Annotated in this window: 58 protein-coding genes, 1 tRNA gene and 1 pseudogene (2 of these 60 only partly in view); 20 read left to right on the top strand and 40 right to left on the bottom strand. The window is 58.9% G+C overall.

The annotated features are described in order from the left end of the window. The 4 genes in view from H035_RS20305 to H035_RS20300 are tightly spaced (at most 44 nt apart) and all read right to left on the bottom strand, a layout consistent with a single transcriptional unit that may run on beyond the window. Nucleotides 1–672 carry the 5' portion of a sulfite exporter TauE/SafE family protein gene (locus H035_RS20305; RefSeq protein ID WP_022949993.1) on the bottom strand. It extends 369 nt beyond the left edge of the window, so the window shows 672 of its 1,041 coding nt (coding positions 1–672); its start codon is at nucleotides 670–672; its stop codon lies off the left edge, out of view. Nucleotides 673–716: 44 nt separating this feature from the next. Continuing rightward, nucleotides 717–1,097, bottom strand: coding sequence for a hypothetical protein (locus H035_RS0116120; RefSeq protein ID WP_152486087.1), 381 nt, complete (start codon nucleotides 1,095–1,097; stop codon nucleotides 717–719). A 38-nt stretch (nucleotides 1,098–1,135) separates the two neighbouring features. Next, the gene (locus H035_RS0116115; protein WP_022949991.1) at nucleotides 1,136–1,402 is read right to left on the bottom strand and encodes an AbrB/MazE/SpoVT family DNA-binding domain-containing protein; all 267 of its coding nucleotides are present in this window, start codon (nucleotides 1,400–1,402) and stop codon (nucleotides 1,136–1,138) included. Nucleotides 1,403–1,405: 3 nt separating this feature from the next. Beyond that, the gene (locus H035_RS20300; protein ID WP_022949990.1) at nucleotides 1,406–3,304 is read right to left on the bottom strand and encodes a DEAD/DEAH box helicase; all 1,899 of its coding nucleotides are present in this window, start codon (nucleotides 3,302–3,304) and stop codon (nucleotides 1,406–1,408) included. Nucleotides 3,305–3,546: 242 nt separating this feature from the next. Here H035_RS20300 and H035_RS0116105 point away from each other — a divergent pair, with 242 nt between their 5' ends. Beyond that, entirely contained in the window at nucleotides 3,547–3,888 is a 342-nt protein-coding gene (locus H035_RS0116105) for a zinc ribbon domain-containing protein YjdM (protein ID WP_022949989.1), read from the top strand. A gap of 75 nt (nucleotides 3,889–3,963) precedes the next feature. Next, complete coding sequence (locus H035_RS0116100; protein WP_235044665.1) at nucleotides 3,964–4,392, top strand: nucleoside deaminase; 429 nt, start codon at nucleotides 3,964–3,966, stop codon at nucleotides 4,390–4,392. 14 nt (nucleotides 4,393–4,406) lie between these two features. Here H035_RS0116100 and H035_RS0116095 read toward each other — a convergent pair whose 3' ends face one another. The 5 genes from H035_RS0116095 to glpK form a co-directional block, all read right to left on the bottom strand. After that, complete coding sequence (locus H035_RS0116095) at nucleotides 4,407–4,781, bottom strand: hypothetical protein (protein ID WP_022949987.1); 375 nt, start codon at nucleotides 4,779–4,781, stop codon at nucleotides 4,407–4,409. Between the two features lie 19 nt (nucleotides 4,782–4,800). Next, nucleotides 4,801–6,123, bottom strand: coding sequence for a sulfite oxidase (locus H035_RS0116090; protein ID WP_022949986.1), 1,323 nt, complete (start codon nucleotides 6,121–6,123; stop codon nucleotides 4,801–4,803). 134 nt (nucleotides 6,124–6,257) lie between these two features. Beyond that, on the bottom strand, nucleotides 6,258–7,850 hold the full coding sequence (locus H035_RS20295) for a choice-of-anchor I family protein (protein WP_022949985.1): 1,593 nt from the start codon (nucleotides 7,848–7,850) through the stop codon (nucleotides 6,258–6,260). A 101-nt stretch (nucleotides 7,851–7,951) separates the two neighbouring features. Further along, a complete protein-coding gene (locus H035_RS20290; RefSeq protein ID WP_022949984.1) occupies nucleotides 7,952–9,535 on the bottom strand; it encodes a glycerol-3-phosphate dehydrogenase/oxidase in 1,584 nt (527 codons plus the stop codon). Nucleotides 9,536–9,574: 39 nt separating this feature from the next. Continuing rightward, nucleotides 9,575–11,065 (bottom strand): glycerol kinase GlpK, encoded by a 1,491-nt coding sequence (gene glpK, locus H035_RS0116075; RefSeq protein ID WP_022949983.1) that lies wholly within the window; start codon nucleotides 11,063–11,065, stop codon nucleotides 9,575–9,577. A gap of 206 nt (nucleotides 11,066–11,271) precedes the next feature. Between glpK and H035_RS0116070 the strand changes: the two genes are divergently transcribed. Continuing rightward, complete coding sequence (locus H035_RS0116070; protein ID WP_161624040.1) at nucleotides 11,272–11,862, top strand: exopolysaccharide biosynthesis protein; 591 nt, start codon at nucleotides 11,272–11,274, stop codon at nucleotides 11,860–11,862. Here H035_RS0116070 and H035_RS0116065 read toward each other — a convergent pair. The 3 genes from H035_RS0116065 to H035_RS0116055 are packed head-to-tail and all read right to left on the bottom strand — an operon-like array spanning nucleotide 11,859 to nucleotide 13,323. Then, the gene (locus tag H035_RS0116065) at nucleotides 11,859–12,446 is read right to left on the bottom strand and encodes a hypothetical protein (RefSeq protein ID WP_022949981.1); all 588 of its coding nucleotides are present in this window, start codon (nucleotides 12,444–12,446) and stop codon (nucleotides 11,859–11,861) included. The two genes, H035_RS0116070 and H035_RS0116065, sit on opposite strands and share 4 nt — an antisense overlap. Before the next feature lie 23 nt (nucleotides 12,447–12,469). Next, nucleotides 12,470–12,703: a hypothetical protein gene (locus H035_RS0116060; RefSeq protein ID WP_022949980.1), complete on the bottom strand. Its 234-nt coding sequence runs from the start codon at nucleotides 12,701–12,703 to the stop codon at nucleotides 12,470–12,472. Beyond that, a complete protein-coding gene (locus tag H035_RS0116055) occupies nucleotides 12,700–13,323 on the bottom strand; it encodes a type IV toxin-antitoxin system AbiEi family antitoxin domain-containing protein (protein WP_022949979.1) in 624 nt (207 codons plus the stop codon). Before H035_RS0116055 ends, H035_RS0116060 begins: the two co-directional genes overlap by 4 nt. A 240-nt stretch (nucleotides 13,324–13,563) precedes the next feature. Here H035_RS0116055 and tnpA point away from each other — a divergent pair, with 240 nt between their 5' ends. The 4 genes from tnpA to H035_RS22820 are packed head-to-tail and all read left to right on the top strand — an operon-like array spanning nucleotide 13,564 to nucleotide 14,650. Continuing rightward, a complete protein-coding gene (gene tnpA, locus H035_RS22825) occupies nucleotides 13,564–13,812 on the top strand; it encodes an IS66 family insertion sequence element accessory protein TnpA (protein WP_407635346.1) in 249 nt (82 codons plus the stop codon). Then, complete coding sequence (gene tnpB / locus H035_RS0116050) at nucleotides 13,812–14,168, top strand: IS66 family insertion sequence element accessory protein TnpB (protein ID WP_022949978.1); 357 nt, start codon at nucleotides 13,812–13,814, stop codon at nucleotides 14,166–14,168. The genes tnpA and tnpB overlap by 1 nt, the downstream gene beginning before the upstream one ends. Before the next feature lie 25 nt (nucleotides 14,169–14,193). Beyond that, nucleotides 14,194–14,502 carry an IS66 family transposase gene (locus H035_RS20285; RefSeq protein ID WP_022949977.1) on the top strand — a complete coding sequence of 103 codons (309 nt, stop codon included), beginning with the start codon at nucleotides 14,194–14,196 and terminating at the stop codon, nucleotides 14,500–14,502. Next, the gene (locus H035_RS22820; protein ID WP_407635342.1) at nucleotides 14,390–14,650 is read left to right on the top strand and encodes an IS66 family transposase zinc-finger binding domain-containing protein; all 261 of its coding nucleotides are present in this window, start codon (nucleotides 14,390–14,392) and stop codon (nucleotides 14,648–14,650) included. Before H035_RS20285 ends, H035_RS22820 begins: the two co-directional genes overlap by 113 nt. Here H035_RS22820 and H035_RS20280 read toward each other — a convergent pair. The 12 genes and pseudogenes from H035_RS20280 to H035_RS0115985 all read right to left on the bottom strand — a co-directional run bounded on the left by H035_RS20280 (nucleotide 14,556) and on the right by H035_RS0115985 (nucleotide 30,667). After that, nucleotides 14,556–15,324, bottom strand: a pseudogene (locus H035_RS20280) (KAP family P-loop NTPase fold protein). The gene H035_RS22820 and the pseudogene H035_RS20280 overlap by 95 nt on opposite strands. 53 nt (nucleotides 15,325–15,377) lie before the next feature. Beyond that, a complete protein-coding gene (locus H035_RS0116035; RefSeq protein WP_022949975.1) occupies nucleotides 15,378–16,799 on the bottom strand; it encodes an argonaute/piwi family protein in 1,422 nt (473 codons plus the stop codon). After that, a complete protein-coding gene (locus H035_RS0116030; protein WP_022949974.1) occupies nucleotides 16,796–18,238 on the bottom strand; it encodes an SMEK domain-containing protein in 1,443 nt (480 codons plus the stop codon). The genes H035_RS0116035 and H035_RS0116030 overlap by 4 nt, the downstream gene beginning before the upstream one ends. Before the next feature lie 196 nt (nucleotides 18,239–18,434). Then, nucleotides 18,435–21,638, bottom strand: coding sequence for a type I restriction endonuclease subunit R (locus H035_RS0116025; RefSeq protein WP_022949973.1), 3,204 nt, complete (start codon nucleotides 21,636–21,638; stop codon nucleotides 18,435–18,437). A 2-nt stretch (nucleotides 21,639–21,640) separates the two neighbouring features. Continuing rightward, entirely contained in the window at nucleotides 21,641–24,904 is a 3,264-nt protein-coding gene (locus H035_RS0116020) for a DEAD/DEAH box helicase (protein WP_022949972.1), read from the bottom strand. After that, a complete protein-coding gene (locus tag H035_RS0116015) occupies nucleotides 24,901–25,698 on the bottom strand; it encodes a hypothetical protein (RefSeq protein WP_022949971.1) in 798 nt (265 codons plus the stop codon). Before H035_RS0116015 ends, H035_RS0116020 begins: the two co-directional genes overlap by 4 nt. Continuing rightward, nucleotides 25,695–26,846, bottom strand: coding sequence for a restriction endonuclease subunit S (locus H035_RS0116010; protein WP_022949970.1), 1,152 nt, complete (start codon nucleotides 26,844–26,846; stop codon nucleotides 25,695–25,697). The genes H035_RS0116015 and H035_RS0116010 overlap by 4 nt, the downstream gene beginning before the upstream one ends. Next, nucleotides 26,839–28,419 (bottom strand): class I SAM-dependent DNA methyltransferase, encoded by a 1,581-nt coding sequence (locus H035_RS0116005; protein WP_022949969.1) that lies wholly within the window; start codon nucleotides 28,417–28,419, stop codon nucleotides 26,839–26,841. Before H035_RS0116005 ends, H035_RS0116010 begins: the two co-directional genes overlap by 8 nt. 3 nt (nucleotides 28,420–28,422) lie before the next feature. Continuing rightward, nucleotides 28,423–28,620: a type II toxin-antitoxin system Phd/YefM family antitoxin gene (locus H035_RS0116000; RefSeq protein ID WP_040575178.1), complete on the bottom strand. Its 198-nt coding sequence runs from the start codon at nucleotides 28,618–28,620 to the stop codon at nucleotides 28,423–28,425. A 310-nt stretch (nucleotides 28,621–28,930) separates the two neighbouring features. Continuing rightward, the gene (locus tag H035_RS22290) at nucleotides 28,931–29,158 is read right to left on the bottom strand and encodes a hypothetical protein (protein ID WP_022949967.1); all 228 of its coding nucleotides are present in this window, start codon (nucleotides 29,156–29,158) and stop codon (nucleotides 28,931–28,933) included. Between the two features lie 271 nt (nucleotides 29,159–29,429). Then, a complete protein-coding gene (locus tag H035_RS20265) occupies nucleotides 29,430–30,419 on the bottom strand; it encodes a HipA domain-containing protein (protein WP_022949965.1) in 990 nt (329 codons plus the stop codon). A 2-nt stretch (nucleotides 30,420–30,421) separates the two neighbouring features. Then, a complete protein-coding gene (locus tag H035_RS0115985) occupies nucleotides 30,422–30,667 on the bottom strand; it encodes a helix-turn-helix domain-containing protein (RefSeq protein ID WP_026596714.1) in 246 nt (81 codons plus the stop codon). 252 nt (nucleotides 30,668–30,919) lie between these two features. Between H035_RS0115985 and H035_RS0115980 the strand changes: the two genes are divergently transcribed. Both H035_RS0115980 and H035_RS21020 read left to right on the top strand, forming a co-directional pair. Then, nucleotides 30,920–31,198: a hypothetical protein gene (locus H035_RS0115980; RefSeq protein ID WP_022949964.1), complete on the top strand. Its 279-nt coding sequence runs from the start codon at nucleotides 30,920–30,922 to the stop codon at nucleotides 31,196–31,198. 26 nt (nucleotides 31,199–31,224) lie between these two features. Further along, nucleotides 31,225–31,896, top strand: coding sequence for a site-specific integrase (locus H035_RS21020; RefSeq protein WP_051149876.1), 672 nt, complete (start codon nucleotides 31,225–31,227; stop codon nucleotides 31,894–31,896). A gap of 13 nt (nucleotides 31,897–31,909) precedes the next feature. Here H035_RS21020 and H035_RS0115970 read toward each other — a convergent pair. Continuing rightward, nucleotides 31,910–32,000: transfer RNA gene (locus tag H035_RS0115970), tRNA-Ser, on the bottom strand. Nucleotides 32,001–32,129: 129 nt separating this feature from the next. Here H035_RS0115970 and H035_RS0115965 point away from each other — a divergent pair. Then, nucleotides 32,130–32,624: an aminoacyl-tRNA deacylase gene (locus H035_RS0115965; protein ID WP_022949963.1), complete on the top strand. Its 495-nt coding sequence runs from the start codon at nucleotides 32,130–32,132 to the stop codon at nucleotides 32,622–32,624. Nucleotide 32,625: 1 nt separating this feature from the next. Here the strand turns inward: H035_RS0115965 and H035_RS0115960 are convergent, their stop codons facing one another. After that, complete coding sequence (locus H035_RS0115960; RefSeq protein WP_022949962.1) at nucleotides 32,626–32,823, bottom strand: hypothetical protein; 198 nt, start codon at nucleotides 32,821–32,823, stop codon at nucleotides 32,626–32,628. 192 nt (nucleotides 32,824–33,015) lie between these two features. Between H035_RS0115960 and H035_RS0115955 the strand changes: the two genes are divergently transcribed. Next, nucleotides 33,016–33,432, top strand: coding sequence for a helix-turn-helix domain-containing protein (locus H035_RS0115955; RefSeq protein ID WP_022949961.1), 417 nt, complete (start codon nucleotides 33,016–33,018; stop codon nucleotides 33,430–33,432). Between the two features lie 142 nt (nucleotides 33,433–33,574). Here the strand turns inward: H035_RS0115955 and H035_RS0115950 are convergent, their stop codons facing one another. From H035_RS0115950 to H035_RS0115930, 5 genes are all read right to left on the bottom strand, one after another. Next, nucleotides 33,575–34,141, bottom strand: a complete 567-nt coding sequence (locus tag H035_RS0115950; RefSeq protein WP_022949960.1) for a DUF2780 domain-containing protein — start codon at nucleotides 34,139–34,141, stop codon at nucleotides 33,575–33,577. A 257-nt stretch (nucleotides 34,142–34,398) separates the two neighbouring features. Next, nucleotides 34,399–36,297 carry an ATP-binding cassette domain-containing protein gene (locus H035_RS0115945; protein ID WP_022949959.1) on the bottom strand — a complete coding sequence of 633 codons (1,899 nt, stop codon included), beginning with the start codon at nucleotides 36,295–36,297 and terminating at the stop codon, nucleotides 34,399–34,401. Further along, nucleotides 36,294–36,710 (bottom strand): type II toxin-antitoxin system VapC family toxin, encoded by a 417-nt coding sequence (locus H035_RS0115940; protein WP_022949958.1) that lies wholly within the window; start codon nucleotides 36,708–36,710, stop codon nucleotides 36,294–36,296. Before H035_RS0115940 ends, H035_RS0115945 begins: the two co-directional genes overlap by 4 nt. A gap of 2 nt (nucleotides 36,711–36,712) precedes the next feature. Then, a complete protein-coding gene (locus H035_RS0115935; protein ID WP_022949957.1) occupies nucleotides 36,713–36,946 on the bottom strand; it encodes a hypothetical protein in 234 nt (77 codons plus the stop codon). Nucleotides 36,947–37,016: 70 nt separating this feature from the next. Then, complete coding sequence (locus H035_RS0115930; protein WP_022949956.1) at nucleotides 37,017–38,075, bottom strand: PA0069 family radical SAM protein; 1,059 nt, start codon at nucleotides 38,073–38,075, stop codon at nucleotides 37,017–37,019. A gap of 64 nt (nucleotides 38,076–38,139) precedes the next feature. On the opposite strand from H035_RS0115930, the gene H035_RS20255 reads away from it, so the two are divergent. The 5 genes from H035_RS20255 (at nucleotide 38,140) to H035_RS0115905 (ending at nucleotide 41,677) form a co-directional block, all read left to right on the top strand. After that, nucleotides 38,140–38,853 (top strand): ceramidase domain-containing protein, encoded by a 714-nt coding sequence (locus H035_RS20255; protein ID WP_022949955.1) that lies wholly within the window; start codon nucleotides 38,140–38,142, stop codon nucleotides 38,851–38,853. A 104-nt stretch (nucleotides 38,854–38,957) separates the two neighbouring features. Next, on the top strand, nucleotides 38,958–39,998 hold the full coding sequence (gene nagZ, locus H035_RS0115920; RefSeq protein WP_022949954.1) for a beta-N-acetylhexosaminidase: 1,041 nt from the start codon (nucleotides 38,958–38,960) through the stop codon (nucleotides 39,996–39,998). Next, nucleotides 39,995–40,390, top strand: a complete 396-nt coding sequence (locus H035_RS0115915; RefSeq protein WP_022949953.1) for a hypothetical protein — start codon at nucleotides 39,995–39,997, stop codon at nucleotides 40,388–40,390. The genes nagZ and H035_RS0115915 overlap by 4 nt, the downstream gene beginning before the upstream one ends. Then, the gene (locus H035_RS0115910) at nucleotides 40,383–40,934 is read left to right on the top strand and encodes a hypoxanthine-guanine phosphoribosyltransferase (RefSeq protein WP_022949952.1); all 552 of its coding nucleotides are present in this window, start codon (nucleotides 40,383–40,385) and stop codon (nucleotides 40,932–40,934) included. Before H035_RS0115915 ends, H035_RS0115910 begins: the two co-directional genes overlap by 8 nt. After that, entirely contained in the window at nucleotides 40,931–41,677 is a 747-nt protein-coding gene (locus H035_RS0115905; protein ID WP_022949951.1) for an S-methyl-5'-thioinosine phosphorylase, read from the top strand. Before H035_RS0115910 ends, H035_RS0115905 begins: the two co-directional genes overlap by 4 nt. 34 nt (nucleotides 41,678–41,711) lie before the next feature. Here the strand turns inward: H035_RS0115905 and H035_RS20250 are convergent, their stop codons facing one another. The 5 genes from H035_RS20250 to H035_RS0115880 all read right to left on the bottom strand — a co-directional run bounded on the left by H035_RS20250 (nucleotide 41,712) and on the right by H035_RS0115880 (nucleotide 47,893). Continuing rightward, nucleotides 41,712–42,266, bottom strand: coding sequence for a CsiV family protein (locus H035_RS20250; protein WP_084684996.1), 555 nt, complete (start codon nucleotides 42,264–42,266; stop codon nucleotides 41,712–41,714). Between the two features lie 74 nt (nucleotides 42,267–42,340). Further along, nucleotides 42,341–42,874, bottom strand: a complete 534-nt coding sequence (locus tag H035_RS0115895) for a Uma2 family endonuclease (protein ID WP_022949949.1) — start codon at nucleotides 42,872–42,874, stop codon at nucleotides 42,341–42,343. 19 nt (nucleotides 42,875–42,893) lie between these two features. Beyond that, nucleotides 42,894–43,298, bottom strand: coding sequence for a hypothetical protein (locus tag H035_RS0115890; RefSeq protein ID WP_022949948.1), 405 nt, complete (start codon nucleotides 43,296–43,298; stop codon nucleotides 42,894–42,896). 222 nt (nucleotides 43,299–43,520) lie between these two features. After that, a complete protein-coding gene (gene mfd, locus H035_RS0115885) occupies nucleotides 43,521–47,069 on the bottom strand; it encodes a transcription-repair coupling factor (RefSeq protein ID WP_051149874.1) in 3,549 nt (1,182 codons plus the stop codon). A 71-nt stretch (nucleotides 47,070–47,140) separates the two neighbouring features. Further along, the gene (locus tag H035_RS0115880; RefSeq protein WP_022949946.1) at nucleotides 47,141–47,893 is read right to left on the bottom strand and encodes a rhodanese-like domain-containing protein; all 753 of its coding nucleotides are present in this window, start codon (nucleotides 47,891–47,893) and stop codon (nucleotides 47,141–47,143) included. A gap of 74 nt (nucleotides 47,894–47,967) precedes the next feature. On the opposite strand from H035_RS0115880, the gene H035_RS0115875 reads away from it, so the two are divergent. Next, a complete protein-coding gene (locus tag H035_RS0115875) occupies nucleotides 47,968–48,309 on the top strand; it encodes an H-NS histone family protein (protein WP_022949945.1) in 342 nt (113 codons plus the stop codon). A gap of 6 nt (nucleotides 48,310–48,315) precedes the next feature. On the opposite strand, the gene H035_RS0115870 is transcribed toward H035_RS0115875, so the two are convergent. From H035_RS0115870 to H035_RS0115855, 4 genes are read right to left on the bottom strand one after another with little or no spacing between them, the layout of a single operon-like run. Continuing rightward, on the bottom strand, nucleotides 48,316–49,203 hold the full coding sequence (locus H035_RS0115870) for a carbon-nitrogen hydrolase (RefSeq protein ID WP_022949944.1): 888 nt from the start codon (nucleotides 49,201–49,203) through the stop codon (nucleotides 48,316–48,318). Then, complete coding sequence (locus H035_RS20245) at nucleotides 49,176–50,249, bottom strand: agmatine deiminase family protein (RefSeq protein WP_022949943.1); 1,074 nt, start codon at nucleotides 50,247–50,249, stop codon at nucleotides 49,176–49,178. The genes H035_RS0115870 and H035_RS20245 overlap by 28 nt, the downstream gene beginning before the upstream one ends. Continuing rightward, a complete protein-coding gene (recN, locus tag H035_RS0115860) occupies nucleotides 50,237–51,925 on the bottom strand; it encodes a DNA repair protein RecN (RefSeq protein WP_022949942.1) in 1,689 nt (562 codons plus the stop codon). The genes H035_RS20245 and recN overlap by 13 nt, the downstream gene beginning before the upstream one ends. After that, complete coding sequence (locus H035_RS0115855; RefSeq protein WP_022949941.1) at nucleotides 51,919–52,809, bottom strand: NAD(+) kinase; 891 nt, start codon at nucleotides 52,807–52,809, stop codon at nucleotides 51,919–51,921. Before H035_RS0115855 ends, recN begins: the two co-directional genes overlap by 7 nt. 117 nt (nucleotides 52,810–52,926) lie before the next feature. Between H035_RS0115855 and hrcA the strand changes: the two genes are divergently transcribed. The 3 genes from hrcA to dnaK form a co-directional block, all read left to right on the top strand. Continuing rightward, complete coding sequence (gene hrcA / locus H035_RS0115850) at nucleotides 52,927–53,985, top strand: heat-inducible transcriptional repressor HrcA (RefSeq protein WP_022949940.1); 1,059 nt, start codon at nucleotides 52,927–52,929, stop codon at nucleotides 53,983–53,985. A 183-nt stretch (nucleotides 53,986–54,168) separates the two neighbouring features. Further along, nucleotides 54,169–54,756, top strand: a complete 588-nt coding sequence (gene grpE / locus H035_RS0115845) for a nucleotide exchange factor GrpE (RefSeq protein ID WP_022949939.1) — start codon at nucleotides 54,169–54,171, stop codon at nucleotides 54,754–54,756. A gap of 68 nt (nucleotides 54,757–54,824) precedes the next feature. Next, on the top strand, nucleotides 54,825–55,247 hold the start of the coding sequence (gene dnaK, locus H035_RS0115840; RefSeq protein WP_022949938.1) for a molecular chaperone DnaK. The gene runs 1,518 nt beyond the window's last position; only the first 423 of its 1,941 coding nucleotides appear in the window; the start codon lies at nucleotides 54,825–54,827; the stop codon falls past the right edge of the window.

The following is a 55,247-nucleotide window of genomic DNA, read 5'->3' as shown; positions in this document are numbered from 1 at the left end:
AGCATTGATCGCCATCAACACCACCGAGGTGGGGGTGGCCACTTTCTCGCAGACCCTGAACAAGAGGACGATCAGGGAAAATACGACGATATCGATGCCATTGCCCACCAGTCCGCTCATGACTCCGCCGAGAAAACCGGTCGTCAGGAGGATGCCTTTTTCCTTGTGCCCGAACACCGGAAGCTTCTGGTGGCGAGCGGGGAAATGCCGATTCAATGCCCATAGAACGAAGGCGAAACTGGCGACCATCACCGTAAAGATGATTTTGGTCACCGCCGGCGGCAACTGGGGGGCGATGAGGGCGCTGCCCATGGCGATTCCCCCCGCGCCCCCCGCGCTAGCCCAGCGGATGACGCGCCATTCCAGCCGAATTTTCATCGCCAGAATCACCAGCGCGGCGGCGGTCATTCCGACGCTTTGGATGGCCAGGGAAAACACCCTGGCGTCCACGGGGGAAACGCTCAATACCTTGGTCAGCACCGGAAAGGCGACCGCGCCGCCCCCTTCGCTGGTGGCGCCGGCGATGAAGGAGCCGAACACCATGGTGAGGGCGATTTGCCAATGTTCCAGCAAATTCGCGAAAAGGGGGGCGCCGCCTCCCAAGCGGTACCAGCCGATCCATACGCTTGCGGCCACCACCAGGCTGAAGGCGAAGGATTTCAGAGACGCCATGACTGAGAGCGCGATGCCGCCGGCCTCCGCTAAGGGTTACGGCATCAATATTGATCGCAGACGTGGCGCTGCTTCATTTCCTCGGGGGTAGGGAAGTCGAATTTTGGCATCATGTTCGCCATCGTGGCGCTGCATTGGCGCATCTTTTTCATCTCCGCGTTGCTTTCGACCGAACGGCCGAATTCCAGGGCGCGATCTTGCGCCTGTTCCCGCCGGCCGGCCCGGCACAGGGTCTTGATTTCCCGCTCCACGGCCCGGGCCTCGTCGGCAAACCGATCCAGAGCGGCTTGGTCGATCTCGGCCATGCAAGCCTGCATCTTCTGCGCCTGCTGCATCATCTGCTGCATGTCGGCTTGGCTCATGCCCGGTTGCGCATAAATCCCGACGGGAAAACAGAGGAGCAAGAAAGAAATGAGTTTTTTCATGGGTTTGTTTTCCTTGTTTGAAAGTTTCGGCATTTGCTTCATTCCGCAACCTCATGCCAAGCTTCGGCGCGCCGTTCGGCTATCAGCTCGTCCACCATGCTAATCCCTTTGGGAATTTGAGAAAACATCTTCCACAGTCGATTCTCGATGGTCTCGCGCCGCTCGAACATGAAGCTGTCGCCTACCTTGCGAACCATCAATCGGTCACCCGGTTTCAGGTTCAATGCCCGAAGCAAGTGTGTCGGGACTACCACCCTTCCCTCGATGTCTATATGGACTTCGCTGCGTGATTCGTCGGTCGTCATGTTTTAATTCGTGCCCGATGGTTTGGAAGCCAGCCTATCAGCTGATTCGTTACCGGGAAAGGACGAGGTTGTTTCTCTCAACTGACGGAGAAACTCCGTCTCCCGGTGACTGGTCAATAGCAGCTTTTCGGTGGAACGGGTCATGGCTACGTAGAGGAGCTTGGCTTCCGCGATGGGGTCGGCTCCCTCCGCAGGCATAAAGCCGATGCCGGAGATGGCGACGACGGGAAACTCCAGCCCCTTGCTGCTGTGCATCGTCATCAGCTTGACGCTGTCGGTGGCCGTTTTGAATTGCTTTTTGGCCTTGCCGTTTCCCAGCCAATGGCAGGGAACGCCTTCCGCCTGAAAAGCTTGCTGCAATTTTTCACCCATCCAATGACTGCGGTAGGTCACGCACATATCCTGCCAGGGTATATTTTGTTCGGCGCGCAATTTATGCAGGATTCGGGCGATATAGTGCGCTTCCTGAGCGTAATTTTTAAAGGTTTTGATGACCGGAGGCGGTCCGTGGCGCCCCGCCGATTGCGGTTCCACCACGGGAACGTGATCCTCGTCCGGCTCGTCGGGGCTGAAGTAGCGACTGGCGAAGCGATAGGCGAAATCGAGGATCTCCTCGGTATTCCGGTAGTTGAGTTTGAGGATGGTGGTTCGGCCCCGCGCTTGAACGCCCACGCTGGAGAGGCTGAAGTCGAGGGTGTTTTTCTTGCTGTAGATGGATTGGGCGTCGTCGTACAGCAGCAGGAGGGAGTTCGTCCCCGGATCGACCATGCCGACCACCAATTTCAACCATTCCGGATCGAAGTCGTGTCCCTCGTCGATCATCACCGCGCCGTATTGGGCCTGGGGAATCTTGCCTTGCTCGACGGCGGCGATCACCCGTTCCACCAGTTGCTCCAAGTAGCCCGGTCCTGAGGCGGGGCGATCGATGCGATAGGTGCGCAGCTGTTCGCCGCACCAATCGTGAAAATGATAGACATTGACCCTGTCGTCGATTCCCCGCTCCGCCATCATTTCGCGCAGCCTGGCGGCCAAAGTGATGTTGTAGCAGAGTACCAGAATCGGCTTGTTCAATAGCTTGGCCAGGTAGAGGCAGCGATAGCCCAGGATCAGCGTCTTGCCCGAGCCGGCCACACCGTGGATGACCCGGTGGCCTTCCCCCAAGCTGCGGGCCAGCTGCTCCTGCTGCAGATCCATGACTTTGACGATAACCGGCACCAACGCGTCGAGGGGTTTTTCTTCGGCTTCAGGGGCAAACAGATCGTCCTGCTCGGCCGACCGGATGCGCACCTCGGGATACAGGTGCCAGCGGATGCGGTCGATTTGCGGCAGGGTCAAGGACCGGGGAAACTGAACGTTGAACATGTTCCACAGGCGCTCCTGGAAAGCCTCCGGATCCATGTTTTCCACCATGTCATCCTTGCAGAGGGTGTAATGCTCCGGCAGCACCTCGCCCAAGTCGGTGGAATCGAATTGCTTGCGGGTGATTTGGGTCAGCACCACGCCGTAGCCATAGGGAAAAACCAAGCGGCCTTGATAACGGCCCGATTGGGTCACCAGTTGCGGGTCTTTCTCCAATTGTTTGAGCAGTTGGTAGGTGCATTGGCGGGCCTGCTCCAGCGGGTTGCTGACGGTTTTAAGCCCTTGAGCCGTCATCAGCGTGACGGCGGCTTTGTCGATCTTCCGGATCGTATCCAACTTCCAGTCCTTGACCTCCAGCAGCAACAGTCCGCGCAAGGGATGGAGAATAATGAAATCGGTGTAACGCTGCCGTTTACCCACCGGCAATTCGTACCAACAGAGGTAGTCGTCTTCCAGCAGGGATTCCAAGCGCCGGGCGAAGCGCCTTTCTCCCGCCTGCATGCGGCTTACGCAACTATTGAGTGAGGGAATCAATTTGGCCATGGAATTGTGTTTCCACAAACACCTTGGTCGTTCTTCTGTCAAATTCTAGTTTAGCGCGACCCGGGGCATGGGTTCATCCGCTAATTCCGTCTCAATCCCATCGTGGTAGCGGAGCGAGGGCGGATTCGCCATCGATTCAGCAGAGCATTTATTCCGGGTGGGGTTATAATGAATTTTTATAATTAGCTGGCCGGTCCTCGTCCGGTTGGCTTACTGTGATCCAATCAGCAACAAGGAGCAGCATGAGTCGTTTGCCTAAATGCCCGAAATGCGGTTCGGAATATGTCTATGAAGACGGTACCACCTATGTGTGTCCGGAATGCGCCCATGAATGGGCGATCGATGCGGCGGCGGAAAGCGAAGAGCAAGCGGGCGGGGTGCGTGACGCCCATGGAAATTGGCTTCAGGACGGCGACACCGTCACGGTCATCAAGGATTTGAAGGTCAAAGGTTCTTCGTCGGTGGTGAAAGTGGGGACCAAGGTCAAAGGTATCCGGCTCGTCGAAGGCGACCATGACATCGACTGCAAAATTCCCGGAATCGGGAAAATGAGTCTGAAATCGGAGTTCGTGAAGAAAGCCTGATGGGGCGCACATTCGCGGATTGCGCCGGATACTCGAATTCCATCGCCAGCGGGGAGTACTTCAATGGATCCATTCATGCAAGCTGCGATCGAAGAGGCGGAACAGGGTTTTGAAGAGGGCGGAATCCCCATCGGCTCCGTTTTGGTTTATCGGAACAAGATGATCGGGCGTGGGCACAATCGGCGCGTCCAGAAGGGCAGCACGGTGCTACACGCCGAAATGGACGCGCTGGAAAACGCGGGACGACAACCGGCGAGGGTGTATCGGGAGTGCACCCTGTACACGACCTTGTCGCCTTGCTCCATGTGCACGGGGGCGATCCTGCTTTACGGCATTCCCAAAGTCGTCATCGGAGAGAACGCCACCTTTCTGGGAGACGAGGAGTTGCTGCGCTCGAGGGGCGTCCAGGTCGAAGTGCGGCAGGAGGCGCAATGCATCGACTTGATGTCCCGGTTTATTCAGGTTTCTCCGGAATTATGGAAGGAGGATATCGGCTCCGAATAGCATTGCTTATCATCTTATTGCTCCCGACTTCCTTCTTCCTCCAGAAAATACCATTGTTCGACCTGGAGCGGCGCGCGCCGGCTCGTGGTGCTTTCCGGGCCATAGTGCCGGGCCAGATAATCCAAAATGGCTTTTTCCGTTGCCTGATCCAATGGTTCCAGCCCTTGGGACTGCATGCTTTCGATGGTTTCCCGCCAGTTCTCCCGGCTGGCGCGTTGTTGAATGATGATGCGTTCCGAATGGCAGCGGATGCAATGCCGTTGGACGAGATCGGAGCCTTTGCCGGGGGCCAGTCCCCTTTCGGCCGAGGCCGATTCGATCGAAGCAAAACCGCTGGCAAGCAGCAAGCTCAGGGCGAGAAGCGAGCGAAAACGGGGATGAGTGTGCATTGTCATAAACCGGGTGGATTTAGAGGACCTTTACCGCAATTCGGTGGCAGGCGTTGTTGAGGTAGCCCTTGGGATTCCAACCGGGGACCACCATGGGTTGGGCGTTCCCTTCGCTGTCGGTGGCCCGCGCCCAGACTTCGTAATAGCCGGGGCCGGGAAAGTCGACGCGGGTTTGCCAATGCTGCCAGGCCAGCCGGTTCTTCGGCGCTTCAAGATTGCAAGGGCGCCAATGGACGCCGAAATCGAGGGAGATCTCGACCTTTTCCACCTTGAGGTCGCCGGCCCAGGCGTGGCCTCGCACGGGCAAGGACTGTCCCTGTTTCAGCATGGCGCCGGTTCGGGGATAGGTGATCAGCGATTTCACCGGCATGGATTCGATGATGCACATATCCTCGTCGGCCACTTTGGCGCCCGGTGCCACCGGCTGGCAGGGAACCCGATAGGATTTGCCGCCCATTTTGGCGCCGTCGTGGATTTTATTTCGGATCACGATTTTGCTCAGCCATTTGCCGCTGGTGGAGGCCGGCCAGCCGCCGCAGACCAGCCGCAAGGGATGGCCGTGGAGGGCGGGGATATCCTCTCCGTTCATGGCCCAGGCGATCAGGGTCTCGTCTTCCAGCGCCTTGGACATGGGCACGCCGCGGGAAATGGGATTTCTGGACGGATCGCCGCTGAGGTGATGGTCTTTTCCGTAATAGCCGATGTAGACTGCGTCGTCTTCGATCCCGGCCGCTTCCAGCACGTCGCGCAGCCGCACCCCGGTCCATTCGGGGCAGCCTATCGCGCCGGTGGTCCATTGGTTGCCGCCCACCGGTGGGTTGAATTCACTGCGGCCGTTGCCGCCGCATTCGATGACCAGTTGATAGGTATGATGCTGAAACTTTCGTTTTAAATCGGCGATCGAAAATTCCACCGATTGCCGCGCCGATTCACCGTCGATGACCAGGCGCCATTGCTCCAGGTCCACGCTGCTCGGCGGGATGCCGTTGTTGCGGACGAACAGTTTATCGGCGGGGGTGACGGCATCGTCGAGCAGATGGGGCGGGGTTTCGGCGTTGATCGGACGGTCGTTGAGAACGATCAAATCGGGATGTTTGCCGGGGATCTTGAAGGGATCGGTACGGTCGGCGAGCGCGGCCGGAATCAGTCCAGAAGGCATGAACTTCGCGAAGGGAATGGAGGCGCCCAGCGCGCTCCCCATGGCCAGCAAAGCGCTTTTTCGGAGAAACCCGCGGCGGCTGACCGGATCGGATTCCCTGCCCCAAAGCAGGCGGTCGGCGCGCTGCGGGTCTTCGGCGTAGAGGGCGTGGATGCCTCGTTCGGTGCGACGTGCTTTGCTCATGGGCGTCTCCTCCTTATTTGTCAGAGACAGTCTAGACGTTAGACGGCAGTGTACCGAAGGTTGCCGGGCGATTCCAACCGAATAAAAAAAGGCCGGCATCATGCCGGCCAAGTTAGCGCGGTATGGGCTAGCTATCAACGGGTTTGAAACGACAGGTTGATTTGATAAATGGTCGTGGTGCCGCTCACTTCGTTGCCGACCACCAGCAGCGGGCGCCGGTTGGGGCTGGCATACCAGGGAATGAAATGCAGCCCTTCGGGGCCGAGATCGCCGGCATTGGGAGCGTCGGCGAGACTTAAAAAGTCGCGGTGATTGAGGTAATCCTGGAACCGGGCGTTTTCCGGGTCGGTAATGTCGTAAACCATGATGCCGCCCACCCGCTCCAGGCCGACGAAGGCATAGGTGCGGCCGAGAATTTTGCCGATGGTGACGCCCTCCGGCTCCGGCCCCTTGTCGTCGCTGCGCGAGTCGAACGAGTCGTTGTCGTCATTGTTGCTGTTGAAAGAATCGGGCAGGCGATCGGCGATGATCCGTTCGAAATCGGCGCCGCTGTCATACACGAGATGCCCTTGGCTGTCCCAGATCGAGAAGGAGCGGGCGCCATAGGCATATATTTCGTCGATGTCACCGTCGCCGTCGGTATCGCCCAGGGTCGTGGTGGTCTTCAGCCGGCCGAGGTTCTCCTCCTTTTGCAGCTCGGCCGCATCGGGAAATGCGCCAGCGTCGAGATTCAGATCCTCGACGCGCGTCTCTTCGCTGAAGCCATCATAGTCGCGGGCGTCCCCCTCGTTGGCGGTGACCAGATAGGTGCGGCCGCGGCTTTGATAGCTGGCGATGGCGTCGGGCAGATACAAACCACGTACCGGCCAGTTGGCGATGTGGATGCCGTCGTCTTCGTTGCTGGCGTCCAGTTCATTGCCGGGCAAACTGTGGTCCTTGGTGCCCAGCGGCATAATGTCGGTGACTTCGGCGTTTTTGATGTCCACCACCGCCACGGCGTTGTTTTCCTGCAGCGTCACCCAAGCCGTGCGCGAATTGCGGGAAACGGTGATGTACTCGGGTTCCAGGTCCTGAGCCGCGCTCGCGCCGGGGCCGAAGACACGAACCCCGGCGGCGGTCAGGAAGGCTTTATCGAAGGCATCGAATCCGGCGGTTTGAACGGTCGCCCGGTGGACGCCTCGAGTGATATCGATGATGCTCACCGAGCCTTCGGGATCGATCGTGTAATCATCATTGGGCTCGCCTTCATTGGCCACCAAAACATGCCGCCCGTTGGGCGTGAAGGTAACCATGTCGGGGAGAGCGCCGACTTCGACGACATTCAATAATTCGAGATTGCCGGCGCGATAAAAGGCGACGAACCCATTGGCTTGTTTGTCGTTGTTTTCGATGGCGACCGCCACCAAGTCACCTTTAACCGCGACGCTGTTGGCGGACGCGCCGATGTCCTTGGCGTCGATCGCGCCGATCTTGAGGGGATTGGCCGGATCGCGCATGTCCAATACGTCTACGGTGGCATCGTTGGCGTTGACCACGAACAATCGTTGTCTGCGCGGGTCGTGGGCGACGATCTCGGCGGCGCCCTCGTCGAAGATTCCGGAAGCATAGGTGCCCAGAACCTCCAGACTGACGGAACGTTCCAAAGGCCTCGGATGATCGGGCTGGGCGAAAGGGGCGGTGGCCGAAGAGAACAAAATCCCGGCCAGGGCGAGCTTGATGGCTTTCACGGTAGACTCCCTAAATTGGCTGATTGTTATCGATGGGCGAGCAATGCCCGCAGCCAGTCAGCATAAATAGGGAATCTTGCAGACGTATTACGAATTGGAGGTTAGTCGGTTTTTGGGCGGGAGCGGTTCGGCACAATCAGATAGCTTTTCGCCAAGCGCTGAAACACTTGGATTTGCGCTTGGATCCAAGCGGCATCGCGACTCAGTTCCTCAGCCATCACCCGAGCTACCATAGGAGCGGCCTCTGCGCTGGCCCGGGCGTCGAGCAGCAGGGCGCGCGTGCGGCGGGCGAGGACGTCCTCGACGGTGCGGGCCATTTCTAAGCGTACCGCCCAGCGGACTTCCGCAAGTCGATAGGGGAGGTGGGGATGGAGCAAGGTTTCCTTATCGGGCGTCTCGATCAATTGCCGTATGGCATCGGCGTCCGCCCCATACTCGCGCCGATGCCCTTCGGGCAAAGGCCGGTCCGTCCAGCCGTGCAGGCGCAGTTTCTCGGTGACGCAATGGGCCGGCGGCAGCGGTCCCAGTTCAATCAAACGATCCACCGTGTCCCGGGCCATTTTGCGATAGGTGGTCCATTTGCCGCCGGCGATGGTCACCAGGCCCGAGGGGGACGCCAGCAGGGTGTGATCGCGCGACAAGGCGGCGGTGCTTGTGTTTCCGTCCGCCTTGACCAGCGGACGCAGGCCGGCGAAGGTGCTCAATACGTCCGATTCGGTGGGCGGATTCGTGAGGTAGCGCCGGGCGTGGGTCAGCAAATACTCCCATTCTTGCCGGGAAGAGGGCGGTTCCAGGGAAGGTCGCTTTACGGGCACGTCGGTGGTGCCCACCACCACCCGGTCTTGCCAGGGAATGGCGAAGAGGACGCGACCATCGTCGGTGCGCGGGATCAATAGGGCGTTTTCACCGGGCAGAAACCGCTTCGGCAATACCAGATGCACCCCTCGGCTGGGGGCGATCATCGGACGAGCTCGGGGATCGTCCAAGCGGCGCACCGTATCGGAGAATACGCCGGTGGCGTTGACCACGGTCTTGGCCGGGATGGCGAACGTCTCCCCCGTTTCCTCGTCCACGGCATCCACCCCCTTGATCCGGCCGTTGGCTTTGCGAAGGCCCGTCACCCTCGTGTAATTCGCCACCGCCGCACCGCGATCGGCCGCGGTGCGCGCCAGCGTCACCGCCAGGCGCGCGTCGTCGAACTGGGCGTCGAAATACAGCACGCCGCCGCGCAAGTGGGAGGATTGCAGCGTGGGCAGGTAATCGAGCGTCTCCGACCTCGACAACCGACCCGACGGAGCGATATTGCGTCGACCCGCCAGCAGATCGTAGAGCTTGAGTCCCGCCGCGTAATACGCTTGTTGCCACCAACGGTAAGCGGGCATCACGAAGCCGAGCGGCGTCACCAGGTGAGGGGCATTGGCCAGCAACACGGCGCGCTCGTGCAACGACTCGCGGACCAGTTGGAGATCGCCCTGGCGCAGATAGCGCACGCCGCCGTGGATCAGCTTGGTACTGCGGCTGGACGTGCCCTTGGCGAAATCGTGTTGCTCCAAAAGAGCGGTGCGATAGCCTCTTGAAGCCGCATCCACCGCCACCCCCAATCCGGTGGCGCCGCCGCCGATCACCACCACGTCCCAGGGGGCGGTTTCGCTGCGCAGTCGCTCCAAAGTGGCCGATCGATTCATGATCTTCTTCTATTTTCCTGTTTAACGCCTTTCCAATTGCTAAGTGTCGGTCCAAGCCTTGGCGCGCTGCAGCGCCTTGTTCCATCCCGCCCTTAATTCGGCGACTCGTTCGCTGTCCAATCGAGGCATGAAAACACGCTCTTGTTCCCAATGAGCGGCGATTTCCCGGGTGTCCTTCCAATAGTTCACCGCGAGACCGGCCAGATAGGCCGCTCCCAGCGCGGTGGTTTCCAGTAGCCGGGGGCGCACCACCGGCACCCCCAAAAGATCGGCTTGAAGCTGCATGAGCAGATCGTTTCGCGCCGCGCCGCCGTCCACCCGCAGTTCGGACAGCCCCAGGCCGGCATCGGCCTCCATGGCTCGGATCACATCGACCGATTGATGGGCGATGCTCTCCAGCGCCGCCCGGGCGATGTGGGCGGCACCGGTGCCGCGCGAGATCCCCACCAGCGCCCCCCGGGCATAGGGGTCCCAGTGCGGCGCGCCCAAACCGGCGAAGGCCGGCACCAGGTAGACCCCGCCGCTGTCTGCCACCCGGTCGGCCAGGCTTTCCACGTCCTCCGAACGGCGGATGAAACCCAGTTGATCGCGCAGCCAATGCACTACCGCCCCGGCGATAAACACGCTGCCTTCCAGGGCGTAGTCGGTGCGGTCCCCGATTTTCCAGGCCACCGTGGTCAGAAGATTTTGCTTGGAAACCACCGGCCGGTCGCCGGTGTGGAGCAGTACGAAGCAGCCCGTGCCGTAGGTGTTCTTGGCCAGGCCCGGTTCGGTGCAAATTTGTCCGAACAGGGCCGCCTGCTGGTCGCCGGCGATCCCGGCGATGGGCAGGGAGCGGGAGAATATTTCCCTGGAGGTTTCGGCATACACCTCGCTGCTGGCGCGCACTTCGGGCAACAACTCCCGGGGAACCTCCAATAGACGGAGCAATTCCTCGTCCCAATCGCCCGTGTGGATGTTGTAGAGCAAGGTTCGGCTGGCGTTGGTCACGTCGGTGCAGTGGCTGCGGCCCTGGGTGAATTTCCAAACCAGCCAGCTGTCCACCGTGCCGAAGGCCAGCTCGCCGGCCTCGGCCCGCCGACGGGCGCCGGGCACATGATCCAGCAGCCATCTGATTTTGCTGCCGGCAAAGTAAGGGTCCAGTATCAGCCCCGTCTTGCGCTGGAACACGGGTTCGACCCCGTCCTTGCGGAGCCGGTCGCACAATCCGGCAGTACGCCGGTCCTGCCAGACGATGGCGTTGTGGATGGGTTCGCCAGTCGCTCGATCCCAAATCAGTGTGGTTTCCCGCTGGTTGGCGATGCCCACGGCGGCGATGTCTTCGGCGCGGAGTCCGGCCTTTGCCAGCGCCTCCCGGGCCACCTGGCGTTGCGAGGACCAAATCTCCTCGGGATCGTGCTCCACCCAGCCCGAGCGAGGAAAGTATTGCGGAAACTCCTTTTGCGCCAGCGCGCGAATCCCGCCGCCCCGGTCGCAGACGATGGCCCGGGAACTGGTGGTGCCTTGATCCAATGCCAGGATGTAGCGCATGGGGATTCCTCTTCCAATCTTCACGGCCGGACCGGATGGCACCATCATACCGGCAAAGAAAACCGTGGTCTGTCTTCTTTTCCCTTCGAAAGGACCAAACAGTCTTGCCACGAAGATCAGCTTTGGAATACTGTTTACCCGACGATAGGTTGGAAAACGCAGTTGAATTTTCCATTCATTATTTATCCGAAAGCGGAAATGCGATTATGACGGCTTCGGAGGAAGAGGCTCCTCTCAACAGCGTGCTCGACGAGATCAAGCGCAGCGGCGGTGAAGACACGGTCTCGCTCGGCGAAGTGCTGGATGCCTTCCAGCACCGCTCGCTGGGCGTGCTGCTGACCACCTTCGGTGTGCTGGCCGCGGTGCCGGTGATCGGCGGCATCCCCGGTGCGCCGGCGGTGCTCGCGGCGCTGATTGTGATCTCCGTGGTCCAGTCGCTCGTGGGCAAGGGCTCGCTCTGGATGCCGCGCTTTCTGCGGAACCGGAAGATCGGCCGTGACAAGCTGGAGCGTGGCATCGAGGCGGCCCGACCCTGGCTCGGGCGGATCGATACCGTTGTCAACCGGCGCCTGACCCTGCTTTCGGCCGGTTGGACCAACCGGCTGATTATCTCGCTCGCCGCGGCGCTGCTGGCTCTGAGCTTCTTCCCCTTGGGCTTCATCCCCTATGGCACCACGGCTCCGTCGCTCGGCATCGTCATGCTCGGTTTGGGCTTGATGGCACGCGACGGGTTGCTCGTGCTGGTCGGCTACACCCTTGCCGGCGTCACAGTCTATATCCTGCTGACCGCCCTCTAGCAGCCGCTCGCCTCTAGGAATTCGTCGTCACAGGCCATCACCGCCACCGCCCGAAATTCCAAGCCCTTTGCCAGATGCCTAGTGCCGATGGATAGTTTACCCGTTCCCGCGGAACCGGAAACCCGCGCCGGTCCGTTAAAATCTTTTTCGACCAACGCCTGCTGGGCCGGGTGCAGGAAGACCGTCCACTTTTCCCACGGATAGTCGAGCGCACGCGCCAACTCGTCGGCGTCCGTCATCAAGCGGAAGCGTCGCTGTGCATCCGGGTGGTCGAACGGATCGACGCCGGTGGATGCTGCCGCGGGCATCCGAGGCTGTCCGCCGGTGGCCAATTCGAGCAAGGCTTCGGCCGCCTCGGACGGCAGGTGGTCGGCCAACTGAAGCAGGCGGTCTTCATCGGCCTTGCGCACATCGTCCACCCATTCCATCGGAACGCCGTAGCCGAGCAGCGCCTCTTCGGCCACGCCCTCGAACAAGCGCGGCTTGGTCGGCGCGGATTGCTCGCCGGGAACATAGCTCGGCACGGTGATCTCCTGGACGGTTTCGCGTATCTCCACAATCTGCGCGGCGATCCGGAAATTCATCTTTGAATCCCTCTATGAAAACGCTAACGCCAAGGACCCGGCGCTTTCCATATCTTCAGGAATTGTTCTTTATTGGTAAGGCTACCAGCCACCGGACCCAAAAAATCCCGTATGGACGTCACGACTTCAGCAAACTCTTGCGGTACATTCTGCAAGCGGTTCTTGCGTACAAAACCTCGCCACTGGCTTTGCTTCGTCGCGTCATTGGACAGGGCATCGGTCAACGCGGCGATGTTCGGGCCGGACTCCTGCGTCACAGCAGCGCTTCCAGATACGGGCGCATGACTTTTTCCACCCGGCATATGCACGCATACGCCATGAGTTTGTCGAGCTGAATGCGACGGCGGTTGACATAAAGCTTCAGTGCCTCGATCGCCGTATCAAGCCCAATCTTGTTGCGGTACTTGAAGCAATCGGCCAGGGTCTTTTCCACACTGTAGATGCGCACTTGCGTGCCATCCACTTCGTGCACCTCAATACCCTCGGAGAAGGCTTTGCCGGTAAACCAGAAAACCCGTACCGGCGGCGCATCCAACCGCGGTGGTTCCGCACCGCGTGGCACAGCTAGATAAATCTCATGGGGAATTTGCGTGGTGAGTTCGTGGTACGCCAGCGCCGAGATCAGGCAAATCACGCCATTGGGTACCCTCAGCGCCACTGTCGCCAGATCGGGATTGCTGAGCGGCGGCAGCTCAGCCAGCCGGTACAGTCCCCGGCTCAGGCATTCCAGCACGCCACTATCTCGCATTGCGTATAGCGTGCGCGGATGAATGCCCAGCCGGATCGCCTCGCTCGTACGGAGGACGCCGCCATGGTGGTGAAACGCCTGTTTTGCCGACTCCAAGGCCTTATTTTTGCCGGATTGCTGCGCATTCATGCCATACCTGTAGGATAGGATTGTCAACGTTAACTAATATATGATGGTAATTCTATCCAAACCTCTATGTGGGAACAACAAGGGTGAGAGCACTGATGTAGACATAGGCTATAAGTAAGCGATCAGCAAACCCCATCTAAAATTTACCCTCCGTTTGCGCTACGCTCTCGTTTTTTCCAATCAAGAGGTAGCCATGCCCCCCACCGAGAAAGAGCAATTCTGGCAAAAACACTTTGACGCCTGGCGGGTGAGCGGCCTGTCGCAGCGGAGTATTGCAAGCAGCACGGCCTCAAGTTCAGCCATTTCGCCTACTGGCGCACCCGCAACAACAAGCAGCGGCGCAAGCTCGTGCCCCTGTGGGTGCCGCCGGCATCTGCGCCTGACCGGCTTGTCCTCGATCTGCCTTACGGTATCCGCCTGGAGCTGCCCGCGCAAGCGCTGGGAGAGGTACTGCCCACGGTGTTGCGTTCGCTCCGGGAGGCATCGTAATGCTGCGTCCCTCACCAAGCGTCCAGACTTATTTTTACATGGAGCCGGTGGACATGCGCAAGTCCATCGACGGGCTGGCGGCGCTGGTGGAAAACGAACTCGAACTTTCACCGATGAGGGAAGCTGTGTTCGTGTTCTGCAACCGGGGCCGCGACAAAATCAAACTGCTGTACTGGGAGCGCAACGGCTTCGTGGTCTGGTACAAACGCCTGGAGAAACAGCGCTTCCGCTGGCCACGCCACGCTGCGTTCAACTATGAGGTGCGCGACGGTCGTGAGTTGAACTATCTGCTCGATGGCTTCGACATCTGGCATCAATCACCGCATCAAACCCTCCATTTCAACTCGGTAAGCTGAGCCGATTTCGGTATAATCATGCGCCATGACGGCGCTGCCTACCCCATCCCTGCCTGACGATATCGACGCGTTGAAGGCGCTGCTTCTCGAGAAGGAGCAGCGCATCCACCTGCTCGAAGAGCAGCTTCGCCTGCTCAAGCACCAGCGTTTTGGCCACCGCAGCGAGAAGAGCGACCGGCAAGGCGAGTTGTTCAACGAAGCGGAAATCGATGAGGCGGCTGATGCCGCCTCGGCCGAGGCGCCCCCGAGCCCCTTACCTACTCGCCCAAGAAGCCGGGCGCAAGCCGCTGCCGGCCGAGCTGCCGCGGGTGCGCATCGAGCACGATATGAGTGAAGCCGAGAAAGTTTGTGACTGCGGCGGTCCGCTCAGTCCCATCGGCGAGGATATCAGCGAACAGCTCGAGATCGTCCCGGCCAAAATTCGGGTGCGTCCGCCGCGATCACGAACGCCGTGTTCTGCAGGAACAGGAAGCGTCGAATAGCCTCTAAAGTCGATATTGTCGTCGGCGGTAGACAACGGTCGAGATCATCAATCAGGACGACGAGTGTCACACCCATTTCCGCGAGTGCCTGCTCGAAATCTTCCCTGATAGCATGGATTTCACGAGGCGGAGACCGCTCGGGCTTGGCATTGAGGAGGCCGGTTAACGACTCCCCAAGATTAGTTGCGCCGTCTTCCAGGGTCGAGACATCTGCTTCGGTTGCCTGGTCTGAAATGACTTCCTTGCCCGCCCGGTAAACCTCACCAAAGACGCCCGTGGGCGGTAGCCCAAGCGCCAGAGCAAGCGCTGACCCGGCACCAAGCTTTGCCGCTCTGAGCCAATTGACGCGTTTAAGGAGACTCTGGGCTTTATCGATGCCGGTTTGGCGTGCCTTTGTCCGCGATGACTTCGAGCAGCGCAGCTCGCGCGTCATCGTATCCTTGGTAAAGCCACGCATTGAACTCAACAAACACAAATGCCGATGAGCGCCCTTCGGCCCTCTGTTCAAGAGAGCGCCGAACAAGCTTGATCATCGAAGATTTTCCACTTCCCCAAGCACCGGATACGCCTATTGAGGTCGGTCGTCCGTTCGCCTGGACAACGATTTCCGCGACCGTATCTGCGACACCGGAAAAATTCAGGAAATCCTGTTCTGTCTCATTGTCAGGCCACATATCTTTAATTCCCTATTGTTATCTATTCCTGCACACAAAGCGGCCACAAAAACCTACATGTAGTAGCTGTAACGAATCTGCGGCGTATCAGCTTCGGTCAAATACTTCATGATTTCTCCGACCTTGCGAGAACACCCAAGCGTAACAGGATATTTGCCGTCGAACTGGGTGTTGTTCCAATTCATCTTCGTAAGACCAAGAATTTCTTTCGCGATGAACGCAGGCGATTCTTCGGACTGGACAATGCGCAGCTCAATCGGCTGGGGAATATAAAGCCCAGGGTAAGTTTGGTAATACCACACTGAGCCCCGCGTATACAGCAGGTGTCTATGATCGTCGAACGAAGCGAAAGTGCCCCTGTAAGGTGGATAGTTGCCGTCCCGGAAGAGGCGGAACTTTGAATCCATGATGGTGACAAAATCCACGGCGTCGATATTCATTTTGCGGGCCGCAGTTTCAAGCCCATCGATCTCTTCCTCATTAAAATTCGAGGACTTGTGGATGACCACGCGCGCCGGGAATGTCCTCAGGGCAACGCGGTACTCATTCAACGCGGCGGTCAACAGGTCATGCGCCTGCTGAGCCGAAAGGTGAGGCACGCGGTCATTCTTGTCGAACTCTACCGGCGTACCCCTGAGAATAAGACCGTTCCCTAGCTCATCGAAGATTTGTGCAAGGCTCGTATTCAGTGTTTGGCGGTCCCTGCTCCGGTAAAAGGAGATGCCAACGGCGCAGGATGACGCCCTTGAACTGTCCTGTTCCAGCTTCCAGGGAATGGTCGGGCCGGACTTGTAATACAAGGCGGTGCAAAAATTCCATGCCTTGGTCGCATCATCCTGCTGCCCGGCTGTTTTCGTTTTATCGAGTGAGACTTGCCGTACCAGTTGCAAAGGTTTGCCAAGCGGCATCGATTTGGCCTTCAGCGCACGCCTGAAATTGAGCTCTTCATGTCTTGGCTCGTCTGCCTCAAGCGTTTCCTCGCCTGGCCGCTCGTCAGTCGCAATAACCTTGAACAACGGCTCGGGAATTACGCAGACAATCACATCGACGTGACGGTTCTGCGCAAGAAACTTGATATGCTTGTAATAATACGAGATCGCCATCTGGACGCGTTCAGTCCTGTTCTTGATGGCCAGGATTTCCTTGAGTTCGGAATTTTTCAGGGTTCGTGAGAGATCAGAAGAAAACTTGATATCTGCTCCAAACCCGGTCGCCGCGCTGAAACCACAAAACGGCAATCTCAGATTTTCCTGCTTGACGTCTGCCGGGGCGTCAATAACGCCCCGACATCGCTCAATCCATTTGCTCAACAATTCAATGCAGTTTGCGGTTCCGATGCCACCGACAAGAACGGCATCCCGGCGGGTTTCCTGTGTAAGGTCGAACACGCCATATTCAGCAATGCCCCGCCTCGGGCATATGTGCGTTCCATCAGCAAACAGAAGTCTCGGCTCTGGTAGGTGCTCCAGTCTCATCGTAGCCCCAGCCTTCCTTGGTCGCTATCATCGTCATCGGCGACAACGAGCGGCTCCCAAAACTCTTCGTTGAGATGGGGTGCACCACCGAGTTCCAGGACGCTTCCGAAGGTCAGCATCGGCGTAGTCGCAGCATCGAGCGAAAAAAGGTCTTCTGAGTCCAGATCGTTCAACCATGAACAGAGAAAGCGGAACTGATCAAATACTGACCGGTTCTTTTCCATGCGTTTCAATCCGCTTAGTGGAACGTCACCGAATGCGGATCGCCGATAATCATCGCCATAGCTGAAAAACCAATCCGGCGTGATGGAGACATACCACTGGTCGTCGACGACCAGAAATCCGGCCGAAAAGGCGAAATGCCGCGTTGAGAGAACCTTATCCGGCTCCCTGTCTTTGTACTTCCGATGAAAGACGGTTCTACTCGCTTTCTTCTGCCCGATCCATGTCTCGGTCCGAAGGTCATCAGAATCCCGAATGGGCAAGAAGATAAACAAGCCTTCCTTGTGTTTCCAAAGAACGCGGTGCTTGTAGAGCTTTTGTTGCAAGCCAAACCTCAGCAGCGACTTGAATATGCGCTCGTGGTCTGCATCGATATTGTAAAAATCGCTTGGAGAGAATGGCTCGACCGTCCCCTCATCCACAAGAAACGCGAAGGGGTTATCGCGTTCTTCGAGATTGTGGAAAGTTATGAGCCTACCGCCACTGACCTCATAATCGGAGGGAACACTTCGTTCGATGTTTCTGACATACCCTCCAACTGCTTTTCTCTGGTTCCTTACCTTCTTGCCATCAAAGACCTCCGGAAGAAGCTCTGCGATATAAAGCGTCTGCGGGAAGTACAATTCCAGAAGATTCGCGGTGAGGGTTTCCGGAGGCTCCGACGGCGGATCGAAATCCTGCACAGCAAGCCCGACCCCACACCCGCGCATGTAAGACCCGAGGATATCGACAGCCTTCCTCAGACTCTGCGGCGAAGCGGTGGCAGACTTGGTCGCGAGATCGGTAAAATCCAGAACGTCCAAGGATGCATTAAATGCGATGTTCTCGCCGCAAACCTTCCGAAGGCTGTCTGCTGAGTAGCTGCCCTGCTTGCGCGTCAAGACGTAGAAGATGACCCGGTCATACTTCTCATGCAGCCCGTGCTTGATGATTTTTTGAAGTCCATCTTTGATCTTGTCTAATGACTTGTCCGAGGTCACCTGAATGGCGACACGCGCGTCATCATCGGCAAGGTCTATGCCGGGGAAGTTTTGCCGCTCCTCTTCATTCAGGTTTCTTAAAGCTGCCAGGCCGTAAAGCTCTTTGAAGATGCCGCAGACAACATCTTCGCAAATCTTGTTGATGTCGAAGTGACTCATAGCCACCGACAACTCGACTTCGCGTGAAAGCGCGCTAAGTTCCTCCCGAAACTGATTGATGAGTTCTGCGTGCTTCACTCCCTAACCCCTTCGATCTCCCAGTGCTTCTGCCTGCCCCCGCCATAGGTCATTCGGAGTCCCTGGCAGATTAGGAAGACGCTCGAATATTCTGATCGGGTCCGTAGGCTTTTCAGTTGCCTTTAGAGCTCCTAGTTTTGAAAAATCCATTACGGCCTCACTTGGTTATGATCCATATTTCCCAACAGTTACCACATCAAGCTGCCGCCCACATTTCCGAGAGCACCTCGGCTTGCTGTAGTACAGTCTGCACCGCCGCCTCTTGCAGATCCGGCGGATAGCCGTATTTGCGCAGAATGCGCTTGACCAATACACGCATGCGGGCGCGCGCAGAGTCCCGATGCGCCCAGTCGACCGATACGTTTCCCTTTACGTTCGCAAGCAGCTCATGGGCAATGACACGCAGCTTCTCATCACCCATGACTGCAACGGCGCTTTCGTTCTCGGCCAGCGCGTCATAGAAGGCGATCTCCTCTTGCGAGAGCCCTTCTTCTTCCCCGCGCTGCCGAGCTGTGCGAATGTCTTTAGCGAGATCGATCAACTCCTGAAGAACCTGCGCGGTGGTAATCGCATTGTTGTGGTAGCGGGCGATGGCGTCCTCAAGCCGCTCGGAGAATGCGCGGGTCTGGACCACATTGGTCTTGCCATGGGAGCGAATCTCTCCGTTGAGCAGCTTGCGCAGTGCTTCCATGGCGAGGTTCTTCTTCTCCATACCCTGAACTTCGGCAAGAAACTCGTTGGACAGGATCGAGATGTCCGGCGTTTTGACGCCCGCTGCTTCGAGAATGTCCACGATTTCGGTCGAGACTACGGCCCGGCTGACGATTTGCTGCACGGCCAGGTCCCGTTCCGCCGTGCTCTTTTCTTTGCCCGGAACGCTCTTGGCAAGTGCCGCCCGGATCGTCTGGAAGAATCCTACCTCGTCCCGGATTTCGCGGGCTTCATCGCTGGCGCTGGCCAGCGCAAAGGCCTTCGAGAGCGCCAACACGGCGTCGTTAAACCGCCGGTGCGCCCGCTTCTTGCCTTCTCTGGTTTCTTTCGCAGCGTCTTTTTGCTGCATGTCCAGGACCCATTCGATGGCCTCGGCCATCACAGCAAGACGGTCCTGAGGCGTACCGGTTAGGCCGCGCTGGTAATCGAAGCCGTGGAACATATCGCGGACGATCTCATACTTTTCGAGCATGACCGCCACCGCCTGGGCCTCGTCGATACCGGCATGCTTGCGGTCGTCCTTTGAATACTGCCCCAGGGCGCTCTTGAGGTTCTGGGCGATACCGATGTAATCGACCACGAGACCGGCGGGCTTGTCCCTGAAAACGCGGTTGACCCGCGCGATGGCCTGCATGAGACCGTGGCCCTGCATGGGCTTGTCGATATACATGGTGTGCATGCAGGGGGCATCGAACCCGGTGAGCCACATATCCCGGACAATAACGAGCTTGAGTTCGTCGTCGGGGTCCTTCGCCCTTTTCGCGAGCAGTTCGCGCCGTGCCTTGCCGCCGATATGCGGTTGCCATTGCCGCGGATCGGAGGCTGATCCCGTCATAACGATCTTGACGAGGCCCTTCTCGTCATCATCGCTGTGCCAGCTTGGCCGGAGCTTGACGATCTCGTCGTAGAGCGCGACGCATATCCGGCGGCTCATGCAGACAATCATCGCCTTGCCGTCCATACCGACAACCCGGTCCTCAAAATGCTGCACCAAGTCTTCTGCGACCATGCGCAGCCGCTCCTTCGAGCCCACCACAGCCTCGATGGTGCTCCATTTGCGCTTGAGCTTTTCCTGCTCATCCTGCGCTTCGTCTTCGGTCAGTTCGGCGATTTCATCGTCAATGAGCTGCCGTTCCTCATCGTTCAGTTCGATGCGTGCCAACCGGCTTTCGTAGTAGATCGGGACGGTCGCGCCGTCCTCGACCGCCCGGTTGATGTCATAGACATCAATATACTCGCCGAAGACGGCCGGGGTGTTCACGTCCTCCTTCTCAATCGGCGTCCCGGTGAAGCCAATGAAGGAGGCGTTCGGCAAGGCGTCCCGCAGATACTTGGCGAATCCGTAAGAGATTTCGCCGGTCTTGCGCTCGACTTTCGCCTTGAAACCGTACTGGCTTCGGTGCGCCTCATCGGCGATGACAATGACGTTCCGTCGGTCGGTAAGCGCCCGGTAGTCGTTTTCACCCGAAGTCGGCGAAAACTTTTGTATGGTCGTGAAGACGACGCCGCCCGAGGGGCGGGTCAGAACCTTCTGGAGGTCTTCGCGGCTTTCCGCTTGCTGCGGTGTCTGCCGGAGTAAATCCTTGCACATGCTGAACGTGCCGTAGAGCTGGTCGTCGAGATCGTTGCGGTCGGTGATGATGACGAGCGTCGGGTTCTCCATGGCGGGATGGGCGATGATCTGCCCAGCATAGAATGCCATGAGCAGGCTCTTGCCAGAGCCCTGTGTATGCCAGATGACGCCGATACGGCGATCCCCTCTTTCCTGCGATGCGACCGACGGCAGTCCATAATCCGCCGGGTCTTCGGCCACTTCTCCAGTCGCAACCGGTATGGCGCGTATTGTGGAGGCCACGGCGCGGCGCACGGCATGGAACTGATGGTAACCGGCCACGATCTTGACGAGGCCGGCCCCGGTGTCGCCGAAGACCGTGAAGTCGCGGATCAACGAGAGAAGACGGTTCTTCTCGAACACGCCTTCGATGACCGTACCCAGCTCGGGCGAACCTTTCGGGGCGATCTCGGAGCCATCGACCGTCCGCCAGGGCATGAAACGCTCGATGTCGGCGGTCAACGAGCCCACGCGGGCATGAAGCCCGTCGGACGTGACGAGCAGGGCATTGGTGCGGAAGAGCGAGGGAATCTGGCCCTTGTAGGTCTGGAGCTGGTTGAACGCGCCTTCCAAGGTCGCGTTCTCATCACCGGGGTTCTTCAACTCAAGCACTGCAATCGGAAGACCGTTGACGAACAGAACGACATCCGGGCGGCGATTGCTCTGATGTTCGATGACAGTGAACTGATTGACCGCCAGCCAGTCGTTGTTGTCCGGGTTTCCGAAATCGACCAACCGGACCGTATCGCCTCCAACCGAGCCGTCTTCCCGCGTGATCTCGACATCAAGTCCGTCAACGAGAATCCGATGCAGTCGCCGGTTCTCTTCCACAAGCGAGGGCGTTTCGGTCTGCTGAATCTTCTTGAGTGCTTCGTCCAGCGTATCCGCCGGAAGGTGGGGGTTGAGCGACTCAAGCGCCGCACGCAGCCGGTCCACCAGAACCACGTCGCCATAGCTGGCCCGCTCAGGGCTTGTGCCGTCCGGGCCGATATCCGGGCCGTGTGCCACGCTGTACCCAAGCTCTTCGAGCCAGGAAAGAGCCGCATCCTCGACATGGCTTTCAGCGAATTTCGGCATGGTCAGGCTCCCTCCCCGGACAGGACTTCCCAGATCTTTTTGTATCCAGCGCCGCTCAGGGCCGCATCAGCAGGCCTTGCGCGGTTCCATTCCCTCGGTGACATCTCTTTCAGGAAGCTGCGCGCTTTGCCCACAGAATAACGGCTTTCATCGTTGCCGAAGGCCTCTTTATAGAGCGAGCCAAGCTCTTCGGCCGCGCTGCGCGGCGCGGCGTTCATCCGCATCAAAACGGCGTCCTCGGTGCGAACCCCGTGATAGATCATCGCGGGCAAAGCGTTGATCCGGCGGCGCTCGGCCTCACTCATACCTTCGAAGTCCATCCCGGAGACACGGCTCAGGGCCGATACACCCCAGGTTCCGTTATTGACGATGGCGCGGTAGATCGCCTTGCAGGCGTCGGTAAAGGCTTCGGTTTCCGAACGAGCGGCATCGTGAGAAAAATAGGTTCTTGCAATGTCGTCCAGCCGCGCACCATTGACCCAGTCGCGAGTGATATTGGAAAGATGGGCATAGTCGAACCCGTCGCCGCCGATCTCTTCGAGCTGTTGCTTGAGTTGGGGCACCTTCAGCATGACGCCGAACAGATCGGCCATGCGCCCGACCTCGCCAAACAGGCTATCCGGTGCCCAGTCATCCGGCCTCAACTGTTCTTCGAGATTGCGCATTCCGGCCATGGCCTTCTGCACACCTTCCGGCGAAAAGCCGGTGGAATCCGCCAGCTCTGCCGCCCCTGGCATATCGGCGAGCCTGCGCGCGTAGCTCTTCGTCGCATCCAGCAAAGCATCGGCCTTATCGCGCTGCGCGGGATCATTGCGCATGGTTGTATAGCCATAGGTCTGCCTAAGAAGCTGCTCGGATTCGGCGAGCACCGCATCGAGGTTTTTCTTTTCGGCCCAGAGGTGGGCAACATAGCAACGGAAATCTTCCCACTGGTCCTGCCAGAGAACAGCATCGAGATTGTTGAGCTGTCCCTGCGCGGCGAGCTGGTCGAGAAGCGCAACCAGGCGCGATGCAAGAGCGCCTGTTGCACGGCTCAGAAAATCAATCTTTGCTGCCCGATCGGACCCTTCAGCCAGTCCCACTACACCAACACTGTCCTGAGCGATCCGTCCTGCCCGACTTGCGAGGTTCCAAAACTCTCGGGGACTCATTTCAACGCCGTAGGGCAGCTTGTGGGATTGCAGGAATATCGAGGAAACCGGGAAGTTGATCCCTTGAGCTATAGTCGAGGTCGCGCACAAGACGCGAAGATGGCCCGATTCCGCAAGCCACTCCATGAGCGTGCGGATTTCATCAGACAACCCGGCATGGTGAACGCCGACGCCATGGTCGAGCATGTCGATCAGTTCGAACTGAGGACTGACCTCAGTCCTCAGAAAGTTTTGCACCAATTGCACGTCGTCCGGGACACTTTCAAATTCCGGGACGCTTTCAGCGGCATGCCGCGCCATCGACCAGACGGTAGGAATACTATTGGCGACCGCAATGCTTGTACCACGAGCCGACATGACGGAAGCCATGGCTGCGGTCTGCAAACCGAATCCCTTCTGCTGCCCTTTGTCGAGCACTTTGCTCTTCGGCACATCAATGGGCCTGCAATTGCCCGCACGGTGCGTGCCGCGCAACTTCATGGCTCTTTCGGTGACGGTCAGGGTCTCGTAGTCAAGCCGCCAACCAGCCCGCTCGCTGTCATCAGCGATAGCCCGGTAAAGACCGACGATCCGCTCATTGGGTTTCCAGGCCGTTGTACTGAAACTGATCGCCTTACCGGCATCGATGTCCTGCGCAAGCCAGCGCGCCACGGTCTCGCTGCTCTCGACATAGGGCATCAGAAGCAGGAAGTTCGCCTGCGGACAATCTCGCTTGATCGTCGCAAGGAGAAACTCGATACGAAGGCCTCGGGCCTCGGTTTCAAGGTTGTGCGCTTCATCCATGACGACAAGGGCGAGCGGACGCGGCACATTCTTGTTGCGAATGACCAGCGATAGCTTCTCGGGTGTAGCCACGAGCACATCGAAAGGCTTCTCCTGATCGGTCAGCAGTTCTTCTTCAAAGGCATCGACTTCAATGGCACCGCTGAGCTGCTCTACCCTTAATCCGATGGGCTCGAAATCCCGGCGAAGCCGCCGGGTAACCTGGGCTGTCAGGGCTCTTGTCGGCGCGACATACGCAACCCAGCCCTTGTCTGCGTCGAACTGGTTAAGGGCCTGGAGAATCCGAAACTGTGCCAGCAGTGTCTTGCCGCCGGAGGTCGGCATGTCGATTACGATCGCCGTCTTGGCCTGATCGAGGAGCCCTTGCTCAAGCAGGGCGGTCCGCTGCGGTGGCAACAGCTCGAACATCGCCTGATGCTCGCGTTTGGTCAGTGCCTTGACGAATTCGGACACGCGGGAATTAACGGTGCGCGTTCCCCACCATAGGGAATTGGTGACCATGATCCGGCTAGCGGCGTGTAGCCAGCGAAGGATCACTTCATGCTGAGCGTCGCCCGACGCGGTCGCTGCCTTGATGCCGGACTCGAAATGCTTGTCGAGATCGGCAAAGACTGCCTGGGACTGACCTTGAAGCATGTATTCGGCAAGGACCTCGGTCCCTTTGGCCCAGTGGTAGAGGGCGATCAGGCGCAACGCGACCGCTCGGTCTTCCGCCGCTGAACCATTCGCGAGCCTTGCCGCCTCCTGCGATCGCTGGTCTTCCCGAAGCCCGGCGATGATTTCTCGGATGCGATCCAGATCATCCCAGCCCTCCTTGCGGAAGAGGCGAACCCAGCACTCGAACAACCGGTATAGAAGCCGCCTGTCCCATGGCGCTTCGGCCACGCTTGGAATCGAGATTGCCGATCTGTTCTCGGTAAACCAGCGTCGCAAGTCCGACCAACGGTCACCGCAATAAGCGAGCGCCGAGAGCTGCAAAACATGGAAGATACGCTCTTGCGTGCCTTCCGGTATCTCCGCCAGGCGGCGAATGTCGAACGCATGATGTGAAGCCGCCGTGGCTTGATCCCTCAAAGCGTTATCGCCACCTGAGGGGCGACTCAGTGCATCGAGCCCCTCGATTGCCGCCATTTCATAGGCAAGTGCGACACGATCGAGCAACGCATCGTCGGTGTCAGCCTCCGCGAACGCGAAATCGATCTGACGACCGACGGCGCGCCGCACCAACCGCTCATTGACCAGCTCGGCGGCACGGGCTCGCTCTTCCTGGCCGATGGCGCTTAGTGCCCAGTGGGACTGGAGGGCTTCAAGGGCAGCAGCGGAGACAGTCATGCGCTGCCTCCCGTCCGTGTCGCCAAGGCCTTGGATGCCAAATCGCCGATAGAGCCCGCCGGTAAATACAAGGCGAGCAACTCTATCTCGGTACCTGCCGGGCAGTTGTCCCCGAGTTTCTCGACTCGCGCGCACACATCGTCCTCATGGGGATCGACATCACGCACAAGGACGCCGAAAAGCTGCACATCGGATGTATTCTCAAGATAACGCTTGGTTGCCGTCTTGAAACGTTCCAGCCAAGTCGCGTTCTTGGCACGATGGCCGAGATACTTGAAAAGGTCGTGCCGGATACTGGCTTTGTCCCGCAGCTCTTCGAGCTGTTGTTTCAGACCGGTACGGCCATAAACAGCACCGGGCGGATGCTTGGCTTCTGCTGATGTTTTCACTTCCCCGAAGGCGAAGCGATCGCCTTCCGCATCGTGCTGAATGCCGACCAGATCGGCCCCTGGCAAACTCGATCCGCTCTTGCGCTCATCGCGGCCATCCGGCCAGGGAAACAGGCAATCTTTGTGCTCGGTCAGATAGGCTTCCGCGATTGCTTCGCCAACGCGCCAGTCCTCTATCTCGTCAGGGTCGGCAAGGGCTTCTGCAAGCTGCTCTTGCGCAAATTCGGTTTCCGCGACACCGGCGAGAAGCTCCTCGATGTCCGCTTTGCCCTCTTCGTCGAAAACGAGTGCCGCGACCTGCCCGTCTAGCGCTTCGTCCAGCTCTTCTTCCGTCCATGCGCGACCGCCACCCTTACAGGGCGGCGCGCCAAGGTTGTAGCATTCCTCCCCCAAAGCAACCGTCATGCGACGGCCTCCACGGCTTTCTCGGCATCGCGGAGGCGGATTTCGCCGGACATGAGTTTTGGCAGGAGCAGATCGCGCGTCTGCGCGAGAGTCTCGACTTCCTTGAGGTTCGCAGCCCGACGTTTCCAAAGTGGAGCAACCAAGTTCTCGAAAGCTTGAATGAGTTGCTCGTCGGGTCGCGGGAATTCCAGACGATATGCGTTGCCGCGATTCAAGCCAGGAACAGCCGCGTCAGTATTCATGTCTTTCAGCGGCTGAACGGATAAAAGATGGTAACTGAATAATAGCGAACCGACGCGAGGAACTACATAGAAAACCGTATCTATTGGGAAGGCCGGACCGTCCTCCCAGTAAAGGCTCCCAACAGTACCTTTTCGCCCAACGATCACAACTGGTCCTTCGACCAACGGCGTATCGTGTGTTCCAGCAACACCGCCGGAGCCGTAAACAGCGACTGACCCTAGCTTTCTCTGCTTTGCTGGAAGGGACTTCCCGTAAGCTAATTCCAGGTAGTCCTCCAATTTTCTTACTTCCCATCCCATCGGCTTATCGTCATCGTCGAGAGCGTCAGGGAAAAGGTCCCAGAGTTCCGTGGCAAGATAGGGCTCTCGCCCTTCGGCCTTGGCTCGTGTAGGTCCGAAATCAACAAACCAGTCCTTGAAGATTGCCCGCGCCATCGCCTCCAAGGTTTCGTTGGTCTGGCAGTTTAGTTCGATCTTATCGTCAAGAGCGCCGAGGAGGGCGGCAATTTTTTGCTGTTCTTCCAAACTTGTCGGGTAATAAATCGACGCAACATGAAGATGGTTTCTGTTCAGTCCAGGAACCGCAGCTTTGTCAGAATAAGCCATAAAATCCATAGACCGGAGAAAATAGCTCACAAAACGCGGATCGTTATTCTTAAAATCTCGAACATAAAGCGTGGTATTAAGAGGCCAAAAATCATCCTGAATAAAAAATACTTGCCCAAGAGTACCGTATCGCCCTGTTATAACACCCGGTCCTTTGACCATTGCTTCAGCGTGATAATCGGTGATGCCTGACGACGACACGAGCGGGAAGGGACCACTTTGACGTCTCTTTTTTGGAAGATCGTAACCACGTTTCAACTCTACGAGATCACCCAAAACACCGTGTTCCCACTCACTCATCGGCGACCACCCCCTCCAACTTAGCCTGGATTAGCGCGCCGAGTTCTTCGCCTTGCGCAATCTGCTCGTCCAGCTTCTCCTTGAGCGCCGTGAAGCGTTTCACGAAAGGCACATCGTCTTCTTCTATTGCTGCCGCGCCAACATACCGCCCCGGTGTCAAAACGTGATTGTGTTCTCTGATCTCCTCCAACGAGGCGGACTTGCAGAAGCCGGGAATGTCTTCGTAGTCACCCGCGCCTTCTTCGCCACGCCAGGCGTGATACGTCGCGGAAATCTTTGCAACATCTTCTTCCGAGAATTCCCGACGGGTACGGTCGACCATGTGACCGAGCTTGCGGGCGTCGATGAACAGAACCTGTCCTCGCCGGTCACGGAATTTGTTGTTCTTTTTGTCTCTTGCGAGGAACCACAGGCAGGCTGGTATCTGGGTGGAGTAGAAAAGCTGTCCCGGCAAAGCAATCATGCAATCCACCACATCGCCCTCGCCCATGGCGCGGCGGATCTCACCCTCCCCGGACTGGGCGGAGGACATGGAACCGTTGGCCAGAACCACACCGGCGGTGCCGTGGGGCGCAAGGTGGTGCAGGATGTGTTGAAGCCATGCGTAGTTGGCGTTACCGACCGGCGGTACGCCGTACTTCCAGCGGCCATCCTCGCGTAGACGGTCGCCGCCCCAGTCGGAGATGTTGAAAGGCGGATTGGCGAGGATGTGGTCGGCCCTTAGGTCTTTCAACTCGTCCTTGTGAAAGCTGCCTTCATTGTTCCAGCGGATATCGGCGTCAATGCCCCGCACGGCGAGATTCATTTTGCACAGCCGCCAGGTCGTGTAGTTGCTTTCCTGTCCGTAGATGGCGATATCGCCGATGCGCCCGCCATGCTGCTCGACAAACTTCTCGGACTGGACGAACATGCCGCCGGACCCACAACAGGGGTCATAGACCCGTCCCTTGTAGGGCTCCAGCATTTCGACCAGAAGGCGCACGACAGACCGGGGCGTGTAGAACTCTCCGCCACGTTTGCCTTCCGCTCCGGCGAAACCGCCGAGGAAATATTCATAGACGCGGCCAAGAATGTCCTTGGAGCGGTCCGCCTCTTCGCCCATGCCAATGCCGCTGATGAGGTCGATCAACTCACCGAGCATGACCTTGTTCAAGGCCGGGCGGGCGTAGTCCTTCGGCAAGACACCTTTGAGCGAGGCGTTGTTTGACTCAATCGCCAGCATGGCGTCATCGATCTGTTTACCAATCGTCGCCTGCTTGGCGTTGGCTTGGAGATGAGACCAGCGGGCCTCCTTGGGCACCCAGAAGACGTTCTCGGCGAGGTACTCCTCCGGGTCTTCCGGGTCGGCGAGATCTTCGGCAAGCAGGGCCTCGCGCTTGGCCTCGAAGGCGTCGGAGATGTATTTGAGGAAGATCAGCCCCAGAGCGACATGCTTGTAGTCCGAAGGCTCCATGTTGCCGCGCAGCTTGTCGGCGGTTGCCCAAAGCTTGCTTTCGAAATCAAGGTTTCCGCCATTGCCGCTCTTCTGCGCGTTTTCTTTCTTGTCGCTCGCGCGCGGACGTCCACGAGGCATAGGCTAGGCTCCTTGTTGTTCTGGCTTCGGCGCTTGAGGGGGCAAGGTGTCGTCCAGGCCCCTGAGGCGTTCATACTCTTCGACCGAGAGCACCACGACGACAGCGCGTCCGTGCTTCTCGATGGTCACCGGTTCAGCCCTGGCTGTGTCCAGCAAGTAACCAAACCCGTTCTTGGCGTCCTTGGCGGACATGTGTTTCATGAGGGCATCCCAAGTGGCCGTTTTGGCCATAATGGACAAAAACGCGTTCGGACGCAATCCCCGAGACGGCGGTTGCACACTGGGTGAATTTTCGCACGGGTGGTGGCTCACTGGGTGAGCCTAAGCGCCGGACAGCAAACGAATTGTGGCAAATGTTGTGGCGAAACTTCCCGTGGAGCGTCTATCGGGCTTCCAAGACTCAAGTGCGAGGAGGCTGTGTCGGGCAAAACGCGGTGAAATCGACGGGCTCCACGCCGGGTGTGCTGGTGCGTTTTCGCCACAAACTTGCCACAAGCCCAGACGGGCCGATTCAGAGAATGGCGGATTTCTGCGGCTTAGCTATGCCTTGCCACAGATTTGCCACATGGTTTTCTGAGTATCGACGCTGCAAGCCCCGATCGACAAAGAAAGGCAGTTTGCGATTGCCGTGCGCGTCCGTTTCGGCTGCGCGTTTCATCTGCCGCTCGGTCAGTTCAATTCCCATGTCGGAAAGAACCGATCTGGCCTGGTTCAGGTCGATATCGCAAGGAAGCTTCACTGCCTAGATACACCTCCCTTCGGATTTAGAGTTTGTAATCATCAGCCGCGCTGCGATAAGGGTCGTCGCTGTAAAGGTTATCGACTTTAAAGAGGAGAAAGGCGATGTGCAGACTCATCACAGCTTTTGAACTGCAAACCCGGTCCACCGACGAGCTTTCGGCCCTGTTCCGCAAAGTCCCGCAACAGTTGGCGCGAAGCGAACCCGGCACCGCCGAGCGGCGCAATGCGGTCGCCAGCCTTGAAAACATCAACCGGGCGCTTACGGCGCGCTACGCGAAGCGCTTCATGCCGCCGGGCGTCAGAAAGATCGAGAAGTTTTTGGCATGCCCGTCGATGGCAGCCAAAAGCCAGAACACGATTTGCGCTTTCATAAAGTGAAGGCGATCTGCACGAGGCGAAACGGCCCCGTTTAGAAAATCGAGCACATCCGTAATGCCCGGGCCACCATCGCTCTGGTATTTGCGGGTCGGCGGCACACCCAAGGCCTGACAGATATCCTCTTGCGGCAACCGATACAAAACACCCTTCTGCCAGCGCCGGTCAAATCGCTCAACGACGAGGACCGGCTTATCATCGAAGCTGAGCACGTCCGCCATTGCCGCGTCCAGCCCCAGGGCACGGCAAATCTCAAGGCACAGCCACTCATTCCACGGCGTGTCGGAAAAATCCGCACCGTTCGGTCCTTCTTTCAAGGCAGGCTTGAATATGTGCGATGTCGGCGTTGGCCCAAGGGGAAGATGCCACTTCCCGCCGATATTGAGAAAAGCGGTCTTCTCCTGCACACCCGCGATGGAAATACGGAACTCCGGGTCATCCGTCTCCATGCCAAGAGGCGCGACGCCGAGCGCAGCAATGCGCGCCGCGATTTCCTCGTCGCTGATCGGCCTTGAGGACATCCTCGTCGGGTCGCCGGGATCGAGACCTTCGGGGACAAAACGCAACGCGCCGACACAGTCCCGCCCGATGGCGGCAAGCAGGTCGAACGTGCCTGCGCTCTCGGCCTGCTCGCGCGCTGCGATCGTGTTTCGGATTGCCGGATCGTCCGGTAACAACCCCTCAAAGAAGCTGTTTACGTTGGAGCCCGACCACAGGCGGTCGGACAGCGGCAGCGAGACAGAGATCGGAAAAGCGCGCTCGGAAGCGAGCCAGGCCGGGTCATAACGAAACGATGTCGAGCCATCAGCGGCCCGGCTGTAGAACCCGACTTTGCTGGACCCCACATAGACATCCAATGCACGTCCTTTGCGTTTTCTGCCCATTCTCAATACTCCGTGGGATCGAACTCGGCCTTGCGGCGCGGCACGATCGCAAGATCCAGATCGAGCGCCGCCAGAACCTTGAGCACGGTCTCCACGCGCGCGCTGGTCGCCCCGTTTTCCAGCTCCGAAATCAGCGCCTGACGGACGGAGGCTTTGCGGGCGAGATCAACCTGCCGCAAACCCTTCTTCGTGCGCTCGGCCCGGATGGCTTCGCCCAATTCCTTGTCGTTCCGAATGGTTACCGGCATGAGACCGCCTTAATATATCTGTTATAGCGTATACTAATAATTTATACGGATTACCGTATATTGTCAATATATCTCCCATAGCGTATACTATTCAATTATACGCCATACCGGATACGGCGACGAGGAACAGGCGAGGAGAACTGACGAACGTCCGTGGCACCGTATGGCCATGGAAACCGCACCCCGCCACCCTCTGCGAGCGATCCAGCGGCTGACAGGCCCCTCTCGGCACCTGGCCAGGAGGATGACACCATGCCGGTGAACTGGGTCACCATTGCCAAGATGGCTGCCGAGACCGGCTACACGGAAGACGCCATCCGCACCAAGATTCGCGATGTGGTATGGGGCGAAGGAAGAGTCTGGGCCAAGGCCCCCGATGGCCGCATTCTCATTTCAGTGGAGGGCTACAACCAATGGGTAGAGGAAACGGCGTCCGCCCCGCGTCGAACTCGACGATCGAGATCGACTTCTATTACCACGGCGTCCGGTGAAAAGAACGCCTCAAACTTAAGCCCACGCCCGCTAACCTGAAGCGGGCGGAGCGGCACCGCGCTGCCGTGCTCGACGCGATCGAGCGCGGCACGTTTGATTATTCCGTCACCTTTCCAAACTCACCGCGCGCCGTCCTGTTCAGCCATGAGCCGGGTGCCGCCATGACGCTGAGCAAGTATCTCGACCGCTGGCTCATCGACATCCGTCCCAGCCTGAAGGCTTCGACCTTCACCATCTACAAGCGCATCTTCGTGCAGCGCGCCCTCACCCAGCACAGCAAGGAACCGGAGACGCCGAAGACCGCCGCCGGGGAACGCTACGTCAAGCTGCTACCGCCAGCCCAGGAAGCACTCAAGGCGCAGAAAGCCTCCACCTTCATGGAGGGTGAAGAGATTTTCCAGAACCCTAACACCGACAAACGCTGGACCGGCGACATGGTGATCCGTGAGCGGATGTGGAAGCGGGTCCTGCTGCGTGCTGGCGTGCGCTACCGCTATCCCTACCAGATGCGCCACACCTACGCCTCGATGATGTTGCAGGTCGGGGAATCGGTGATGTGGGTTGCCCACAGCAGATGGGCCATACCAACTGGACCTTCGCGGCCCGCACCTACAGCCGCTGGGTCTCCATCGATGCGCCGGAGGCCGGGAGCCTGGAGGCTCGGAAGTGGAGCTGAGAAAAGCGGACCAAAAAACGAACCAAACCCACCCCCAAAATGGTCACTCATAAAACGCTAAGTCATTGATTATATGGCGGAGAGGGAGGGATTCGAACCCTCGATACCCGGTTAGGGTATACACGAGTTCCAGTCGTGCTCCTTCGACCACTCGGACACCTCTCCGTAAAGTCGTGTATTGTAACCCAGACGACTTGCTTGTGTCAGCAGTGAAATCGAAGTGTTGAGTTGCCTTGGTGGCGCTGGGAAAATAAGCGAGGTTTTTTCGGCTTAATCGATCCAATGGAGTTGTAGATGACGGATACCCTTGATTCCCCTGTTACCCGGTGTTTGGATGAGCTCGGCATCGGTTACGAATTGGTCGAGATTCCCCTCGATCCGGACAAGAAACCGATCCGTTCCCTGGAAGAGTTGCTTCAGGAATGGGGACGAGAGCCGGGGCAGGTGGTGCGCAGTCTTTTGTTTCGCACCGGTTCCGGCGGATTCGTCTTGCTGGCGGTGGCCGGCGGCGGAAGGGCCGATTGGGGCGTGCTGCGCAAGCACTTGGGGGAACGTCGTTTGACCATGGCCCAGCCGGATGAGGTGCTGGAAGCGACCGGTTATCCCGTCGGTGCGGTGCCGCCCATTGCCTTGCCCGAGGGAGTTCGCGTCCTGGTGGATGAAGGGGTCTTCGGCTACGATCGAATGATGATCGGCAGCGGGGTGTTGGGATATGCTTTGGATCTGGACACCGGCGGCCTGCGTCGAGCCTTGGAAGATGCGGACGTCGGCCGGTTCGTGAAAGCCTGAATCAGCGGTTTTCAGGGCTTTGCTTGTTTCTCCGCAAGGTATCCAAGCGTTGCCGCAAAATTTGTTCAGCCAGGGCGATAAACGGCGGCGCGTCCTCTGGATGGATTTCTAATTCCCCATGCTTGGTGAGGATGGAAAAACCATGAATCATTGCCGGTATCTGTTTCGATAATGCATGGCCGATTTTGTCGAGTTCCATAGTGTTTTGTATTTTATTTCGATGGATCGGTTTTTGCGGTATGCTCCCATCGTTCTGTGAACCCTTCCTGATTTGCCGGCTTAAAGCCTTGCGTATAACCCCTTCCTGGATAAGTATGCTCTAAGCTCAATACACGATTTGAGTACCAGCCTAAATGCATTATGTGGACATGTCAATGGTGAAAATTGCAATATGCGTACGGATGTTCTGGGGATATTAGATCGCTTGCGCGCCATATTTGGAACGTCGTCCGACGCCACCTTGGCCAGGGCTTTGGGGGTCCAGAAAACGACTCTGAGCTCATGGAAGGCGAGAAATTCCATTCCCTACGAAAAATGCGTGCAAGTGGCCGAGGAGAAGGGAGTTTCCCTGGACTGGCTGCTTTCCGGCATCGGTTCGATGCAGCGTGAAGTCTTGGAGATTCGGGAACAGCCGCCCGAATATTTTTCCAATCCCAGGCGCGAAAAACTGTTGGCGCTGTTCGACGGTTTGAGCGAGGAACAGCAGCTGGCGGTTTTGGCGGTCGCCGAGGAAAAGCGGCGTCTGTCGGAGTTGGAGCGGAAATTGGAAGCGTTGAGTCAAAAATTGAACGGCTTGAACCGAATTTGACTGAACGTTTTTCCCGTCTGAGCGTAAAAAATATTTTTATGGGGTCTGGCGTCCGTTGTGAGTGGCCCGATTCCGTCGACACCCACGCGGCAGGTGTCGACGGAAATCTACTGTCGTATCGTGGCGCCAACCGGCGCTCAATTCAGGGCGCGGTGGTCAGCGCCGATTGCAGCAGTCTGGAGGCGGCCTGACCGCTGGTGTCGCGGACGTAGTCGACCACGACGGGAATGAACTGGTTGGCCATGTCCGGAGACATGTTCAATTGCTGGAACTGGGAAGCGAGCGATGCGGCGGTGCCCAACTTGGATTGGGCGCCTCCCAGCATCGACGAGACGCCTGTGGACGGAACGGCGCTGAGCATCTGATCCATTCCCGGAACGGATTGGGACAGGGAGGCGAAAGCCTGCGGTTCCATGTTGGCTTTGGCGGCCTGGAAAATCGCGCCGGCCCCGCCCAAGGCTTGCTGCTGGGAGACGCCCAGGCGACTGACCAGGAGGTTGCTGAGTTCGGTTTGGGTCGCGGGAACGCTTTTTGCCGCCGCGGTGCCGGTCGAAATCGCCTGTCTTCCCGTCTGGGCGGCGCTTTCCGCGGTGGCGAGGCTCCGATCGACCGAGCCGACCACGTCTTCGCCGCCGCCGTTTCCGGCACAGCCGGCACAGGCGATGACCAACAAGTAAGCGGTGACCGGTTTGAAGTTCAAGTGATTCATGGCGATACCTCTTTGGTGTTGGAATGAATGCTCCTAATCAGCCGTCTCCATCGATCGACCGGCATAAAATGAAGCGGCTCCATCTGTTAAACGAGGGTATCGGATTTTATCCCCCTTCGGTGCCTAGAATGGGCTGGTAGTGGTTCGTTGTCAACTGGGGGATAGGGGGCAGGGGGGGGTGGCGCCAAGGCGCTGAAAGATAGACCGCGTCCCCCCTCGGTTCGGTCAGTCGGTAAGACTGCCTTTTGGGAAAGAAATTACACCGGCGCTTCCAATTCGGCCCGAAGGGTTTCCAACTCGTCCCAGCGGTTGTATTTGCCCTCCAGGGTTTGCTCCAGTTCCTGGAGTTCGGCCAGGGTCGCCTCGATGGCGCTTTTGTCCTGACGGTAGAAGTCCGGTTCGGCTATTTGGGCGTTGAGGGCGGCCTGGCGGCATTCCAGTTGTTCGATTTCCGCCGGCAACGATGCCAGTTCCCGCGCCTCTTTGTAACTGAGCTTGGTTTTGGCCCGTTGGCGGCGAGGTTGAGGTTCGGGCGATTTTGCCGCCGGCCGCGGGGCGGACTTTTCCTCGGCCCGCTGGCACAGCCAGTCCTCGTAGCCGCCCACGTATTCGCCGATCTTGCCGCCGCCTTCGAATACCAGGGTGGAGGTGACCACGTTGTCGAGAAAGGCGCGGTCGTGGCTGACCAGGAGGAGCGTGCCATCGAAGTTGAGAAGCAAATCTTCCAGCAGTTCCAGGGTCTCCAGGTCCAGGTCGTTGGTGGGCTCGTCCATGACCAGCAGATTGGCCGGCCGGGTGAACAGGCGGGCCAGGAGCAGGCGGCTTTGTTCGCCCCCGGACAGGCTTTTGATCGGCGAGCGGGCGCGGGCGGGGGAGAACAGGAAGTCGGCCAGGTAGGACATGACGTGGCGGCGCTGGCCGCCGACGGTAACGTGCTCGCCGCCGTCGGCGACCGCCTCGGCCACGGTTTGTTCGGGGTCGAGCTGGGCGCGCTGTTGATCGAAGTAGGCGATTTCCAGTTTGGTGCCGTGGCGCACCCGGCCGGCTTGCGGTTCCAGTTGTTTCAGCAACAGCTTGAGCAGGGTGGATTTGCCGGCGCCGTTGGGACCGATCAGTCCCACCCGGTCGCCGCGCAGAATGGCGGTGGAAAAATCCCGGACGATGGATTTGTCGTCGTAGGCATGGCTCACGTGCTCCGCTTCGATTACCAATTTGCCCGAGCGTTCGGCCGTCTCCAAGGTCAATTTGGCCGTCCCCTGGCGTTCGCGCCGCCGGGCTCTTTCCGCCCGCAGTGCTTTGAGCGCCCGCACCCGGCCTTCGTTGCGGGTCCGGCGCGCCTTGATGCCTTGGCGGATCCAGGCTTCCTCTTGCGCCAGTTTCTTGTCGAATTCGGCGTTGCGGCGGGCTTCTTCCTCCAGGGCCGCCGCTTTTTTCTCTTCGTAGTTGCGGTAATCGCCGGGCCAGGAGGTGAGGCGGCCCCGGTCCAGATCCACGATGCGCGTGGCCAGCTTCTGGAGGAAGGTGCGGTCGTGGGTGACGAACAGGAGGGCGCCCTGGAATTGGAGCAATTCCGCCTCCAGCCAGTCGATGGTTTCCAGGTCCAGGTGGTTGGTGGGCTCGTCGAGGAGCAGCAGGTCGGGGTCGGATACTTGCGCCCGGCCCAGCGCCAGGCGCCGCCGCCACCCCCCGGACAATTCGCCGACCCGGGTTTCCGAATCCAACCCCAACCGGGTGAGGGTTTGTTCGATGCGTTGCTGGAAAGTCCAGCCGTCCTTGGCTTCCAATTCCTGCTGCAGGCGGCCCAGACGCTCCAGGTCGGCTGCCTGGTGAGCGTTGAGCGACAATTGATGGAAGCGATTGAGGAGCGTCCCCAGCTCCCCCAGCCCTTGGGCGACCACTTGGTAGGCGGTGGCCGATTCGTCGAAGTCCGGGCTTTGATCGAGCAGCGCCGCCTTGAGTTCGGGCATCCGCCAGATCTCGCCGTCGTCGGGGCGGATTCGGCCGGCGCAGAGCTTGAGCAGGGTGGATTTGCCCTCGCCGTTGCGGCCGATCAAGCCGATCCGTTCGCCGGACTCGATTTGAAAGTCGGTGTGGTCGAGCAGGGCGTGGACGCCGTAGGCGAGGGAAACGTTTTGTAAGCGTAATAGCGTGGTCATGGGTGGTCGAAGTGGTTCAACAGGGTGATCCGGCCGAGCGAGTCGGCCTTGCGCCAATAGTGCCTGTCGGCAGTTATCAACGTGGCGGAGGATTGCAGCGCGACGGCGTGGTAGAGGGTGTCGAACAGAGGATGATCCAGGTTTATTGCCAATTCAGCGGCTTGTCGGTAAATGTTTGGATCGTCGAGTACCGGCCAGTCGAGCAGATGCAGCGTCTCGATGTCGCCGGTTGCGGTTTGAGGGCTGATTCGGCACAGTACCGCGGCGACCTCGGCGATCCAGTGGGGCGGCAGGATCAGTTCATGGCTGCCATCGCCCACGGCTTTTACCAAGGTGGTGGCTTTTTCCGTATCGGCCTCGCGGATTGGGTCGGCAAGCAGCCATTTGATCAGCACGCTGGCGTCCAGAACCATTCTCAAGGCCGGCCTTCCTCTCTAGCGGCCCGGATTTCTTCATCGGTTGCCGTGGGGCGATAAGCGCGCATACGGGTGATTTCCTCGATGATCGCCTTGCGCCGCAGCTGCCGCTCTTTTTCTTCCACCGCCTCCCGCATCAGGCGGGCGATGATGGCGCTTTTGTTCTCGCCTTCGAAGGCTTGGTTGAAGGCTTCTTTCACTTCCTCTGGAACGGAGAAATTGACGGTAGCCATGATCGATTCCGGTTGTTGAGAATTTCAACAATATTAACACAAATGTGAGAATGTTCCGGTCCGGAAAAGTTCAGAACAGAGCCATTTGCACCGGCTGGCCTCGAAATAGGGCGGTGGTCAGCGGCGGGGCGTCGGCATCGAGCTGGAACCTTCGGGCGGCGATGCGAAACCGTTTGGCAATCAGCTCGGCGAAAATGCCCTCTCCCCGCAAGCGATGGCCGAAGCGGGGATCGTTGGCGCGGCCGCCGCGGACATCCCGAATGCGGTTGAGAACGTGGTCGGCCTGGAGGGGAAAGTGGGCATGCAGCCATTCCTCGAACAATTCCGCCACTTCCAAGGGCAGGCGTACCAGCATGTAGGCCGCCGACACCGCGCCGGCTTCGGCAGAGGCCTGGAGTATGGATTCCAACTCCGGATCGGTCAGGACCGGAATCACCGGCGCCACCATGACGCGCACCGGAATTCCGGCGTCGCGCAGATTGGTGACCGCCTGGAGACGGCGGCGCGGCGCGCTGGTTCTCGGTTCCAGCTTGCGGGCGATCTCGGGTTTGAGGGTGGTGATGGAAAGCTGAACCTGGACCAGGTTTTTTTCCGCCATGGGAGTCAAAATATCCAGATCGCGTTCCACCAAAGCGGACTTGGTGGTGATGGTCAAGGGATGATTGAATTCGCTCAGGACTTCCAGAATCCGGCGGGTGATCCGGTAGCGGCGCTCGATGGGTTGGTAAGGGTCGGTGTTGGCGCCCAGGGCGATGGGGGAGCAGCGATAGCCGGGGCGTTGCAGTTCCCGGCGAAGCAATCTAGCGGCCTCGGGTTTGGCGGTGAGCTTGGTTTCGAAATCCAATCCCGGCGACAGTCCCAGGTAAGCGTGGGTAGGACGGGCGTAGCAGTAAGCACATCCATGCTCGCAGCCGCGGTAGGCGTTGATGGATTGCTCGAAGGGAATGTCGGGCGATTGGTTGCGGGCGATGAGGGTGCGCGGGGTCTCCAGGGAAACCTGAGTGCGGGGCGCGGGTTCCGGGTCGACATCGGCCCAGCCGTCATCCACCGCGTGGTGCTGGACGGCGTTGTAGCGACCGTCGCGGTTGCTGACCGCGCCTCGGCCTTTGTGGGGGGTGTTCGGCTTCATGTCAAAGACCTGATAAATTGCTATGTTTCATAGCCTAAGCCTCACCATTAAAAGGATGCAACTGATGGAAATCGACCGGCGTTATCAGGGTTTGTTCGGGGTGGTTTTACTGGCAATGGTCGTTGCCGCTCTGGTCGGCCCCATTCCCCAAGACCCCGCCTATCACCGGTTTGCGGATAGTCGCGCCTGCGGTTTGATTCCCAATTGTCTCAATGTGCTTTCCAATCTGGCTTTCTGGGTGGTGGGAGGCATGGGCCTGCAAAGTGTCTCCCATTGGCCCGCTGCTCTGCGACCCGCATGGCGGGTGTTCTGGTGGGGGGTATTTTTGACCGGCTTCGGCTCCGCCTGGTACCACTGGGCGCCGGACGATGTCCGGCTGGTTTGGGACCGCCTCCCGATGACGCTGGCTTTCATGGGGTTGTTCTCCGCGGTGCTGATCGATCAATTTCAATTGGCGCGCTGGGTGCTGCCTTCCTTGGTTCTGACGGGCCTGGCCAGTATCGGGGTCTGGTTGGCGTTCGACGATCTCAGGCTGTATGGGCTGGTGCAGTTTCTGCCGCCGATTTTGATTCTGCTGATCTTCGCATTTTTTCCGCCGGGCCGGATTTCCCGCCGCGCGATTTATCTCGGCTTGGGTTTTTATGCCGCCGCCAAAGGGGCCGAATTGTTGGATGGGGAAATTTTCGCGTTGACCAATTGGATCAGCGGCCATTCCCTCAAGCACCTGCTGGCGGCGGTGGCTACCGTTTGGTTGATCAGAACTCGGTCAGGCCGCTAATTGTCGTGTCGCGGTTGATTTGCCGTTATTGAGAATAAACCGGAAAAAAGTGTGAGCCCCTCAACCGGTATAATGAACGATTGGTAATCAGGACGAGGACGGCCATGCCGGAAACCATCACCGCCCCCTTCATGCTCGATTTGCAAGGCCCGGAGCTTCTCCCCGAGGAGCGCGAGTGGCTGGCTCATCCCGGCGTGGGGGGGATCATTCTGTTTGCGCGCAATTACCAAACTCCCGATCAAATCAGAGCATTGATCGCCGCCACCCGCCGGGCGGCGAGAAAACCGATTCTGATCGCCGTCGATCAGGAAGGGGGGAGGGTGCAGCGGTTTCACGAAGGATTCACTCCCTTGCCGCCGGCGGGTCGGTTCGGCGCTTGGTATCATCGGGATCGCCGGGCGGCCCTGGAGGCGGCGGAATCGGGCGGCTTTTTGATGGCGGCCGAACTCCGGGCGGTGGATGTGGATTTGAGCTTTGCCCCGGTGCTGGATGTGGACAGCGGCATCAGCGAAGTGATCGGCGACCGGGCGTTCGCCGCCGAGCCGGAAGCGGTCGCCGAACTGGCCGCCGCGTTCGTCCGCGGAATGCGGCGCGCCGGGATGGCGGCGGTGGGCAAGCATTTTCCCGGTCATGGCGGGGTGGCGGCGGATTCCCATTTGAGCTTGCCCGAGGATCCGCGTCCGCTGCAGGCGCTCAAGAACAGGGACTTGCCGCCGTTTCAATCGCTGATCCGGAATGGCCTGGAAGGCGTGATGTGCGCCCATGTGGTCTATCCTGAGGTGGACTCGCTGCCGGCGGGGTTTTCTCCGGTTTGGCTGGAGCGGATTCTGCGGCGGGAGATGGGATTTGACGGGGCGGTTTTCAGCGACGATCTGGCGATGGCGGGCGCGGCTTGCGTGGGGGATATGCAAGCCCGGGCGGAAGCGGCGTTGGCGGCGGGGTGTGATATGCTGCTCGCCTGCAATTGTCCGGAGGAAAGCGTCCGATTGCTCGATTCTGTGAAGTGGCGGCAGGATACGGCGCGGGGCCGGCGCCTGGCCCGGTTGCGGGCGGAGGCGAAGACTGCGGTGGCCGATGTCGCGTTGATCCAAAGCCGGAAGACAGTCGTGCAAGTCAATCAGAATACAAGCGGAGAAAACGAATGACCACGGTTAAGCAGACCTTATTATCGATTTTTGGGGCCCAGGTCGTATTGGTGATTTTTTTCGGCGCGTTCAAGTTCGAAAAGATCACCTTGTTTCTGTACATGGGAACGTGGATTGGCATCGGCTTGGCGATGTTTTTATATTGGCGGGCCTCCATTATCCAGAAAGCCAAAGTGATCGGAGGCATCTTCATCGCCCAAATAGTGGCCTTCGTGATCCTGGAATTGGCCCATATGAACGATCTTTTGCTGGAAGAGATAGGGTTTCTCTCGATCGGGGTGTGGACCGGGATTTTGATCGGTTTGTTGCTCCGCATGATAGAAAATCTCGAGCATCGACTGGCTTCCTTGCAAGCGCAGATAGCGAGAAATGATCAGGAAGGCCATGATTGATTTGAAGGAAGTCGAACAAGTGCAGGCAAGCGCCGATCGCCTTTATTCCCAGATCGAGGTGGAGGGGGCCATCAGCCGCCTCGCCGACGAGATCAACCGCGATCTGAGCGGGACCGATCCGGTGGTGTTGTGTGTGCTCAACGGCGGAATGATCGTCACTGGCAAGCTCGTTCCGCAGCTGCCTTTCTTTTTGGAATTGGACAGCGTGCATGCCACCCGTTACCGGGGCAAGACCGAAGGCAGCGAATTGCACTGGCTGCACGAACCCGCCATAGAATTGGCCGGGCGCACGGTGCTGTTGGTGGACGACATCCTGGATGCCGGTGTCACCCTGGCCGCGATTCGCGATTACTGCCTTGAGCGGGGTGCGCGCGAGGTGAAAATCGCGGTGCTGCTGGACAAGCGTCTGGCCGAGCCTAAACCCTGTCGCGCCGATTATGTGGGATTGACTTGCGAGGATCGCTATATCTTCGGTTACGGAATGGATTACAAGGGGTATTTGCGCAATGCGCCGGGCATCTTCGCGGTGGGAGAAGCTCAATGAGATTGGCGGTGATCGGAGGTTCCGGTCTGACTCGATTGGATGGGTTGGAGCGTATCCGGCGGGTTGCCGTATCGACCCCTTATGGAGAGCCCTCCGCGCCGTTGGTGGAGGGCCGCCTGGGAGATTTGAATCTGATTTTCCTGCCCCGTCACGGCGAAGGACATAGCTTGCCGCCGCACCGGGTCAATTACCGCGCCAATATCGCCGCGCTCAAGGAAAAGGGGGTGACCCATGTCATCGCGGCGGCGGCGGTCGGCGGCATTGCGGCGCGAATGGCGCCTCGGTCGTTGGCGGTACCGGATCAAATTATCGATTATACCTACGGGCGCGACCCTACTTTTTTCGAATTCGACGACAGTCCGGTTACCCATGTGGACCTGACTTTTCCCTACAGCGAACCGCTGCGGCAAAAGCTTCTCGCCGCGGGCAAATCCGCCGGGATCGAATTGCTCGAAGGCGGTTGCTACGGCTGTACCCAAGGACCGCGACTGGAAACCGCCGCCGAAATCCGGCGCATGGAACGCGACGGCTGCGATCTGGTGGGGATGACCGGCATGCCCGAGGCCGCCCTGGCGCGCGAACTGGAATTGGATTATGCGTGCCTGGCGGTGGTGGTTAATTGGGCCGCCGGCAAGAGCGAGGGGATCGTGTCCATGACGGAAATAAAAGCCCACTTGGCGGCCGGAACGGACAAGGTAAGGCGAGTTTTGACCGCCTTCGCCGAATTATTGAGCGGCGATTGAAATAGCCGAATCTCCCCACGCCCACATGAGGTGACTATTGGGATTGTATCTCGGGCGCTTTTGCCGGAGACACCCGAATCAATACGCCGAAGGCGGGATGGTCGAGATAATGGGTCTCGTTGAATTTGACCCGCCGTTTCTCGCTCAAGCGATGAACCGTTCCGTCGGGAGCGCGGTATTCCATATCCACGAGGACGCGCAGGTATTCGCCCCGCTGCAATCGCACCACCCCTTCCACGGACGAATCGAAAGCACCGATATGATAGGGGGCGTTGATTCTTTGCGGATAGGCCGGTTGGACCCAGGCCGTGTGCAAGAGGGGGCGATAGTCTCTCGAGCGGCGGAGGCGGTCGTAGGCGGAATAAAGTCCGGATTGCGCGTCCGCCACGAGCGGACTCGGTTGGCGCATATCCTCGGGCCAGGGAAAGGACGGCTGATCGGATAAATCCTCGTCGGTGTCGACGGGCTGGGCAAAGACGACCACCGCCATCTGGTACCAGCCCGGCGTGCTTGCCGCGCTGGCTGGGAGAAGGGGTATCACGAATAACAGAAAGACGAGGGAGAGCTTGACGGATATCCGTGGCAACATAAGTCCGTTGTCAGTAAGTTAGGCCATAGAAAGCTGGATGAACAATTGAACTGGGGATAGATAGCGGCCGATGATCAGGGCCAGATTTTGGCGAAATCGAATTCGATGCGGCAGTCGCCCCAATCGAATGTCTCCCGATCCGAGCCGGTGTCCGTTCTCTTGATGTAGCGGCCGTTTTGCCATTGGAAGAGTTTGGCGGTTTTCCGGTCGGGATAGACCAAAATATAAAACCCCACCCCCTCCCGCTCGTAGAGGTCGAACTTGATTCGCTCGTCCCTAAGGGCGGTGGAGGGTGAGATGATTTCGAAAATCAGACGGGGTGCCCGGGTTGGGTAATCCCCTTCGATGGGCCCGCAAACCACCATTACGTTCGGTCGCACCACGATATCTTCCCTGACGATCCAATCGGTTTCGAGGACCGCCTGACAATCGGGGCAGGGTTCAAGCACATCCTCGAGATGAGCAACGATGCGGGCGATGATCCGCTGATGTAAGAAGGTAGGGCTGGGCACCATGGCATAGGGAATGCCTTCGATCAGCTCCCAATCCCCTTCCCAGCGCTGAAAGTCCTGGATTGTGTAGTGGGGCAGGAGTTCATGGGAAATCATGGCATCGCTCCGGTGGCGGTTAGGGGAGTTTGATACCGCCGCTTCCGGAAAGTCCGCCCATGCCGGATGCGCCATCGCCCAAATCGTTCGGCATCCCGCCTTTGGGCACCACCAGGGAGCTGGCTTGTTCCTGTTGCAGGCGCCGGAGTTCCTCCATGGTTTCCTGAAGGCTTTCCTCCGCTGCGGGACCGTATTTTTCCACCGCCTCACGCAAAGAATCCGCCTCGATTTCGAAGCTCAAGGGCAGGCTTCCCATCGGCGTCATCACCGTGGCTTGGCCCACGAAGATTTCCTGGCGGCCGGCATCGATCGAGCCGTCCCCGGTGACGGGAATGAGGCGCTTGATGGAGCCGGTATGCAGGTCGGTATAGATTTCCTCCCGATAGAGGCTGTCCGGATTCATGCGGGTCTTTTCTTCGCTCATGGAGATTCCTGTTGAATACTGAATAGGTTGACAGATTTGTTTATATTACCAGTTTTGACCTTGAAATGGGGTCGGGGGATGGCCTGAAGGGCGTTCGCATCCCCCCCTCCCTTGCCCTCCCCCCGTTGGGGGGAGGGTTGGGTGGGGGAAGCCCCAGGGAAGGGTTCACGGCATCCCTGAAGGCCATCTCCCGGCGGAAATGGGGGAGAACGCTCCGGAGAATCATTCAGGCGTCAGGGTTTCCAAGAGTTGGCGGACGAAAGTGATTCGCCGACTCGGGTCTTCCTGTTGCGGCTGACCGGATGCGCCGTTGAGTACAAAGCGCAGCTTCTCCGGACCGTCGAGGCGATAGGTCCGGGGGTCGGTTTGGACCAGCCGGATAAGCTTTTCCACATCGATTTTGGGCTCGGCTGCGAACAGGATCCGCCCGCCTCCTTCTCCGCCGTCGATTTTCTCGATCCCCAGTTGTCGGGCCTTGAATTTCATCTCCGCCAGGGTGAATAGATTTTTGGTGGCCTCGGGCAATAGGCCGAAGCGGTCGATCATTTCCACCTGAAGGTCTTCCAGCGCCTGGTGATCGCGGGCGTTGGCGATGCGTTTGTAGAACACCAGGCGGGTGTGGACGTCGGGCAGATAGTCGTCGGGAATCAAGGCCGGCAGCCTGAGGTCGATTTCCACGCCGCGCTCGGCACCGCCGCCGGTGGCGCCGGCGGCTTCCAAATCGACTTCCTTGCCCGCCTTGAGGGTCTCCATCGCCCGTTCCAGAAATTCCGCATACAGATTGAAGCCGATCTCCATGATCTGCCCGCTCTGCTCGTCTCCCAGGAGTTCCCCGGCGCCGCGGATTTCCAAGTCGTGGGAGGAGAGCAAAAAGCCCGCCCCCAGTTCGCCGGAAGTTTCGATGGCTTCCAAGCGCTTGACCGCGTCCTTGGTCATCAGTTTCTTGGGGGGCACGATCAGATAGGCGTAGGCGCGATGATGGGAGCGGCCCACCCGGCCGCGCATTTGATGCAATTGGGCGAGGCCGAACAGATCGGCGCGATGGATCAGGATGGTGTTGGCGCTGGGCACGTCGATGCCGCTTTCGATGATGGTGGTGCAAAGCAGCACGTTGAAGCGCTGATGATAGAAATCCAGCATGATCCGTTCCAGGTCCCGTTCGGGCATCTGGCCGTGGGCGATTCGAATCCGAATCTCCGGCACCAGCCGCTGGATTTCCTCGGCGATCCGCTCCATGGTCTCGATTTTGTTGTGAACGAAATAGACCTGGCCGCCGCGCTTGACCTCGCGCAGGATCGCTTCCTGAATCAAGGGATCGACCCATTCGCTGACGAAGGTTTGGATGGGATGACGTCCCTCCGGCGGGCTGGCGATGATGGAGATATCCCGCATTCCGCTCAAGGACATGCTCAAGGTGCGCGGGATCGGGGTGGCGGTGAGGGTCAAGAGATCCACTTCGCTGCGCAGTTTCTTGAAGTGCTCTTTCTGACGCACTCCGAAGCGGTGCTCCTCGTCGAGGATGACCAAGCCCAGGTCTCGGTATTGCACGCTTTTTTGGATCAGCTTATGGGTGCCGATGAGGATATCCACCTTGCCATCGGCGGTGTCTTGCAGAATTTTTTTCTGTTGTTTGGGGGGGATGAAGCGCGACAGCACTTCGATCCGGACCGGCCAATCGGCGAAGCGGTCGAGGAAGTTCTGATAATGCTGCTGGGCCAAAAGGGTGGTGGGCACCAGAACCGCCACTTGTCTTTCGTTCTGAATCGACACGAAAGCGGCGCGCATGGCCACCTCGGTTTTCCCGAACCCCACGTCGCCGCACACCACCCGATCCATGGGCTGGGGAGCCTGCATGTCGCGCAGGGCCGAGGCGATGGCGGCGGCTTGATCGGGGGTTTCCTCGAAGGGAAAGGCGTTGGCGAAGCCGGCATAGGCAGTCTCGTCCAACTGGAAGGCGTGACCGCGGCTGGCGGCGCGTTTGGCGTGAATTTCCAACAATTCCGCCGCCACGTCCCGGACCCGTGCCATGGCCTTGCGCTTGGCCTTTTCCCATTGATCCCCACCGAGCTTATGCAGCGGGGCGCAGTCATAATCGGCGCCGCTGTAGCGGCCGATCAGGTGGAGGGAGGAGACCGGCACGTAAAGTTTGTCGCCGCCGGCGTATTCCAGCGTCAGGAATTCGGTGGCCACGCCGTCGACTTCCAAACGCTGCAGTCCCTGATAGCGACCCACGCCGTGATCGCGGTGCACCACCGGCGTGCCGATGGAGAGTTCGCTCAAATCGGCGATCAGGTTTTCCATGTCCCGGGCGGTGTCGCCCGCCTTTCGCCGTTGGCGCGCTTTCTCTCCCAAAAGCAGGGTTTCCGGAATTACGGCGAAGTCGGGTTCGCGGCTCAGCAAACCTTGGTCCAGCGGCGCGATGGCAAGCCCCATCAACGGTTCGCGGTTAGATTCGCTCTGCTGCAAGAAATCCTCCCAGTCGGCGATCGGCTGAGGATGCACACCCAGCTTGCCCAGGCTTTCCTCCAGAGCGGTGCGGCGGCCGGGACTTTCGGCGCACAGCAGAACCGGCCCTTGGTGATGGTCGAGAAAATCCAATAGGGCTTCGGCCGGTTGCTTCTTGTTGGGCTGGAAGCTCAAGTCCGGCAGCGGATCGACCGCAAAGCGAATCGCGCGGGCGGGTTCCCGCGACTCTGTCAGATGAATGCGGGGATAGGCGGAGAGACGTTCGCTCAAGGCCGCCGGGGGTAGATAGAGGGTTTCGGGCGGCAACGGCGGTCGGTCCAGGTCGCCGCGGCGGGGTCGATAGCGGTTTTGGACTTCGGCGTAAAAGCCTTCGGCGGCTTGATCCTCGGTTTTCAGGACCAAGGTGGTCCGCTCCGGAGGAAGATAATCGAACAGGGTCTCCAAGCCGCCGTTTTCCGATTCGGACGGTTCCAGAAACAGGGGCAGGTAGTATTCGATTCCCCCGGGAAAGAAGCCGTTGCTGACGTCTTGATACAGGCCGCAGGAAGAGGGCAGATCCGGAAAAGTGGTGCGAAAGGCGCGGCGGAATCGCTTGATGCCGGCCTCATCGGTGGGAAATTCCCGTGCCGGATAGAGTTCGAAGGTGTCGACTTTTTCGATCGAACGTTGGGATTCCGGATCGAAGGTGCGAATGGATTCGATTTCGTCGTCGAACAGTTCGATCCGGAGAGGGGTGTCGTAGGTGAGGGGAAATAAGTCGAGGATTGCGCCGCGGACGGCGAATTCCCCGTGCTGCCTGACTTGTGGCACGTATTGATAGCCGGTTTGCTCCAATTGCCGGCGGGTGGTATCCAAATCCAGCCGGTCGCCCACTTTCAAGGAGAAACTCTGGCCCAGGATGTGTTTTCTGGGGGCCAGTCGTTGCATGAGGGTGGCGGCGGTGGTGATCAGCACACCGCGGCGGGTACGGGGCAGATGGGTGAGAGTGCGTAAACGCTGGGAGATGATTTCCGGCAGGGGGGAAAAAACGTCGTAAGGCAAGGTCTCCCAGTCGGGAAAATTCAATACTTGGGCGCGGTCGCCCAGGAAGAAGGCGATCTCTTCCTCCATTTGTTGCGCGCTTTGACTGTCGGGCATGACGATTACATATAAGCGCTCATCCGTTTGAATGGCGCGCGCGATGGCGAGCGCTTGAGCGACACCCATCAATTCCTGCCAATGAAGCGGGTGCTTCGCTTGGGTAGTGGTGGGGGGGGAAAGTAAAGAGGTTGCTGTTGGTTTATGTCGCGCTGCGATATTCGTCATGGGGTCAATAACAATACTTTTGAAAACAAAATTGAATGACGTTGGAAGAGGGTTGCGATTCTCTTCTATTTTTAGCGTGGTATTTGGGTGCTCAATCCCAGGGACTGCCATGCCTGCATACCGCCCCGATACCATTTAAGTTTTTCCGCTGGGTAACCGGCGCCGACTAACAATTGGATCGTTTCATAAGAGTCCGGGTTCCAGTATCCGTTACAAAAAAGCACCAGAGTCTTTGCGTTTGAAAAATCCCATTGGTTTTCCGTTTTTTTGGCGCCCAAGCGTTCTTTAAGGAGTTTTTCAAGCCCAATCGTCCACCTTTCCGCCGGGATATTGACAGCCAAAGGAATCGTCTCTCGCCGATACCATTCCGACAAGCGGGTATCCACAATCAAAACTCGATCGTCAGTGGAACTTTTCTGTAAGAATTCGATCATTTCCAATTCCCCCAAGGTTTCCACGCCGGGGGCGGCGGTTACCGGTTGGATGCAAAAAGGGGGGCATGGGCGTGATGTTTTATCGAAAGGTGGCTCGATGCTGTGGGTTGAATCGTTGTTGCGTTCAATAGTAATGGTTTGGTTATCGGTCTTGATCTCGATTTGGCGGATATTTTTAGTGAGATTTACCTGAAGAGGTTCGATGCCATTTGGGGCTTGCGCATGGATGGACAAAGAAATGCCGAATATCCCCGAGATTGCCAGAAGGATCTTAACTGCCTCTCTCGCCGATAGGAGAGAAAAAAAGAAGGCGTTCGCCGGACATCGGGTTTTGCCGTTTTGGTTGCGGTTTTGCGAGAAAGCTTTATAGGGGTATTTATTGAATTTCATCGGGTATTATTTGTAATGAAATACGCTATAATAGCGTAGAATTTTATTAAGTTATGAGGAATGGAACATTGGATATGCAAATCGAAGACAAATTAGAAGAACTTTCGCCGGAAGAGCTGAAGCAGTTCATCGAAGAAGCTCATCGAACACTCGAAGTCAAGCAAAAGGAAAAACGGAGTGAGGTGATTCGCCAAATCAAGGAATTGGCGGCTTCCGTTGGACTCGATGTGGATATTCGGGTGAAATCGAAAGCAGCGGAAGCCAAACCTTCCCGGAAGAGAGCCAAGCTGCCTCCCAAATACCGCCATCCGTCCGACGCATCCATCACCTGGACCGGGCGCGGCCAAATGCCCCGCTGGCTGAGGGAATTGGTGAACCAAGGCCACGATCGGGAAGAGTTTCGCATTTCGGCTTGATCGCTTCTAATCCAAGAACCGCCGGATCAGGTCGTGGTAGGCGTCGATTCGACGATCGCGCAGATAAGGCCAGATTCGGCGGACTGCTTCCGTTCTCCCTGGCGCCAGACAAGCGAATAGAATTTTTTCCTCCTCCGCTTCCGCCCGGGCGAGTAATTCTCCTTGCGGCCCGGCGATAAAACTGCGGCCCCAGAAATGAATTCCCGGTGACCGTCGGCTCGGATCGGGTTCCAGCCCAATGCGGTTGCAGGCCAATACCGGCAAGCCGTTGGCGACGCCGTGGGCGCGCTGAATCAATTGCCAGGCTTCCAGTTGGCGCCGTTTTTCGGCTTCGTCGTCGTTGGGATCCCAACCGATGGCGGTGGGATAGAGCAAAAGATCGGCACCGGCGAGCGTCATTAAACGTGCCGCTTCCGGGTACCATTGATCCCAGCAGACCAGCACACCCAATTTCCCCACGCTGGTGGGTATCGGTTGGAACCCCAAATCTCCCGGCGTGAAATAAAACTTTTCGTAATAACCCGGATCGTCGGGAATATGCATCTTGCGATATTTTCCCGCCAGGGTTCCGTCCTGTTCCAGAATCACCGCGGTATTGTGATAGAGACCGGGGGCGCGGCGTTCGAACAGGGAGCCGACGATCACCACCCGAAGCTCAGCGGCGAGATCGGCCAAGAATTCCGTGGTGGGACCGGGGATCGACTCGGCCCAATCGAAACAGGCGACGTCTTCGGTCTGGCAGAAGTAGGGCAGGGTGTGAAGCTCCGGCAGCAGGATCAAGCGGGCCCCTTCCGCGGCGGCTCGGCGAATGGCGCGCTCGGAGGCGTTGAGGTTGTCCTCCCGGCTGCCCGAACAAGCTTGTTGAATCAGGGCGACGTGCAGATTTTCCAGCATCGATTTTCCTCGAAGCGAACGGATTGGGGATATTGCATGGTCATGCAGTGAAGGCTGCCGTATTGATGGATCAAGGCGCGGGCGGGGATGGCCACGATCTCCCGATCGGGAAAAGCCTGTCGCAGTCTCGCCAGCGCTTCGGCGTCGGCGGGGTCGTCGTAGACGGGCGCCAACAGCGCGTCGTTGACGATCAGAAAATTGGCGTAGGATGCCGGCAGGCGTCTTCCGCTTGTGTCGTGAATGGCGCGCGGGAGGGGCAATGGAATCAAGCGGTAAGGTCGGCCTGCGGCCGTCTCGAAACCGGCCAATTGTTCGGCCATGGCCTGAAGCGGGGCGTAATGAGCGTCGCCGGGGTCTTCGCAAGCCTGATATACGATGATTTCGGGGTTGCAAAAGCGCGCCAAGGTATCGATGTGGGCATCGGTATCGTCGCCTTCGATACGGCCGTGATCCAGCCACAAAAAACGCTTGATACCCAAGTGCTCGGCCAGCACCGCTTCCGTTCGCCGAGGGTCGGGGTTGCGATTGGGGTTCTGAATCGAACTGCGGGTGGCGAGCAGGGTGCCCGCGCCGTCGGTTTCGATGCTGCCGCCTTCGAGCACCCAGTCCACGCGTCGGTAGGGCGTCGATCCGAAAATACCTTGTCCGTACAAGTGCTCGCCCAAGGCGTCGTCCACTTGGGAGGGATATTTTCCGCCCCAACCGTTGAAGCGGAAATCGATCAATTGACACGCCGCCGGGTGCCCTCGCTGGACGGTCAAAGGCGCCGTGTCCCGCACCCAGGTGTCGCGATAAGGGGCTTTGGCGAAGCGGATGCGAGCCGGCTCGATTGGGTAGCCCTGGAGAAGCGTATCGATGTGAGCGCGATGATCGGCGTCGCGGCAGACGATCACCGCCCCTTGGCGCTGGCTGATCGCGGCCAACGTCAAGGCGTAGCTGTGTTCCACCGCCTCCAGCCAGGGAGCGAAATCTCCTTCCGGATGGGGCCAGGCCAGCAGGACGAAGGACTGCGGCGCCCATTCCGGGGGCAGGGTTAGCGGGTCCATTGCAGCATTTCCTCCGCGTGGGCCAAGGTTTGGTCGGTGATTGTCAGTCCTCCCAGCATGCGGGCGATTTCTTGCTGCCGGCTATCCGAATCCAAGGGGTGTACTCGCGTTTCCACGCCGACGTGATCGCTGTCGGCTTCCGGTTCCGGTTGGGCCTTGCTGACCAGGTAATGATGGTGAGCCTGGGCGGCCACTTGGGGCAGATGGGTGACGCACAACACCTGCCGGTTTCCCCCCAGTTCCCGCAGGCGGCGGCCGACGATCTCGGCGACGCCGCCGCCGATCCCGGTGTCCACCTCGTCGAAGATCAGGGTCGGGACCGAACGGGCTTCGCTACAGGCCACCTGAATGGCCAGGCTGAGGCGCGACAATTCACCGCCCGAGGCGACTTTCGCCAAAGGCTTGGGAGGCATGCCGGGGTTGGTGGCCACCCGAAATTCCACCCGGTCCAATCCTTCGGGGCGGGGATCGGAAGCGGTTTCGGTTTGGAGGTCGATGGCAAATTTCCCATGGGGCATTCCCAGTTCGCGAATCAGTTCGGTGATGCGTGCGGCCAGGCCCTCGGCGCAGTCGCGCCGGCGCGTGCTCAACCGGGAGGCCTGCTCCCGATAGGCGGCTTCCAGTGATTCCAGGCGCTGTTCCGATTCGGCGATGCGGATTTCCTGGTGGGTCAGGCCGTCCAGTTCCGTGCGCATTTCCGCCAGCCGCTCGGGTAAGGCTTCCGGGGCGAGCCGATGTTTTCGGGCCAGGTCGTGGAGACCGGTCAACTGCTCTTCCAGGCGCATCAAGCGATCGGGGTCGGACTCCAAGTCCTCCAGGCGTTGGCGGAGCAGATGGCCGGCTTCTTCCAGCTGAATTTGGGCGCTCCGCACCAATTCCGCGGTTTCTTGAAATTCGGGCGCCAACTCCAGAAGAGATTCGAGCTCTCTAGCCGCCTGGTCGATACGGTCGGACACCGAGGCGTCGTCCTCATACAAAAGATGCAATTGACTTTGCGCGGAGGCCAAGATCTTGTCCAGATTACTGAGCCGAGTATGTTCTTCGATGAGGGCGTCGAAGTCCAGTTCCTCGATGGCGGCCGCTTCCAGTTCCTGAATCTGGAAGCGCAGAAATTCCTCCCTGAGGGATCGATCTCCCACGTCTTGGCGCAGGCGCATCAAATGCTCGCGGGTGGCGCGCCAGTCCCGATAAAGGCCGGTGAGTTCGGTCAGCAGGGAGTCGTTGCCGGCGTGGGCGTCGAGCAGCTGGCGCTGGGCGGAAGGTTGGCGCAAGCGCAAGTGGGCGTGTTGGCCGTGAATCTCCACCAAGTGCTGGCCCAGGTTCTGCAAGGCTTCGAGACCGACCGGGCGGTCGTTGATGAAAGCCCGGTTGCGCTTTTTGGCCGCCACGCTGCGACGAATCAGGCAATCGGGGCCGTCTCCCAGATCGTTGTCGACAAGCCATTGACGGGCCGTCGGGGCCTGTTCCAAGTCGAATTCCAGAACGATTTCCGCTTTGTCGGCGCCGCTGCGCACCAGGTCGGCGGCGGCGCGCCCGCCCAATCCCAGATCGAGGGCGGTGAGGAGAATGGATTTTCCCGCCCCGGTTTCGCCGGTCAAGGCGGTAAAGCCGGGAAACCAGTCCAGATTCAGTCGTTTAACGACCGCAAAATTGTGGATGCTCAAAGCTGTCAGCATCGTTTAGGTCCGTTGCTGCTCCAGTTCAATTTGACCCGTAAAATCTCGAAAAAATCGTAATCGACCGGGTGCAGTAGCTTCAGCGGTTGATCCGCTTTGCGGATGCGAATGTGATCGTCGAAGCGGACTTCGGGAATCGAAACCGTGTCGCAAGAAACTTCGGCGCGCATGTCCTTGGCCGCGCCGAAAGCGATTTCCACTTCGCTACCGCCGGCGATGACGATGGGTCGATTGGTCAGGGTGTGGGGGTTGATCGGAACCAGCTCGATGGCATCGAGGGTCGGATAGAGAATCGGTCCCCCTCCGGATAAGGCGTAAGCGGTGGAGCCGGTGGGGGTGGAAACGATCAAACCGTCGGCGCGCTGGGAGTTGAGGAAACGGCCGTCGATGTGGGTGATGATTTCGATCATGCAAGGGGTGATCCAACGGTGGACCACCACCTCGTTGACCGCCAGTTCCTCGCGAACGATGCCGCCTTCCCGGACGATTTGAGCGCGGAGTAGGGGCCGCTCTTCCGCGCGGTAGTGACCGGCCAGCATGGCGTCCAGTTTCACCAGCGCTTGCTGGGGGGAAACGTCCACCAGGAAGCCGACCCGGCCGAGATTGACGCCGATCACCGGGGTGCCGAAGGGCGCCACGGAGCGGCCGGTATTGAGCAAAGTGCCGTCGCCTCCCACCGCGATCACCACGTCGCATTCCTTGCCCAGCATCTGGATCGGGCGGACCGTCTCCGACGGTGCGTCCAACAGTCGTTGGGCGACGTCCTCGAGGCGCAGCTCGAATCCGCGCCGGCGCAAATGTGCGTAGATGGCCTGCAAGGTATGGCCGACTTGTTCTACATTAGGTTTGGCGACGATGCCAATGGTGTGGAAGCATCCGCTCACGGAGTGAAACAATCGAATGACATAAATAAATTATATTAGGTGTTTCTTGACAATATATCTAGAGATTGCTAGCTTGGCACTCCCTTTAAAAGAGTGCTGATAACAGCAAAGATTGGCATGTCCCAGTTCCTGGAATTGACCGAACGATCCCAGCATTTGCTGAAAGTGCTGATCGAACGCTACATTGACGAAGGTCAGCCGGTGGGTTCCCGCACCTTGTCGCGGGGGGCGGGGCTGAACCTGAGTCCGGCGACGATTCGCAATATCATGGCGGATCTGGAGGAATTGGGCCTGATCGCTTCGCCCCATACCTCCGCCGGTCGGGTGCCCACGGTCAAGGGATATCGATTGTTCATCGATTCCCTGCTGACCGTCAAGCCCTTGGAGGCGGGGGTGACCCGGGAACTATGGAAAGGCTTCGAGTCCTTGGAGGAACCCCATGAGCTTTTGGGCGCGGCTTCCCGGCTGCTGGCCCAAGTCAGTCGCATGGCGGGGCTGGTGACCTTGCCGCGGCGCGGGCAGGTCGCTTTTCGGCACATCGAGTTTTTGCCGCTTTCCCAGGGGCGGGTATTGGTCGTTCTGGTGACCGATGACGACGAAGTCTATAATCGGGTCATTCGTCCGTCCCAGGCGTTTACGCCGTCCCAATTGCAGCAAGCGTCCAACTATCTCAACGCCCGGCTCGAGGGGAAGCGCCTGACCGAGCTGCGGGACGCGATCCGGCAGGAGGTGCAGCAGACCGAGAAGCGGATCAGCGAGGAGATCAAGTCGGTTTTGGAAGCGGCCGGCTCCCTGTTCATGAAGCCTGAGTCCCTGGAAGAAGATTATGTGTTGGCCGGCCAGACCAATCTGATGGACTTCACCGAACTGAGCGAGCAGGCGCGTCTGCGGAAATTGTTCGAAGCCTTCGACGAGAAGCGCGACTTGCTGCATCTGTTGGATCAATGCATCGAAGCGGAAGGGGTGCAAATTTTCATCGGCGAGGAATCGGGTTATTGGCCCTTCGAGCAATGCAGTCTGGTGACCCGAAGTTACGAGGTGGAAGGCCGGGTGCTGGGGGTGCTGGGGGTGATCGGTCCGACCCGGATGCGCTACGAAAGCGTCATCCCGCTGGTGGATATTACCGCCAAATTGCTCAGCACGGCCTTGAATCAGAAACTGGCGTCCCCATCTTAACTAACATCCCCAGATGGGTGGAGTGAATCGACGCATCGGTAGGACGACTCCCGGTTCGTCCAGCGTCGCGGACATCGCGCGTGAATCCATCATGACTGAGCGGTGGGTTGCGGCTGACGCCTCCATCCGTCTTAACCGGAGATATTATTGCCAGTTTTCGGAGAACAGATAAGCGGAGAGGCTATGACCGAGGAAAATAAAGATTCCCAGGAAGAAACCACGGCGCAGACCGAGGCGGTGGAGGCTGAGGCGGCCGAAACCCAGGAATCGCCGGAGGTTCTGCTGCAAAAGCTGAGCGAGGCGGAACGTCAGGCGGAGGAAAATTGGGACAAACTTTTGCGCGCCCAGGCCGAGCTGGAAAACCTCCATCGGCGGATGGAGCGCGAACTCAAAAATTCGCAGAAGTACGCGATCGAGAAATTCGCCCAGGAGCTTTTGTCGGTGGCCGACAGCCTGGAGCTGGGGTTGCAGGCGGCGGGGGAAACCGACGAGCTGGAAAAGATTCGCGAAGGGGTCGAATTGACCCTCAAGCAGCTGCTGACGGTATTCGATCGCTTCCAGATCAAGGTAATCGAGCCGCTGGGCGAGAAATTCGACCCGGAATACCATCAGGCGATGACCACCGAAGACATCGAAGGGGTCGAGCCCGATACCGTGGTCAAGGTATTCCAAAAGGGCTATACCTTGAACGACCGGCTCATTCGTCCCGCCCTGGTGGTGGTGGCCAAGCCATCCGCCGAAGCGCAGCCGCGTATCGACGAGGAAGCTTGAAAATCGAAAGCTTGGCCCCATTTATCACTCAAGCGGGCGAACATGAATAACAGTAGGAGATTAAGCCAATGGCAAAAATTTTAGGTATCGATTTAGGTACGACCAACTCGTGCATGGCGATTCTGGAGGGCGGCAAGCCCAGGGTGATCGAAAACGCGGAAGGCACTCGGACCACGCCGTCGATCGTCGCTTTCACCAAGGAAGGCGAGGTGCTGGTGGGGAATCCGGCCAAGCGGCAGGCGATCACCAACCCGCAGAACACCCTGTTCGCCATCAAACGTCTGATCGGGCGTAAGCACGAGGATGCGGTGGTGAAAAAGGACGTCGACATGGTGCCCTATAAAATCGTCTCGGCACCCAACGGCGATGCCTGGGTGGATGTGCCCGCCCTGGACAAGAAAATGGCGCCGCCGGAAATTTCCGCGCGCGTTCTGCGCAAATTGAAGGAGGACGCCGAGGCTTATTTGGGGGAAGAAATCAAGGAAGCGGTC

The sequence above is a fragment of the Methylohalobius crimeensis 10Ki genome (assembly GCF_000421465.1).
GTDB classification, from domain to species: Bacteria; Pseudomonadota; Gammaproteobacteria; order Methylococcales; family Methylothermaceae; genus Methylohalobius; species Methylohalobius crimeensis.
Note: the sequence above shows the minus strand (reverse complement) of the source record. Positions and strands in the feature narration are given on the sequence as shown.

Coding starts and splice junctions, on each gene's coding strand:
- H035_RS0116120 (WP_152486087.1), bottom strand. CDS start 1,097: ATGAAAAAACTCATTTCTTTCTTGCTCCTCTGTTTTCCCGTCGGGATT.
- H035_RS0116115 (WP_022949991.1), bottom strand. CDS start 1,402: ATGACGACCGACGAATCACGCAGCGAAGTCCATATAGACATCGAGGGA.
- H035_RS20300 (WP_022949990.1), bottom strand. CDS start 3,304: ATGGCCAAATTGATTCCCTCACTCAATAGTTGCGTAAGCCGCATGCAG.
- H035_RS0116105 (WP_022949989.1), top strand. CDS start 3,547: ATGAGTCGTTTGCCTAAATGCCCGAAATGCGGTTCGGAATATGTCTAT.
- H035_RS0116100 (WP_235044665.1), top strand. CDS start 3,964: ATGCAAGCTGCGATCGAAGAGGCGGAACAGGGTTTTGAAGAGGGCGGA.
- H035_RS0116095 (WP_022949987.1), bottom strand. CDS start 4,781: ATGCACACTCATCCCCGTTTTCGCTCGCTTCTCGCCCTGAGCTTGCTG.
- H035_RS0116090 (WP_022949986.1), bottom strand. CDS start 6,123: ATGAGCAAAGCACGTCGCACCGAACGAGGCATCCACGCCCTCTACGCC.
- H035_RS20290 (WP_022949984.1), bottom strand. CDS start 9,535: ATGAATCGATCGGCCACTTTGGAGCGACTGCGCAGCGAAACCGCCCCC.
- glpK (WP_022949983.1), bottom strand. CDS start 11,065: ATGCGCTACATCCTGGCATTGGATCAAGGCACCACCAGTTCCCGGGCC.
- H035_RS0116070 (WP_161624040.1), top strand. CDS start 11,272: ATGACGGCTTCGGAGGAAGAGGCTCCTCTCAACAGCGTGCTCGACGAG.
- H035_RS0116065 (WP_022949981.1), bottom strand. CDS start 12,446: ATGAATTTCCGGATCGCCGCGCAGATTGTGGAGATACGCGAAACCGTC.
- H035_RS0116055 (WP_022949979.1), bottom strand. CDS start 13,323: ATGAATGCGCAGCAATCCGGCAAAAATAAGGCCTTGGAGTCGGCAAAA.
- tnpB (WP_022949978.1), top strand. CDS start 13,812: ATGCTGCGTCCCTCACCAAGCGTCCAGACTTATTTTTACATGGAGCCG.
- H035_RS20285 (WP_022949977.1), top strand. CDS start 14,194: ATGACGGCGCTGCCTACCCCATCCCTGCCTGACGATATCGACGCGTTG.
- H035_RS22820 (WP_407635342.1), top strand. CDS start 14,390: ATGCCGCCTCGGCCGAGGCGCCCCCGAGCCCCTTACCTACTCGCCCAA.
- H035_RS0116035 (WP_022949975.1), bottom strand. CDS start 16,799: ATGAGACTGGAGCACCTACCAGAGCCGAGACTTCTGTTTGCTGATGGA.
- H035_RS0116025 (WP_022949973.1), bottom strand. CDS start 21,638: ATGCCGAAATTCGCTGAAAGCCATGTCGAGGATGCGGCTCTTTCCTGG.
- H035_RS0116020 (WP_022949972.1), bottom strand. CDS start 24,904: ATGACTGTCTCCGCTGCTGCCCTTGAAGCCCTCCAGTCCCACTGGGCA.
- H035_RS0116015 (WP_022949971.1), bottom strand. CDS start 25,698: ATGACGGTTGCTTTGGGGGAGGAATGCTACAACCTTGGCGCGCCGCCC.
- H035_RS0116010 (WP_022949970.1), bottom strand. CDS start 26,846: ATGAGTGAGTGGGAACACGGTGTTTTGGGTGATCTCGTAGAGTTGAAA.
- H035_RS0116005 (WP_022949969.1), bottom strand. CDS start 28,419: ATGCCTCGTGGACGTCCGCGCGCGAGCGACAAGAAAGAAAACGCGCAG.
- H035_RS0116000 (WP_040575178.1), bottom strand. CDS start 28,620: ATGAAACACATGTCCGCCAAGGACGCCAAGAACGGGTTTGGTTACTTG.
- H035_RS20265 (WP_022949965.1), bottom strand. CDS start 30,419: ATGGGCAGAAAACGCAAAGGACGTGCATTGGATGTCTATGTGGGGTCC.
- H035_RS0115985 (WP_026596714.1), bottom strand. CDS start 30,667: ATGCCGGTAACCATTCGGAACGACAAGGAATTGGGCGAAGCCATCCGG.
- H035_RS0115980 (WP_022949964.1), top strand. CDS start 30,920: ATGCCGGTGAACTGGGTCACCATTGCCAAGATGGCTGCCGAGACCGGC.
- H035_RS0115965 (WP_022949963.1), top strand. CDS start 32,130: ATGACGGATACCCTTGATTCCCCTGTTACCCGGTGTTTGGATGAGCTC.
- H035_RS0115960 (WP_022949962.1), bottom strand. CDS start 32,823: ATGGAACTCGACAAAATCGGCCATGCATTATCGAAACAGATACCGGCA.
- H035_RS0115955 (WP_022949961.1), top strand. CDS start 33,016: ATGCGTACGGATGTTCTGGGGATATTAGATCGCTTGCGCGCCATATTT.
- H035_RS0115950 (WP_022949960.1), bottom strand. CDS start 34,141: ATGAATCACTTGAACTTCAAACCGGTCACCGCTTACTTGTTGGTCATC.
- H035_RS0115945 (WP_022949959.1), bottom strand. CDS start 36,297: ATGACCACGCTATTACGCTTACAAAACGTTTCCCTCGCCTACGGCGTC.
- H035_RS0115940 (WP_022949958.1), bottom strand. CDS start 36,710: ATGGTTCTGGACGCCAGCGTGCTGATCAAATGGCTGCTTGCCGACCCA.
- H035_RS0115935 (WP_022949957.1), bottom strand. CDS start 36,946: ATGGCTACCGTCAATTTCTCCGTTCCAGAGGAAGTGAAAGAAGCCTTC.
- H035_RS0115930 (WP_022949956.1), bottom strand. CDS start 38,075: ATGAAGCCGAACACCCCCCACAAAGGCCGAGGCGCGGTCAGCAACCGC.
- H035_RS20255 (WP_022949955.1), top strand. CDS start 38,140: ATGGAAATCGACCGGCGTTATCAGGGTTTGTTCGGGGTGGTTTTACTG.
- nagZ (WP_022949954.1), top strand. CDS start 38,958: ATGCCGGAAACCATCACCGCCCCCTTCATGCTCGATTTGCAAGGCCCG.
- H035_RS0115915 (WP_022949953.1), top strand. CDS start 39,995: ATGACCACGGTTAAGCAGACCTTATTATCGATTTTTGGGGCCCAGGTC.
- H035_RS0115910 (WP_022949952.1), top strand. CDS start 40,383: ATGATTGATTTGAAGGAAGTCGAACAAGTGCAGGCAAGCGCCGATCGC.
- H035_RS0115905 (WP_022949951.1), top strand. CDS start 40,931: ATGAGATTGGCGGTGATCGGAGGTTCCGGTCTGACTCGATTGGATGGG.
- H035_RS20250 (WP_084684996.1), bottom strand. CDS start 42,266: ATGTTGCCACGGATATCCGTCAAGCTCTCCCTCGTCTTTCTGTTATTC.
- H035_RS0115895 (WP_022949949.1), bottom strand. CDS start 42,874: ATGATTTCCCATGAACTCCTGCCCCACTACACAATCCAGGACTTTCAG.
- H035_RS0115890 (WP_022949948.1), bottom strand. CDS start 43,298: ATGAGCGAAGAAAAGACCCGCATGAATCCGGACAGCCTCTATCGGGAG.
- mfd (WP_051149874.1), bottom strand. CDS start 47,069: ATGACGAATATCGCAGCGCGACATAAACCAACAGCAACCTCTTTACTT.
- H035_RS0115880 (WP_022949946.1), bottom strand. CDS start 47,893: ATGAAATTCAATAAATACCCCTATAAAGCTTTCTCGCAAAACCGCAAC.
- H035_RS0115875 (WP_022949945.1), top strand. CDS start 47,968: ATGCAAATCGAAGACAAATTAGAAGAACTTTCGCCGGAAGAGCTGAAG.
- H035_RS0115870 (WP_022949944.1), bottom strand. CDS start 49,203: ATGCTGGAAAATCTGCACGTCGCCCTGATTCAACAAGCTTGTTCGGGC.
- H035_RS20245 (WP_022949943.1), bottom strand. CDS start 50,249: ATGGACCCGCTAACCCTGCCCCCGGAATGGGCGCCGCAGTCCTTCGTC.
- recN (WP_022949942.1), bottom strand. CDS start 51,925: ATGCTGACAGCTTTGAGCATCCACAATTTTGCGGTCGTTAAACGACTG.
- hrcA (WP_022949940.1), top strand. CDS start 52,927: ATGTCCCAGTTCCTGGAATTGACCGAACGATCCCAGCATTTGCTGAAA.
- grpE (WP_022949939.1), top strand. CDS start 54,169: ATGACCGAGGAAAATAAAGATTCCCAGGAAGAAACCACGGCGCAGACC.